The sequence below is a fragment of the Streptomyces sp. NPDC007929 genome (genome assembly GCF_042959065.1).
Taxonomy (GTDB): Bacteria; Actinomycetota; Actinomycetes; order Streptomycetales; family Streptomycetaceae; genus Streptomyces.
This window is the reverse complement of record NZ_JBIBKD010000001.1, coordinates 1010161-1067831: the sequence shown is the minus strand read 5'-3', so window position 1 is coordinate 1067831 and position 57671 is coordinate 1010161. Positions and strand designations below refer to the sequence as shown.

Below are 57671 nucleotides of genomic sequence, written 5' to 3'. Positions count from 1 at the left end.
CGCGAAGAGTGCCACGCTGATCCAGATCAGCAGGGACACGCCGAGCGGCTTGGCGGCCGTCCACTCCAGCCAGGCCGCCGGTACCTCGCCGGCGGCCACCTGCTTGCCCGCGGACATCATCGCGTCGATGCCCCGGTACAGCGCGAGCGTGCCCAGTGTGGCCACGATGGACGGCACCCGTCCGTAGGACACGACCAGCCCGTTGAACGCGCCGCAGAGCAGCCCGACAGTGCACGCCAGCAGCACGGGCACCCCGATCGGGAGGTCGGGATGCTCCTTGATCAGCAGCGCCGACGCGAACGCGGTCAGCCCGATGGTCGACGACACCGACAGGTCGATGTTGCGAGTCAGCATCACCAGCAGCTGGCCCAGGGCCACGATGCCCAGCAGCGCCGCACTGATGGCGAGGGCGGTCAGGTTGCCCAGCGACAGGAACTGGGGGTTCAGCACACTCAGCGGAAGCGTCAGCGCGAGCATCGCCACCAGCAGGCCCGTCTCCCTGCGGCCACGGATGCGGGAGAGCAGCGACCGTTTCGGCTGTAGCCGCGCCCGCGCCTGCGGGGCCGCGGCCGCCGCCAACCCGCTGGACTCCGAAGCGCCGCCCTCGCCGACACCGCCACCGACGCCGGTGGCCGCCAGACCCACGGCGTAGGGCGTCGCCTCCTCCCGGTCGAACTCCGCAGCCGACTTACCGTGCCGCATGACCAGTACACGGTCGGACATCCCGAGCAGCTCGGGCAGGTCGGATGAGATGAGCACGATCGCCATACCCTTCTCGGCAAGGGAGTTGACGATCCGATGGACCTCGGCTTTGGCCCCGATGTCGATGCCTTGGGTCGGCTCGTCCAAAATCAGCAGCCGTGGCTGCACGGCGAGCCACTTCGCGAGCACGACCTTCTGCTGATTCCCACCGGACAGCGCGCCCACCGGTTGGTCGAAGCCGGTGGAACGCAGCTTCATCCGGGCCAACGCACCTGAGACCAGGGCGAGTTGAGCACGACGTAGCACGATGCCGAATCGGGATGCCTTGTCGATGACCGGCAGCGTGGCGTTCTCCAGCACGGAGAACTCCTCGATCACACTCTGACCGCGGCGGTCTTCGGACACGTAGGCGATTCCGCGTGACATCGCGTCGGCGACCGACCGCAGTCTCACCGGCCGGCCGTCCAGGCGGATGACGCCGGTGTCCGGCCTGTGCACACCGAACAGCACTCGGGCCAGCTCGGTGCGGCCGGCGCCCACCAGCCCCGCCAGACCGACGATCTCGCCCGCCCGCACGCAGAGGTTGATCCCCTCGAAATCCCCCTGCCGGCCGAGTTCCTCGACCTGGAGGACGGGTTCCCCCGGCGTCACCTCGCGCTCGGGGTAGAGCTCCGTGAGCTCCCTGCCCACCATCAGCGCGACGGCGTCGCGCTGTGTGATCTCGGCGGTCGGCACGGTGTCCAGGAGCTGACCGTCACGCAGGATCGCGAGCCGGTCGCAGATCCGGAAGATCTCCTCCATCCGGTGGCCCACAAACATCATCGCCACCCGGCGCTTCCTCAGCCGGCGTATGACGTTCTCGAGCGTGGCGACCTCACCCGCGGACAGGGCGGCGGTCGGCTCGTCCAGGATCAGTACGTCGGCGTCGCCGGCGAGCGCCCGTGCGATCTCCACGAGCTGTTGCTCCGACGTGGACAGTGACGACACCGGAAGTCCCGGATCGCGTTCCAGGCCGAGCAGCGCGAGCCATCGGGCGGCCTCCTCGTGCATCAGCGGAAAGTCCACGGCGCCCGCTCGGTTGAGGGGCAGACGGCCGGCGTGGATGTTCTCCGCGATCGACAGATCGCCGAACAGCCCAGGGTGCTGGTGCACCACGGCGATCCCGTGATGGCGGGCGTCGGCGGGCCCGTGGAACGTGACCTCGCCCCCGCCGATCCGCACGGTGCCGCCGTCCGGCCGGTACAGCCCGGCCATGATCTTGACGCAGGTGCTCTTGCCCGCCCCGTTCTCGCCGAGAAGGCCGAGCACCTCTCCTCGGCGCAGGCTCAGGGACACACCGTCCAGGACTGTGGTCGTGCCGAACACCTTCGACGCGTTGACGAGTTCGACCGCGACGTCGGCCGCCGCCACGGGTTCTGAGGCTTCCAGCGCATGGCTCTGAGTATCGGCAGTGTCCATCGCGGCTCCTGGGAGGGCTGAGTGCTGAAACGGGCGGGGTGAAGAACAGCGAGGGTGGCGGAGGCCGACGGGGGCCCGGACCGGAGGGTCGCGCTTGACGGGCGCATCGGACGGCCGCACCCGAGGGTCGGCGGTCCAGCCGGCAGAGGCGGTTAAGCGTTTAGATCTGCCGGACGTGGCGGTCACGCTAAGGCACGGTTAAGCGCTTAGCAAGAGGGATGCGAAATCAAATCTAAGCGGTTAACATGAGGGATCTAAGCGGTTAACATGACAGACGAGGGCAGCCCAGCCACTGACGACGAAGGGGACTCCGGTGACGACCATGACGGAGGTCGCACGTGCGGCCGGAGTGTCCATCGCCACGGTGTCCTACGTGGTGAACGGGACCCGTCCGGTCCGCGAGGAGACTCGGCGCAAGGTCGAGGAGGCGATCGCGCAGATCGGCTACACCCCCAACACGCTCGCGCGCGCCCTGGCCATGTCGAGCACCAGCTCCATCGGTGTGGTCGTCTCCGCGATCACCAACCCCTTCTTCGCCGGGGTGCTCGCCGGTGTCGATCAGGCGACGGTCGACGCCGGGCTCACCCTGCTCCTGGCCGACTCCCACGACGAGCCCGAGCGTGAGTTCGAGGTGGTCCGCAGTCTGCGCCAGCGGCGGGTGGACGGCATCATCCTGGCCTCCTCCGTCAGCCCCGGACGGACCCTGGACCACCTGCGGGAGGCGGAAGTCCCCACCGTGCTGGTGGACCGCCTCATCGACGACCGTTTCGACCAGATCGGCCCGGAGAACGAAGAGGCCACAGCCTCCCTGGTCGACCATCTCGCCGCCCGCGGTCACCGCCGGATCGCAATGATCAGGGGCAAGGCCGGTCTGGGCACCAGCGAGGAGCGCGTCGCCGGCTACCGCCTGGGCCTGTCCCGCAACGGCCTGACCTACGACCCCTCGCTCGTGGCCGACGGGAACTCCGACATCCCCGGAGGCCACGCCGCCATGGAGTCCCTGCTCGCCGCCGACGCCCCTCCGACCGCTCTCATCGTCGGCAACAACGCCATGGTGATCGGCAGCATGCAGGCACTGCGCGCCGCCGGCGTGGCCATCCCCGACGACATCGCGCTGGTCTCCTACGACGACCTGCCCGGCGCGGACCTGTTCGCCCCGCCGCTGACCGCGTTCGCCCAGCCCAGCGCCACCCTCGGCGAACGCGCCGTACAGATGCTGCTCGACCGCATCGCCGACCCCGCGATGGCGCCGCGCACCGAACGACTGAACCCCCACCTGATGCACCGCCGGTCCTGCGGCTGCCCCTCTCGGAGCGCCCCCGGAACGGACCAGCCCTCCGCCCCACCTCATGACGAGGAGCCCTCGACATGACCCCGCACGCCTCACGCTCCGCACCCGAGGTCCAGCCCGTCATATGGCGGCAGGTCCACGCCCCGCCCCAGCTGTCCGCGCCTCCTTCGGCGGTGGGCACCAAGGTCCGCTACGAGCGCTGCCTGCGCCTGTCCTGGCGGCTCTCCGGCCGGTCACGGCACACCCCGGCCCGCGCCCGGGCGTACGTGAGCAGCACCTGCCGGGCATGGGACGTCCCGTCCGAAACGATCGACGCGCTCACGCTCATCACCAGCGAGCTCGCGACCAACGCCGTCGTCCACGCACTCGGCGACGAGGTCGTCGTCTCACTCCTGCTGTCCCCGACTCACGCGTGGGTGGTCGTCGCCGACCAGGGCTGCCCCCGGGCCGCCATCGCCGCGCGGGAGGCACCCGACAGTGCCGAAGGCGGCCGCGGACTCCTTCTGGTGGAGACGCTGGCCACCCGCTTCCAGGTAGAGGGCGACGACGGGGACGGAACCCGGGTCTGGGCCTGCGTCCAGCTCCCCGCCCGCCGCACCGCCTCGGCCGGAAGGCCCGTCCTCAACGGTCACACTCCGCGTCGTCACGCACGAGGGTGACGTCGGGTCCACGCCCTGTCCGGCTGCGTGACGCTGCCACTGTGACCACCGGCACGTCCGTCGGCACCGGCAGGTACCCCTTTGGGCACAGTCCGATCTACCGGCGCCTCCCCACCATTGACGAGGCGATGGGGGTGTGCGGGAGCGGCTACGCCAGGATCAGGTGGCGTTCTCGGCCGTCCAGCCTTCGTCGAAGAGCGGCAACCGGACGGGCATGGTCGTCTGGGAGCTGGCCGGTGCGGTGCTTGGCGAGCCAGGCGCCGATCTGGACGGCGTCGCCGTCGACGCGGACGCTCTCGCAAGCGGCGGGGCGCGGCCTTCGCGGGGCAGGAAGAGTTCCAAGAGGTGCTGCCGCGTCGGCCCACTGCTGGCGGTCGAGCGGTACCGACAGATCGCGTCCGCTACTGGTGCGATCGGGGCTTCACAGTGCCGATCGCGGCCACGGCCTCGGCCAAGTCCCTCAGGGACCTTTCGGGATTCAATGCGCGCACGACCTCTTCGGTCAGCGGACGGCCGGCCATCACGTGCTCGGTCGCGTCCCCGGCAGCGGGTGACTCCTCCCGCACCTGCGGGCCCATGCCGTACGTGAGGACCCTGGGCGCAGGGTCGATCAAGTCGGTGCACAGCTCCCACGCATCGTCGCGGCCGTTCCCCGCCCAGTCCGGGACCGTGAACTGGGCCGTTTGCCGGGCCGTGTCCGACGGAAGACGCCACGTCACCGCCGAGAGGTGCTCAGCATCACCGGAACAGCCCCGCGTTCGTGGTCCTGCTCGTCGTATTCGCCGTGCCAAACGCAGTGCCGCAAACCCTCGGGGATCTGGGCCAAGATGTCTCGCCACACATCCTCCACATAACGGCGCCCCCACTCGCGCATCCTCAGGACATGGCCGCCATTGCCGGGGCAGTCCGGTCCGGCAATTGCTGGCCGCGCCCGCCTGGCCATGCCCGGTGCCGCATACCGGGTCTCCGCGGTACGACGACGGAAGCTGCGGCGAGCTCTGGGCAGCGGTAGTGGCGACAGTTGAATACACGAGCCCACCAGTGGACCGCCGGTTCGTACACTGCGAGGGTGGGAGACCATACGGACACCAGCATCTGTGCACGTCCGGCGCCCGCCTTACGGCGGTACGTCGGCTCGTATGTCGGTTTCGATCTTCGTGGGTTTCCGGCGGGGGTGCACTGCGGTCCGCCGGGCCGCATGCTCACCGCGGTGATCAGTCTGTCCGGCCCTTTGGAGGTGGCGGCGGGCGTCGACGACGGGTCACCGGTCACCCGATTCGGCAGTGTGGCCGGCGGTCTGATGCGCCGGTCCGTCGCGATCCACCACGACGGACGCCAGGAAGGCGTGCGGGTGTCGCTGACACCGCTCGGGGCCCGGGCCGTCTACGGCATGCCCGCCGCTGATCTCGCCCACCGACTGGTCCCGCTCGACGAGCTTTTCGGAGCGCTCGGTGTAGAGCTGGTCGACCGGCTCCGCGCGGCGACGACATGGGCCGCGCGGTTCGCCGCGCTGGACGAGTTGCTCCTGCGAGCCGTCGGCCGCAGCGCCGGCGGCGACCCCGTGGCCCGGGTGCGCCCCGAGGTGGCCGAGGCCTGGCGCCGGCTCGTGGCCGCGCGGGGCCGCGTCCAGGTTGAGCGGGTCGCCGCGGAACTGGGCTGGAGCCGTCGGTACCTCACCGAGCGATTTCGGGGTGAGGTGGGCCTGTCGCCGAAGGCCTTCGCCCGGGTTCTGCGCTTCGAGCACGCGCACGAACTGGCCACCACGCACGACCCGCTTCCGTGGGCCGATGTGGCGACCCTCTGCGGCTACGCCGACCAGGCCCATCTCGTCCGGGACTGGAGCGAGTTCACGGGCCGATCGCCGACGGCGTGGCGGCGCGGCGAGGTCCTGCTCCAGACCGGGTAGTCGCCGACCGGCCGCCCGCCTCGGGTTCCGTTCCCTTTCCTTCAAGACCACCCCATTGCTGTCCTGTGACGATCGTCGGCATGAGACTCGTCAATCACGAACCCAACGCCATCGACCTGCGGACGACCCCCGTGCACCTCGGGCTTGGGTCGAGAGCGAAACCCGTCGAGGGCTTCGCCTGGGACCCGGAGGTGCTCCATGCCTACAGCGCCGCGGTCGCGGCGGACGGCGCCGAGGGCAGGATAGTGACGATCTTCGACGGCGACGGCCTCGACGACCATTGGGAGCGCCACCCCGCCGGCGACGAACTGGTCGTCTGCCTCAGCGGGTCGGTGACGGTCACCCGCGATGGGGACGGAGTGCCCGACCGGGTTGTGCTCGGGCCGGGCGAGGCCACCGTCAACCCGGCCGGGACATGGCACGCGGTCGACATGACGGGGCCGGCGTCCATCCTGACCATCACCGCCGGCCTCGGCACCGATCACCGCCCCCGGACCGAAGCCCGCCCTCCCGAGCACGCCGAGCACGCCGGCACGCCCGGTCCGCGAACACCGTGACGACCCGTGTCGCGTGCCTCGGCGACAGCCTCACCCGCGCTCACCTCAGCGTCGACCACCTGGACCTTCTTCCCTACCGGGACCCGACGCCCGCGGCGAGCGTCAGCGTCCTCGTCCGGTCGGCCGTATCGTCGGGTGCTCCCCGCACGGTCATGTTCAGCAGGCGCTGCTTCTGGCGTTCGGGAGATCAGTCCTGGGCCGGCATGACCCGGGTCACCTTGCCCTTGAGGTCGGCGTCCAGGTAGCCGGTGACGTGCTCGTCGGCGAGATAGACGGCCAGTCCCAGCGGGGTGCCGAAGGTGTCGTCCGCAGGGCGGACCAGGACATAGCGCGTGGTCGGCCGCTGCACGTTCAGGTCCTTCTCCGCCCGCTTCAGCAAGGGGGGAAGGACGTCCCAGTCGAAGTCGTCCAGGCTGAAGGGGCGTTCGCCGCCGATGAGCGCGCTGCTGATGATGCCCTTCCTGACGCCTTCGCCCGGGCGGTAGGTGTAGCTGTCGTACTTGGTGTCGCTGCCCTTGACCATGATTTCCGCGGACACATAGCCCGGGTAGACGGTGAGGTCGCAGGCCCGGTCCGTGCCGGTCGCGGCTTTGATCTCCTTCACCGCCGTCCGGATGCCGTCCGGGGTCAGCAGGTCCGTCTTGGCGTCGGCTTGGGGCACCGATGCCGTCCTGGACGCTCGCGGCGGTGCGGAGGCCGGGTCCTTGGCGGCGGTCGAGGCCGAGGCGGTCGCATCGGCTGCTTTGGCGTCGTCGTTCTGCTCGCCGTCGGGCATCAGGGTCCACGTCAGGACTGCTGCCAGTACGGTCGCGGCGACGGAGGAAGCGATCGTGATGCGGACTTTGGTCCGATTTCCTGGGCGTGGCCGCGTCGGCCGGGTGGGGCCCATCGGATAGGGGGTCGGGGCGGGGGTCGACGGCCCGGCGGGGCCGGGCGCGGGGTCCTGCGGTCCCGTGGATCCGAAGCCGGTCGGCGGGCCGAAGCCCACGGGCGGTCCGAACACGGCCGGCACCGAGGGTGTGGGGGTCGACACCGGCGGAGGGGCCAGCCGGTACGAGGTGGCCGCGCCCGCCCCGTCGAGAGCTCCGGGAGCCGCGCCGCGGCTTTCGGCCGCTTCGGCGAGCATGCGCTCCGCGGTCTCCGCGTCCGCTCTGCGCGCCGGATCCTTGACGAGCACGGCGTTCAGGAAGCCGGTCAGCACTCCGGCCCGCAGGGGCGGCGGAAGCTCCTCGCTCAGGACAGCCGCGAGCGTCGCGAGGGTGGTTCCCCTGCGCAGCGGGTGCTGTCCTTCGACGGCGACGTACAGCATCATCGCCAGCGACCACAGATCGGAACCGGGGCCGCCCTCGCCGCCGGTGACGCGCTCGGGCGCCATGAAGTCGGGTGTGCCGATGATGGATCCGGTCAAGGTCAGAGAGGTCGACTCCCTGATGGCCGCGATGCCGAAGTCGGTGAGGACGGGACGGCCGTCGGGGCGCATCAGGACGTTGGCGGGCTTCACGTCCCGGTGCTGGATGCCGACGTCGTGCGCGGCGCGCAGTGCGGCCAGCACCTCGCGGCCGAGCCGGGCGGCCTCGACGGGCTCCAGCGGCCCCTGGTCGAGCCGGTCCTGGAGCGATCCCCCGGTCACCAACTCCATGACGAGCCACGGGTAGGTGTAGGCGTCGGTGTCGACCACGTGGTGGATCGTGACCACGTTGTGGTGGTCGACGCGGGCGAGCGCCCGTGCCTCGCGCAGTACCCGGGCCCGGAGCATGGCAGCGCCGGCCGGATCGTATTCGGCGAGTCCAGGATCGGAGGGCCGTACTTCCTTGAGCGCCACGTCCCGGTCGAGGACGAGGTCGCGCGCCCGCCACACCATGCCCATACCGCCGCCGCCGAGCCGCCCTTGCAGTTCGAAGCGCCCGTCTATGACCCGTCTGCCGGATTCCCCGTCGTTCATGGCCGGGAGCCTACGGGATGCGTGGGGCCCGGCCCCGGGGAGGTGCGGGGCACTGTCCCGGTGGTGGCATGCTCATCGGCGGGGCGGTGTCGTCCGGTGACGGGAACGCTGCGCGCGGCCCGTCCAGGTCATCAGCCCAGGACGTACCCTGGCGACCGCCGAGGCGCGGCTTGACGGTGGGAAGCCCGCGCTGATCGACTGCCTGCGAAGATTCGACACCCGGTCCCCGGTCTCGCCGGTGTGAGCGCGGACCGAACCGAAGGAGTGCGGCCATGCCAGCCGAAGCGATCGTCCGCCAGTCCGTCGTCGACCTCCTGGAAGAGCGCCTGCGCACGGACATCCTGGACGGCACCCACCAGCCCGGCTCCCTGCTCCCGTCCGAGCGTGAACTCGCCGCGTCCTACGGCGTCACCCGCACCACCCTGAAGCACGCCCTGTCCCGGCTGGAGCAGGCGGGCCTGCTCCGCACCCGGCACGGTGTGGGGACGAAGGTGCTGGACTTCCTCAGGTCCGGTGGCGTCGACCTCCTTCCGCTGCTGGTGGGACAGGACGGCCGGTGGCTGTCGGACGTGTTCGAGGCCCGCCGCGCGATCGGCGGACTGATCGCGCGCAAGGCCGCGTCGCAGTGCGGCACCGCGCAGGGCAGTCGGCTTCGGGCCGCGGTGGACAGGGTGGGCGAGGCACCGGACCCGGCCGGCGCCCAGCTCGCGGAGGCCGAGGTGCACCGGGAACTGGCCCGCACCACGGGCAACCGTGTGTATCTGTTGCTCACCAACACGCTGCTCAACGCGTATCTGCCGGTTCGCCATGCCATGACCACCCCCTTCGCGGACCCGGCGGTCGCCGCGGACCGCATCCGGCAGGTGGTGGAGCCCGTCGTGAACGGCCGGACGGAGGAGGCCGGGCGCGCCGCCGAGGCCTATCTCCAGTTGACCGCCGAGGAGATGACCGCGGATCTCGTCCGGCGCAAGCCCCGGAAGTGACGCCGGCGCGACCGGGCAGCACCTGAGTCGCGGACGAGGCCGGGGACTTGACCTACGAGAGGTGGGCTGGTTCTCTGCCGTCAGTGGATGAGCCACTCAGCCAGTGAACCACTGACTCGCGGGGGCTCGTCGTGACCTCCGCGGTCTCCCTACGGCTGCCTCAAGCGCCGGGCGGCCCGGACGATTCGGAGAGGAAGGGTGCCGCACATGGCAGCACGCCGGGGAGCGCGCTTCGCGGAGACCATGACGGGCAGGCTGCGGCTCGACACCGCGGGGGGTGGGAGCCGGCCCGTGAGGCTCGACCTGCGGGTCGGCGCTTCCGGCCCCCTCCGCCTCCACGGAGCGACAACCGCTGTCGTCACGGGCCGCGTTCGCGTCGATGGTTGGGCCGACGACCTCCACGCCTCCGGGCACATGCTCATCGCCCCGCTGTCCCGGGGCCGGATCGACTACCACGTGCGTTTCACGGCCCTGGACGGCCAGGAGTACGTCCTGGAGGGCCACAAGTCCCCGACCTGGCGCAGTCCGCTGCGCTCCATGACGGTCCTGCCGATCCGCCTGCGGCCGGCCGGGGACACGTCCGGCCGAGAGGGCTCGGGCTCCCTCTGCTCCGGCGGTGAGGGCCGGTTGCGGTTCCGCCTGCGCACCCTGCCGTCATTCGCGGCGAGTTGGCGCTTTCCCGCATCCGCCGACTTCGCCGAGTCTCTCACCGCCGCCCGCCAGGGCCGCCTGAACGTCTGGTACAGCACCTTCACCGATCCGAAGACCGGCACCGGATTCTGGCTCCACCACGAGCTGGTGCGTCCGGTGAACGGCACGCCCTACACCCATGGTTGGGCCGCGGTGTACAGGCCGGACAAGCCTCCCGTCATCGACCGCTTCGGCCCCCATGTGCTGCCGGAGAGCCCGGCCTCTTCGGCCGGGGACGGCGACGGCGCCCTTCCTGCGTCGGCGGGCTTTCACTCCCCGTCCGCCGTCGCCACCGCGCACGAACTGCGCGGGAGGACGCAGCAGTTGGCCTGGGACCTCCGGGTGGCCTCGGATTCAGCGCCCCTGCGCACCTTCCCCCGGATGGCCTGGAAGCGCCGGGTGCTCCCCGCCGTGCACGTCGTTGCGCAGGCACAAGCTCGTTACCGCGGGACCGTGTGCCTCGACGGACAGACGCTGCCGCTGGCCGACGCCCTGGGTGCCAGCGCCCGTATCGCGGGCCGGGGCAACGCTCACCGCTGGGCCTGGCTGCACGCCGATCTGGACGAGGACACGGTTCTTGAGGTGGTGGTGGCCGTCTCGGGCCTGCCGCTGCTGCGGCACCTTCCGCCGCTGGTGTTCCTGCGGCTGCGCAGAGCGGGACGCGACTGGCCGCGCGGCGATTGGCGCAGCTCACTGGGCATCATGGGGATCGGACGGTTCCGGGGAACGCTCCGGCTGCCGGCCTGGACGGTGCGGGGCCACGCCGGAGGGCGCCGGATCGAGGTACGGGTGCATCTGCCCGAGGAGAGCCGGACGGCAGTCGGCTACACGGACCCGGACGGCAGCAAGGCCACCTGTCACAACAGTGAGCGGGCCGACGTGCGGGTCTGCCTGGAGCAGTGGCGGGACGGCGGGTGGCAGCCCGAACAGGTCTGGGACGTGCGGGGCACCGCACACGCGGAGGTGGGGCTGCGATGAGCACGGTTCACGGCCGGGCACTGTCGGCGGTGCTGCTGGATGTCGGCGCGGACGCACACCGTCCCGAGTGGGAGGGGCAGGTGCCGGAACGGCTGCACCGCTTCATGGCGTCCCTGCCTCCGCACCTCCGCACGGGTCTGCACGCCACGGACATGGCACTCGACGGGTTCTCCGTCCTCACCACGGGCCGGCGGGCGCACAGTCTGCCGCCGGACACCAGGGCACGGCTCCTGCGGCGGCTGACCCGGCTGCCTGGATTCGCCACTCTGATGGACAGCGTGAAGATCCCGCTGTTGCTGGCCGCGGGGGCGAGCCGGCACGGCTCCCGGCCCGTCAGGCCCGTCGTCCGGGCCGATCCCCCGCTGGACATCCGCCCGTCGTCCGACTGGCCCGACGAGCAACGCGCCGACGCCGTGGTGATCGGTTCCGGCGCGGGAGGTGCCGTGGCGGCGCTGACCCTCGCATCCTCGGGGCGTTCGGTCGTGGTCCTGGAGGAGGGACGGCACTTCTCGACGCGGGAACTCGCCTCGCGGCCGCCCCTGGACCGGTTCGCCGACGCCTACCGGGACGGCGGCGCCACCCTCGCCCTCGGCCTGCCACCCGTGCTGCTGCCACTCGGCCGGGCCGTCGGCGGCACCACCCTGGTCAACTCGGGCACCTGCTTCCGCACACCCCCTCAGGTACTGGACCGATGGCAGCGCAGCCACGGGGTCGAGCTGGCGGACCCCGCCTCCTTCGCCCGCCACATGGACCATGTGGAGAAGCTGCTCGGCGTGGGTGTGCCCGATCCGTCCGTCCTCGGGCGCAACGGCGGGCTGGCGCTGCTCGGTGCCGGACGCCTGGGCTGGTCCGCCGCTCCCCTGCGCCGAAACGCCATCGAGTGCGGGGGATGCTGCGAATGCGTCGCCGGCTGCCCGAGCGGGGCCAAACAGGCGGTGCACCTGTCGGTGCTGCCCGCGGCGTGCGCGGCCGGCACCCGTATCGTCACCCGCGCCCGGGCCACCCGCATCGTCACCGAGCACCACGCGGGCGCCCGACGCGCCGTCGCGGTGGAGGCGATGCGTCCGGACGGTACGAGCTTCACCGTCAGCACCGGTCTCGTCGTCACGGCGGCCGGAGCCCTGCACACCCCGGCCCTGCTACGGCGCTCGGGGCTGGCGGAGCATCCACGGCTGGGCCGCAATCTGGCGATCCACCCGGCCGTCAGCGTCGCCGGGCGTTTCGCGGAAGCCGTCACCGGTCCTGATGCGGGACCCAACATCCTGCAGAGCGTCGGGGTCGACCAGTGGCACGACGAGGGCATCCTCATCGAGGCGACCGCCGCGCCTCCCGGCATGACGTCCTTCGTCCTCCCGCACCTCGGCAGGGAACTGAGGCGCGAGCTGGACGACGCCGGAAAGCTCGGTCTCCTCGGCGCGATGGTCTCGGACCGCTCCTCCGGACGCGTACGCGGCACGCGCCACCCGATCGCCTCCTACACCCTCCACGCCGAGGACGGTCACCGCCTCCTGAGGTCCATCACCCACATGGGACGCATCCTCTTCGCCGCGGGAGCGCGCGAGGTCCTCACCGGCATCCCGGCACACCCGTCGGTCACCTCGCCCGCGGATCTCGACGACGTCGTCCGCCGCACCGGTCGCCGCCGTCTCCACCTGTCGGCGTTCCACCCCACGGGAACCGCCGCGCTCGGAGCGGACGGCCGGCACTCCCCCGTGCGCCCCGACGGGCGACTGCGCGGAACGGAAGGGGTGCTCGTCGCCGACGCGTGCCTGCTGCCGTCGTCGCCGGGTGTGAACCCTCAGATCACCATCATGGCGCTCGCGCACGCCGTGACCGAGCAGGCCGTCCGCCGCGACGGGGGATGACAGGGCGCCCGCCGCCTCCGGACTCGCACCGGCTTCGGGCCTCTTCGGTCACCCGGGATGTCCTGGCAACGGTGCTCGATCGGTGGCGAGCAGTCGCCTGACGGCTTCCCGGTCGGTCTTGCCGTTCGGTGTCAGGGGTATGGCGGCAACGGCCGTCAGACGGGCGGGGATCATGTAGGGCGGCAGGGTTCGCCGGAGCGCGGTACGGGGGTCCGGGGCGGGTTCGTCGGCCGGTGTGCCGTCCATGCCGGTGTGGACCGCCGCGAGTTCGGTACTGCCGTCCGGGGTCGGCAGGGCGATGACGACCGCGTCGAGGATTCCGGGCAGGGCGCGCAGGGCGGCTTCGACTTCGCCGAGTTCGACTCGGTATCCGTGGATCTGAACCTGCTGGTCGACTCGGCCGAGGTGGACCAAGGGGGTGGACGGGGGCAGCGGCCCGTCGGTGCCGGGTGGGCCGGTCAGGGTGCCCACGCGGTCGCCGGTGCGGTACCAGTGGGCGTCGGTCAGTGGTGTCGCCGGGTCGTGGGGTGTGCCGTCGGGCGTGAGGAAGCGGCCGCTGTTGTCGGCCGGGTCGAGGTATCCGGCGAAGCGCTGGGGGCCCCGTACGCAGAGTTCGCCGTCGTGGAGCCTGCCCTCCAGGGAGGGGTGGAGGGTGCCGATGGGAACGGTGCCGTTGGCGGGCCGGGGCCAGGACGCGGCGTGCGGGGGCAGTCGGTGGCCGGTGCACGTGATGGTCAGTTCGGTGGGGCCGTAGGCGTTGTCCACCGTGCTGTGTTCGGCGGCCAGTGTCCAGGCGTGGGCCTGACGGAGCGTCAGCGGCTCGCCGCAGAACATGCTGCGCCGCAGGCTGGGCATGCTGCCGGGCTTCAGCGCCCGCAGTCGTTGGGCGAGCGTGATGACGGAGGGTACGGAGTTCCAGTGGGTCAGGGCTCGGGTGGCGGCGTACCGGACGGGGCGCAGGAGGTCGGCGCGGGTAGCGGGGACGAGGGTGGCGCCCGTCCCCCAGGCGGCGTACAGGTCCAGGACCGAGGGGTCGAAGGTGAGGTCGAAGGTCTGCGAGAGGCGGTCGCCGGGACCGGGCCCGTAGCGGGGGACGGCGTGGGCCAGGTAGGCGCATGCGTTGCGGTGGCTGACGGGCACCCCTTTGGGGGTGCCGGTGGAACCTGAGGTGAACAGGATGTAGGCCAGGTCGTCGGGTGTGGCCGGGGAGGCAGGCAGAGCGGGTGGTGCCGTGGCGGCGAGGATGTCCAGCGCCGTGGCGGTGAGGGTGACGACCGGGGCGGGGAGGCGTTCGGCGTGGTCGCAGGAGCCGTCGGTGAGGACGACGTCGAGGTCCGCGGCCGCGGCGATCCTGAAGTTGCGGGCGTGGGGGAAGCCAGGGCCCAGGGGGACGACGGTGGCGCCGAGGCGTTGCACGGCGAGATACCCGGTGTAGGCGACGGTGGTGCGCGCGGCGAGCAGGCCGATCCGGCGTGGGCGGTTGCCCGGGGTGAGGTCCAGGAGGTGGGCGGCCACCTGGTCGGCGCGGGTGGCGAGTTCGCCGTAGGTGAGCCGGGTTGCGCCGAGTTCCAGGGCTGTCGCCCGGGGGAAGGCCGCGACGGTCCGCGTGAACCAGTCGTCGAGGGTGTGTCGTGGGTCTTGCGGCACATGGGTCACGCGTCGCGTCTGCCTTTCGCGAGAGGGCGGGCGGGTGTGGGGGTGGCGGGGTGGGCCGGCGGTCCGGACCGGCCGTAGGCACAGCTGAGGGGGATGTCGGAGAGTTCGCGCAGACAGATCCAGCGGTAGGCGCCCCAGGTGCCCGTGCGTCGGCCGGGCGGCACGTCGATGTCCCAGGGGCGGCCCGCCAGTCCGGTACCCGCCGCCTTCACACACGCCTCCTGCGCGGTCCACACCCAGGCCACCTCGCGTGCCGCCCGTGCCGGTGGCAGGGCCAGGACCGCCGGGGCGTGGGAGCGCAGCAGCCGCCGGGCCAGCACGGGACCGGCCGTGTCCGAGGGGTGCTGCAGGTCCACCCCGGTGGGCCGGTCGGGGGCGAACGCGCAGGCTGTGACGCCGTCGCTGTGGGAGATGCTGATGCCGGCCCGGGGGAACCCGGCGAGGCGGGGCCGGCCTCGCCGGTCCGGGACGATGACGGCGCCGGACATCGCTGGTGCGACCGTGTGCAGCAGGGCCCGCAGCAGTCCCCGGCCGCGCAGGAACCGCTGGGCCCGCCAGGCGGGCAGGGCGGCGGCCCGGCTCAGGTCGTCGGGGTGGGTGCTGGGCCGTCCGGCGCCGGTCAGGACCCACACGCCGTCGGCGGCCTCGAAGGGCGCTGTCACCAGTCCACGTCCTTGCGGCCGAGGTCGTCCAGGAGGCGTTCGGCACTGTCGGCGACCGTGTCCAGGACCACCTCGGTCGCCCCGCCGCCGATGCCGAACAGTGCGGCCTGGGCCCGGATCTCCTGGATGCCGCCGTCGGCGAAGCCGGCCGCACCCCACAGCTGGGCGCACTCCGCGAGGACCTGGGGGACGGTGACCCCCGCGGCGGCCTTCAGCGCGGCCGCTGCCGGCAGGTCGTGGCGCCGGGCCACTTCGGGCGCCCACCGGTCGGTCAGGGCGCGCAGTTCCTGAACCCGCACCAGGCAGGCGGCGAAACGCTGCCGCACATGGCCGAGACTCCACAACGTGCCCTCGCCGTGCGCCCGGTGTATCAGTCGGTGCCGAGTGTCGGCCAGTACCCGCCGGCACAGGGCGACGCCCCACAGGGCGCCGGCCAACCGCTCGACGGCGATGTGCCGCGCGAAGACCGGCAGTCCGAGCCCGGCCCGCCCCACCACGTGGCTCCGGTCCAGGCGTACGCCGTCGAACGACACGTGTCCGGTGCCCGCGCCGGCGTACAGGCCGCTGGGTGCCGGCCGAATCGTCGTCCCGGGCGTGTCCGCCGGTACGAGGATCCAGGTGAAGTGGGCGAAGTGCCGGCCGGGTCGGTGCCGGGCGAGCACGAGGAAGGACTCGGCGGTGGTGGCGTTGGTGATCCATTCCTTCCGGCCGGTCACGGTGACGGCGTCCTCCTCGACCGTGACCTCGGTGCGCAGCGCCGTCAGGTCGGTGCCGGGCGTGGTGTCGGTCGCGGCCAGGGCGAGCGTGGCCCGGCCGTGCAGCGTGCGGTGCAGGCAGCGTTCCACCACGGCTCCCCCGCCGGTGGCCAGGACGGGCAGGGCGGTGGCGAGCTGCACGCTGGCCGACAGTGTGGCGGGGACGGACCAGCGGGCGTCGATCGCGGCCAGGAGGTCGGCGAGCCCGTCGGGGTCGACGCCGTCGCGGACGCTTCCGCGGTAGGCGCGGGCGAGGTGTCCGGCCCGGCCGAGAGCGGCCCACACCTCGGCGCCGGTGGCGGACGCCGGTGGCTCGGCCGGGCCGGGCAACGCCGGGCCGGGCGGAGGCAGTTCAGGCAAAGGTGACTCCCTGGTCGCGCAGGGCCAGCCGGCCGTCCGCCAGGTGGAGGCGGTCGTTGTGGTAGTTGAGGGTGGCCGAGCGCAGATCCCGCACCGCCAGTTCCAGCCGGGTCGGAGAGTCCTTGAGGTAGCCGTGCCGCAGCCCGACGGCCTCGACCAGGTCGTCCACGGCGGCCAGGCACTGCTCCGACGCCGTGATCTTCAGGGAGTTGAGCAGGAGCTGCCGCGGCGGCCGGGACAGGTCCGCTGCGGATTCGACGGCTGCCAGCGCCTGTTGAAGCAGCGCGTGGACGGCGTCCAGCCGCTGCCGGGACCGGGACAGGCGGGTGAGCAGCAGTTCGGAGGTCACGTCGAAGCGCTCGCGGCCGGCCGGGCTGCGCAGCATCCGCAGGACCCGTGAGAGCGCGCCGGCGGCGGTGCCGAGCCAGGCGGCGGACCAGCCGAGGTGTGCGAGCGGACCGAACACGTCCGCCGCGATCTCATGGAACCGGCCCGGGGGCCCCACGATCTGGTGGGCCGGGACGCGTCCGGTCAGCCTCAGCGGCACACTGTGGCTGGCGCGCATGCCCATCGGCTCCCAGTCGCCCGCCTCCTGGATCTTCAGCTGGTCACGACCGGCGTAGACGAGGGACACCTCGTGCTCGGTGGCGTCTCCCGGGGCGCGCATGGTGACGAGGAAACCGTCGGCGTGGGCGCCGCCGGTGACGACCGGTGCGAAGCGGTCGATGTCGAGCAGTGAGCCGCTGCCGGCCAGCCGGGAGTGGGCCGTGGTCAGGTGTCCGCCCTTGCCGGCCTCGGTGGTGACGGAGGCGAGGTAGAGCTCGCCCGAGGCGACGCGGGGCAGCAGCTCCGCGGCCAGGCGCGGGCCGGCGTAGCGGACCAGGGCGGCGCTCTGCTGGCAGTGCATGGCGAAGACCATGGCCACGGACATGTCCGCGCGCCCCAGACTCTGAGTCGCCGTCACGAGGTCGCGCACCCCACCGCCGAGTCCGCCGTGCGCGGTGGGCACGAGCAGCCCCAGGAGTCCCGTGCCGCGCAGCGCGGCCAGTGCCGCCACGGGGAACACGGCGTGGTGGTCGGCGTGTGCGAGATGTGCCTCGGTGGCGTCGATGACGTCGGTGAGCCGGGTGTTCAGATCCGGCACGGCGTGGGCGCTCACCGTGTTCACGCCGACCCCCGGGCGTTGTCGCCGTCGGGCAGCTGGGCGGCGACGACGCGCCACAGGTTGCCGGCGGTGGCGAAGGTGGTGTCGTTCATGTCCTCGTCCGGCAGTTCGATGCCGAAGGTGTCCTCCAGGCGGAAGAGCAGCTCGATCGCCTGCATCGAGTCGACGCCGAGCCGTCGCAGGTCGGTGTCGCCGGTGATGGTGATCTCTTCGGGGCCGGCGTGCTTGAGGAAGGGGCGGAGCAGTTCGGTGAAGCGGGCGTCCATGACGCGGCGGTTCCTTTCGGTGTGGGATCTGCCGACGAGGGGGTGGTGGCCGCCGGTTCGGGGTGCACCGGCATTGGGCCGTCCGGGTGCGGCGGTCGTCAGCGACGGGCGAGGCGGCACAGGTCGTCGATGTGGCGGAGTCGCTCGGGGACCAGCTCGTCGGCGTCCAGTTCGCGGCCGAGTTCGCCCTCGACCCGCTCGACGATCTCCACCAGCCGGAAGGAGCTGAAGGAGCTGAAGGAGTCAAGGGCGGCGCCGGGCCCCAGGTCCCGCGCCGGAACGCCCAGGACGTCGGAGACGATCCGGGTGATCATGCGGTGCAGGTCCGGGTCCAGGGGATGGCCGTCGTCGCTCTCCGGCCGCGGCGGCTCCGTGCGGTCCGCGGCGAAGACCTGCCGGTCGGCGGTGAGCAGCTCGTGGAGGCGGTCGGCCGTGCCGGGCGGTTCGGCCCGCCCGCGGACGACCCGGCGGTGAGCGAGGTAGGTGTGCTCGACCAGTCTGTCCCACGCCGCCAGATGGGCGTGCTCGGCGTCGCTCTCCCCCGCCCGGCCGGCGCACTGCGCGCGGTACGCGGCATGGAGTCTGCGGGCACGCGCCAGCAGCCAGGTCTCCTTGGAGAGTTGCTCGAGCGCGCGGACGCGGTCCGGCCACCCGGCGTACGCGGTGACGTAGGGCTCCGGGTCGTAATCCGTCACCGTCGGCGGCTGCGGCCGGGGCTCGGCCGGTGCGAAGGTGATCAGCTCGGCCGTCTCGAAACTCGACAGGTCGGCTGTGGTCAGCACATGTCGGCCGGGGACCGCGGCGCCCCACCGGGTCTCGATGCGGTAGGCGTCGGTGACGTGCCATCCGGCGGGGCCGACCGTGAGGAGGAAACTGTGCTCCATATGGCTGTTGCCGTGGTAGGGAAGCCACGGCAGGTGGAAGCTGTCGGCGACGACGTAGTGGACGCCGGTCTCCCGGGCTGCTTCGGCGAGGAGTTCGGGTGGGGTCAGGTGCGCCCGGCGGACCGGGTGCAGTCCTGCGAGGGGGGCGTCCGTCGCCAGCCGTGACTCCAGCGTGGGGTCGGCCGTCGGCAGGCCGTCGGGCAGCGGTCGCAGGGGAAGGTCCAGGCGGGCGCCCAGGCGGAGATGGGTGCCGGGGCCGTGGAAGTGGTCCGCGAGCACGGCCAGGTTGACTTGTATGCAGTCGAGCCAGGCGGTGCGGATGTCGTCCAGGGGCAGTGCGGTGGGCGGGGTGGTGGGCATGTCGGTCGCTGTCCTCGGTCGGTCGTGGTGGCGCGGGTCGGGCGCCTGGGCGGTCAGATCCAGGGGGGCAGCGTGGGCAGGCCCTGGGGTGCGTGCAGGGCGTCGCCGCTGCCGCGGCCGCTGAACCAGGCGAGCAGATCTCCCGGTGTCCCGGACACCTCCGAGCCGCCGCGGCCGAAGCGGGCCAGCTCGGTGCCGTCGGTGGTCCGCACGGTGAACGGGGGCACCCCGTCGGCTGCGGAGTAGTAGCCGATGACGTCGGCCAGCACGATGTCCAGGGCCGTCGGTGGAATGTCGGAGACTTCCCGGCCGACGTCCAGGTCGACCAGGTGCAGGGCGAGTTCACGCAGCCGGATGACGAGGATGCGGCGTGGTGTGCACACCTCGCCGGTGAACGGCACGACGACGGCGTCCCAGGCCGGTGCGGGCAGCGTCTCCACGGTGTGCTGCCAGTGCGCGGCGCTGTCCCGCACCCGGGCGACGAGGTCGGCGGCGGGCAGCCGGGCTCCCCTCTCGATGTCGGCGTCCCGGGCGGTGCGGCTGGTGTACTGCGGGGTTCGGACCCCGGTACGCGCCCAGGTCAGAAGCCTCTCCAGGGCGGGCGCCTGGGCGGCGAGGTGACTGAGTACGTGGGCGCGGGTCCAGCCGGGCAGCCGGGAGGGCGCGCGCACGTCCGCCTCGCCGAGGCCTTCCACCGCGCGCAGTAGGCGGTCGGCGGCGCCGGTCAGCTCGTGGAAGGCCGCGGGGCCCGGGCTGATCTCCTTCATGGGGCGATCTCCGAGAGGTCGTGGGCCGGCGCTCGCCGGCCGGTGAGGCGGGCGAAGGCGCCGGCGATGCGGGCGAGGCGCTCGGCGATGTGCGGCAGGCCCACCGGGTTCTCGGCGGCCAGGGCCTGCCGCTGTTCCTCCTCGTCGCCGTAGAGCAGACTCGTCGCGGCCTTGAAGCGCAGCGCCCGGGGGTCGTCGCCCAGGAGGTGGCCGGCCAGTACGACGACGCCGGACTCTTCCAGGAGCCGGCGGGCCAGCGAGTCGGAGTCTGTGACGCCGCGGGCGGCCAGCTCCCGGCGGAGCGGGGCGAAGTCCGGGTAGACGTAGAACGCGCCGGTGGGTGGCCGGCACTGGGCCCCGGCGCCGACCGCGATCCGGTGCACCGCGCGGGCCACCGCGCCGTGGAGCCGGGCGGCGTCACGCAGCCGGGCGGCGACGTCCGGCGGTTCGGCGAACGCGTAGGCGGCGACGTCCTGCATGGGGCCCGACAGCGTCGACCACAGCTCGCTGGCGGCCGCCACCACGCCGTCGTGCAACCGCCGTCCGAGGTCGCCCCGGGGGAAGCGGGCGGCGCCGATGCGCCAGCCGCCCAGGCCGAGGCTCTTGGACAGGCCGGTGGTGACCACGGTGCGGTCGGGTGCCACCTCTGCGGGACTGAGGAACGGGGTGGCCGACGGGTCGTGCAGGACGTCCCGGTAGATCTCGTCCGAGACGATGAGGAGGTCTTCGGCATGGGCGAGGGCGCACAGTTCCCGCACCAGACTCGGTGACGCGAGCGTGCCGGTGGGGTTGTCGGGCAGCGTCAGGATCAGCAGCCGTGGCCGCAGGCCCTCCGCTCGGGCCCGGGCGAGGGTGGTGCGCAGCGCCGCGGGTTCCGGCACGCCGCCGCAGGAGGCGGGCACGGGGACGCCGATGGCCCGCTTGCCGGCGAGGGCGGCCTGGGGGGCGTAGGTGTTCCAGGCGGGTGCGGGCAGCAGGACGTCGCCGGGGACGGTGAGCTGAAGGGCCATCAGCAGGGGTTTGCTGCCGGGTGCCAGGACGATCCGGTCGGCTTCGGTGGGCAGTCCGCGGCGTGCGAAGTATCCGGCGACCGCGTCACGGGCGGTTTCCCGGCCCGCGACAGGGCCGTAGGCGGTCCGGTGGGCACCGGCCGTGAGCGCGTCCGCGATCCCCGGGAGCAACGGCAGCCGGGCCTCGCCGAACGCCAGGTGGACCAGTGACTCGCCGGCGGCGCGGCGGTCGCGGACCAGCTGGTCGAGGGCGAGATTGGGCGAGGGCGGGAGTTCGGGCAGGGCGGGCACGTGTGGCTGGTGCGCCAAGCGGCTTACACGCTGGGTGTGGCTGTTCATGAGGCCGTCGGCTCCTGTGCGGCCGACGGGTGTGCGGCCGGGTCCGCCGCACGCGTCCCCGCCGCGGTGGGCACGCCCCGCAGGGCGGCGGTCAGGTCGGGCGGGGCCGCCGGGTCGACGCGCAGGTCGTCGAGCCAGGCCGCGTGCGGGTCGAAGGGGGCCCGGAAGGGGCGGCCCACCAGGGCGGGGTCGCGAGCCTGGAGCATGCGCAGCTGGAAGAAGGAGCCCTCCGGCGTCCGTTGTACGCCGTCCACGACGACCTTGCCGGGCGTCGCCGACATCACCGGGCCGCGCACGGTCCGGGCCAGACCCGGCAGCGTGCGGTAGGCCGCCTGGAAGATCTCCACCGCACGGGCCAGCGGCACCTTGAAGTACTCGTGCGGGCCGGTGTCCCGCTCCACGAACAGGTAGTACGGGACCGCGCCCGCCGCCAGTTCGGCCCGCCAGAGGGTGCTCCAGGTGGCCGGGTCGTCGTTGACGTGGGCGATGAGGGGGGCCTGGCAGTAGACGACCGCGCCGGTCGCGCGGATCCGTCGCAGCGCGTGCCGCGCGGGCGCGGTCTCCAGCTCACGCGGATGGCTGAAGTGGGCCATCACGGCCAGCTGTTTGCCTGCCGCCACCACCTGTTCGAACAGGCGCAGGACGTCGTCGGCGTCCTGGTCGGTGGTGAAGCGCTGGGGCCAGTAGGCGACGGACTTGGTGCCGATGCGCACCGTGGCGACCGATTCGACGCCGAGCAGCGGTTCGACGTGGCGGCGCAGCCGTTCGGTGCTCATCACCATCGGGTCGCCGCCGGTGACCAGCACGTCGCTGACCTCGGGGTGTGCTGCCAGGTAGGCCAGCAGACCGGTGGGATCGGGGGCGGCGAACCTGAGGTCGGCGTCCCCGACGAACTGGGCCCAGCGGAAGCAGTAGGTGCAGTACGCGTGGCAGGTCTGTCCCTGGCCGGGGAAGTACAGGACGGTCTCGTGGTACTTGTGCTGCAGTCCCGGGAGGGCGGTTCCTTCGTGCTGCGGCACGTTGTACCGCTGCTGGCCCGAGGGGTGGGGGTTGAGGCGTGCCCGGATGTCGCCGACGAGTTCGCGCAGCAGCAGCCGGTCCCCGGGGTCCTCGGACAGTTTGCCGAGTTGTTCCTCGTCGGCCGCGTCGAGCATGCCGTGCTGCGGGAACGTCAGCTGGAACAGCGGGTCGTCAGGTACTCGGTCCCAGTCGACAAGGTGGCTGAGGACGTACTCGTTGACCCGGAAGGGCAGCACCAGTGACAGACGGCGCACGGTTTCGCGGATCTGGTCGGGGACCCCGAAGCGGGTGGCGATGTCGTCCAGGTGCCGTGGGCCGTAGGCCCGGAACCGTTCGGTGGCGGGGAGGGCGGCGGCCATCAGCCCGCACCTCCCGCCGGGCTCTTCTTGCGGTACAGGGCGTCGCCCAGCACGAGGAAGTCCAGGTTCATGGCGCGGAACGCGGACAGCGCGTCGCCCGCCGTGTCGACGATGGGCTCGCCGCGGTCGTTGAAGGAGGTGTTGAGCAGCACCGGGGGCGCGCCCTGGGCGTCGAGGGCGTCCAGGACCGCGCCGACGGCCGGAGCCTCGTCGGCGTGCAGGACTTGCGGGCGGGTGGTGCCGTCGACGTGGACGACGCCCGGCGCCGTTCGGCGGCCCAGCTCGGTGGCGCGGGCGGCGCCCAGCATGTACCGGCTCAGGTGTTCCTGCTGCTCCCAGAGGCGGGCCCCGTAGCCGGGTCGGGTGACACCGGCGAAGGGCCGCCACTGTTCGCGGTTCTTGATCGTGTTGACGCGTGTGGTGACCGCCGGGGTGTCCGGTACGGCGATGATGGAGCGCCGGCACAGGGCCCGGGGGCCGACTTCGGCGCGGCCCTGGGCGACCGCGCCGATGCGGCCGTCCAGCAGCAGCGCGGTCAGGTGGTCGATGTCCAGGGGCGTGCGGACCAGGTCCGTGGTGTCGGCCGTGTCCGCCGTGCCGGTGGCGATGTCGCTGCCGAGGTAGGGGCTGAGCGGGGCGGTGCGGGAGACCGGCGGGCACACCGACCAGGCGGCGCCGAGGGCCACTCCGGCATCGTGCGGTACCGGCGGGATGTAGAGCGGGCCGGGCAGGGTGCCGTTGGTGGAGCAGTTCAGGGCGACCCCGCCGCTCATGCACAGCTCCTCGACCCCGGCGGCCTTGCGGGTCTGTGCGGCGAGGTGGGTGACGGCCTCCTCGACGACGCGCTGCGCGGTGTAGGCGACGAGCACCGCGCGGGGGTCGTCGGCGAGCCGGTCTTCCGGTGCGTGGGGGCCGTCAGCTCCGGCGATGCGGCGGTAGTGCGCGCGCCACCGGCCGACGACACGCTCGTACTGTTCCTTGATCTCCTCGGCGCCGGCCCGGCCGGTGTTCTCCGGCAGCGGCTCGACGGCCAGTGCGAAGTCGTCACCGCTCGTCTCCACCAGGGTCTCGGTGCGCACGCCCCGGGCCCGGCCGTAGGCGGCGAGCCCCATCGTCTTGCCGGCGTTCAGGTGGGAGAAGCCCAGCCAGGTGGAGGCGGCGTCGTAGGCGTAGCCCAGGGAGGCGGTGCGCTGCCACGATCGTTCGAGTCGGGGCGGCCGGCCCTCCTCGTAGGTCCAGATGCTCGACGACTCGTTCTCGCCGTGCCCGTCGACCACCAGGACGCCGGCCTTGCGGAAGGGCGAGGCGTAGAACGAGGAGGCGGCGTGCGCCCGGTGGTGGCCGACTCGGACCACCTCGGGCAGGCGGTGCCCGAAGTCGAGGCCGACGGCGTAGGCGAGGAACTCGGCGTCGTCCCGGAACCGGCCCGGGTGGAGCTGGTGGTCGTCCCAGCCGATGGCCACCACGTCGATGTCGGCGGCGTCGATACCGGCCCGCGCCAGGCACATGCGGGCCGCGCCCGACGGTTTGCGGTACAGCGAGTGGCGCCGGCGGTTGAGGCGTTCCTCCTCGGAGAAAGCGACGATCCGGCCGTCGCCGTCGATCAGGCAGGCCGCGGTGTCGTGCCGGCCGGCCGGTGGCGCGTTGACGCCCAGGATCCACATGATCGGGCAGCTCCTTCGTGGTGGGTGGTCAGACGGAGAGCGGTGCGAGTGCGTACCGCACGGTCCGCTCGGCGCGGTCCAGGGTCGCGGCGCAGTGCCCGGGGGTGTCACCGACGGCGACGAGGGCGGCGAGGCGGGGCACGATGCCGTGGGGCGGCAGTCGCAGTTCGGTTCCGGGCGGGGCGAGTTCGACGGCTTCGGCGATGCCGGGGACGGCGGCGGCGGCCGTGACGTCCAACTCGCGCACGACGGCGTCGTGGCCCGGGTAGAGGAAACGGACCTCGGCGCACCGCTCGTATCGCGGGTGCGGTGAGGGGGTCCGGCCCAGGGCGAGATCGGCGGCGGCCGCCACCTGGTCCACGCCGGTGGCGAGGCGGCCGAGGAGCGGTATGAAGTCGCCGCCGAGCCGTCCGTTGACCTCGACCACGCGCGGCCCGGACGGGGTCAGACGCACCTCGCTGTGGGTGATGCCGGTGCGCAGACCGAGCGCGGTGTGCGCGGCGGTGACCACCCGCTCCACGTCGAAGGCCCAGGGCTCGTCCCGCCAGGGAGCGACGAGATGCCCGGTCTCCTCGAAGTGGGGTGCGAACCCCAGGCGTTTGCGGGCCACGTTGACGACGTGTACGACGCCGTGGTCGACGGCGCAGTCCACGCTGATCTCGGGGCCGGTCAGGTACTCCTCGACGATGGCGCCGTCGAGCCTTTCGATACCGGGGAAGGCGGAGGTGGTGGCTCGTTCGAAGGCGTGGACCACCTCGTGCGGGCCGGTGGCGAGGGTGACGCCGATGGACCCGGCGAGGCCGCGGGGTTTGACGACGACGGGCAGGCCCAGCTTCTGGGCGGCCCTGAGCGCCTCGTCGCGGTCGTGGACGTGGTGGAAGCCGGCGGAGGGCACGCCTGCCGCGGCCAGGGCCTGGCGGGTGGCGAGTTTGTCGCGGCAGTGGTGTACCGCCTCGGGACTCAGGTGCGGCAGCCGGAGACGCCGTGCGACCTCGGCGGTGGCCGCCAGGAGCGTCTCGTCCCAGGTGAGTACCGCTGCCGGCCCGTCGGTTCCGGCGAGCAGGTCGGCGACCGCGGCGGTGACGGCGCCGGGGTCGGAGGTGTCGGCGCACCGGAAGCGGTCGCCGATGTAGGGCCGTTGCCACTGCGGCGGGGCGGGTTGCACCAGTGCGGTCTCGACGCGCTCGGCCAGCGCCTCGAGGGCGTACCTGCGGTAGGGCGGGTTCCCGCAGCCCACCAGGACGATCCGGGCCGGGGCGTCGGCGTCGACCGGTGTGGCGGGCACGGATGTGTCGCGGGCGGTGCGGAGCACGGCCTCTTCGACCTCGCGGGTACTGGTGCCGGCGAACCGGAAGCGCGCGCCGGCGTGTTCGTAGCCGCCGCCCGTCAGCAGCCGGCCCGGGGGCGGAACGTCCTGGGTGTACGCCTGTTGGTCGGCCGGGAGCCGGACCGCTCGCACCCGGCAGGGTGTCGGCGTCGAGGGCGGCACCAGCAGCCAGCCGCCGACCCGGCCCGCCCGCGGTGGTGCGGCCGGGGTGGGGTCGGGGGCGCCGGTCTGGTGGGCGAACGCGGCGGCCATCAGGTCGATGCCGTGCACCTCCCGCCATATGAAGGGCACTTCGGCCCCGCCGGGCCGGGCCCCGAGTTCGAGGACGGTCAGGGCTCCGGTCTCGCTCTCGAACAGCTCCAGGTGGAACACGGAGCGAGACGGCAGCAGGGCGCTGGTGGCGGCGGAGGCCAGTTCGTGGACGCGGGACAGCGTGGCGGGGTCGTCGATCTCCACCGAGCCGAGGACCTGGCCGCCGGTGAATTCCAGGCAGGTGTTCAGATAGCGCGAGGCCCGCCAGACACCGAGCCGCCGCCCGGTGAACACGCCGTCGACGTGCAGGACCCGGTGCGGCACCCAGGGCTGGACGATCATGTCGGCCGTGGACGGGAAGGTGTGGTCGGCCAGTGCCTGCGGCGAGTCGAGACAGGTGACGCCCACGCTGGCGGTGCCCTGCCGTGGTTTGACCAGCACCGGCCAGCCGTGCTCGGCGGCGAACCGGGCGACGGCGGCGTGGTCCGGGGCGGCGGCGGTCGGCGGGACGGGGATCCCGGCGGCGGCCAGCCGCTCGGCCATCGCCAGTTTGTCCCGCACCGGCCGCAGTTCTTCGCTGCCCGGTCCGGGCAGGGACAACTCGTCGCGCAGGACGGCGGCCAGGTCCAGGTCCGTCTCCTGCAGTGCGACGATCCGCGTCGGTGGCCCGGACCGCTCGGCCAGCCGGTCCATCGCCTCGCGTACCGCCTTGGCGTTCTCGGTGCTGTCCACGACTTCCACACCGGCGGCTCGGGTCACGGGCAGGTGGCGCAGGGCCTGTTCGGTGGTGACGTAGCTGACGCGGTGGAGGGCGTGGTCGAGGTAGCGGGCGTATGCGGCGTAGCGGTCGGTCCACCGGTGCAGGACGACGACATGGCCGGGTTCGCGGGCGGAGCCGGGCACGAAACCTCCAGGGAGCACGGGCAAGGGCGCGGAGCGGGGGGCAGAAGTCGGCGGGGGTCAGGCGACGCTGAGCAGCGTGTCGTGCAGCTCCCCCAGCAGGGCGGCGCACTGCTCGCGGCCCATGTCACGGGCCACGAGCCGTACCGTCAGGCTGTGCCCGTCCTCCTGGGAACGGGCGTAGCAGCGTGGGCCGATGGTGGTGAACGGCGTCTCGAAGGAGACGGCCGGTTCCGTCCGGTCCTGGGTGTCCGCCCCTGTCGTACCGGGCCCGTCCTCGGGGGGCACGGCGACATGGTTGAAGGCACAGGCGGGTTCGGGAGCATGCGGCGTGCGCAGGCGCAGGGCGGCGACCGCGGTCACGTCGTGCATGCCGTGCCGCACGGCGCGCAGGCTGTTCCAGTGGACGGTGCGGGCCAGAGTGGGGAGGTCGGCGCCGGCCCCCTCCACCAGGGCGGGAACCCACTGGTTCATCGAGGTGACCGTGTCCTTCCAGCGTCCGGAGAACCGGTTGGCGCTCATCAGGTGCACCAGGAACGCGTCGCTGTCGCAGCGGTGTGCCACGGCGCGGACGTAGGCGGCCATGACGGCACTGGCGAGGGACACGCCGGCCCGGGCGGCCAGGGCCCGGGCCGCGGTCAGCGCGGGTGCCGAGCGCAAGGTGCCCTGCACCACCTCGCCCGCCGTGTCGCCGGTGTCCGGCAGGCGGGCTGCCGGAGCGCGGTCGAGCAGGCGCGCCCAGTGCTCCACGGCGGCTCGCTGCCGGCGCAGTCCAATCGGTCCGTGCTGTTCCGCGGCCAGATCCGCGGGCCCTGGTGCCGGTGTGCGGAGGCTTCCCGGTGCCGCGAGTTCCCGCAGGAGTTCGCGGTGCAGCACCTCCTGCGCCCAGGCGTCCGCCAGGATGTGGTGCTTGACGAAGACGAGGCGTGGCGGCCCCGGTCGACCGGTGAGGAGCCGGGCCCGCCAGCCGTGCTGCCGGCCGAGGTCGAAGGGTTCCGCGGCCGGTGCCGGGGCAGCGCCGTCGGCCGGGCCGACGGGGAGCACGAGCGGAGCCGTCCCGTCGGACACCCACTGCCGGGGTGCGTCGGGGTCCCGCAGGTCGTAGCGGGTGCGCAGGGAGGGGTGGCGGCGGACGAGGGCGGCCAGTGCGGCCCGTACCGCGTCGGGGGCCGTACCGGGTGGCAGGTCCCACTCGGCCACGTTGTTGGGCTCGTGGCGGCGGGACGGTGGGAGGTCTCGGATGTCGTGCCAGACCGAGAGCTGTCCCAGGGAGAGTGGTCCGGCGTCGGTCGGCTGCACGTAGAGCACTCCTCATTCCGTAATGCGGAAATAATTTTCCATTCGTGTCGGCCACAAGCTGCCACAATCTGTTGAAGTCTGTCCAGGGGCTTTCGCTGCTCGCGCATCAACGGGAGCTCCGCATCGAGCCGTTGAGGTCGATGAATCCCCGGCGGAGCAACGCGTGAGGGAGTGGCGTCGCACGGGCGAATGTGCCACAGTGAGGCCTCTTCGGAATTATGTTTCCGCATCGCGGACTTTCATCCTTCCCGCGAACGAGGTGTCCTCTGCCCTCGGAGCCCAGCGCCCCGGCACGGAAAGGAATCTGTCAGTGAGCCGACCGCCGGCCGTCAGCGCCGCGACAACCGGTGAGTTCCTCCACGACCTGCTGCTCGACCCGGCCCGCCACGACCCGGGCCACCCGGCCGTCATCGAGCCCGCCGAGCACGGCGACGCCACCGTCACCACGTACGCCGAACTGGTCCGCGCGGTGCACGCCTACGACGCGGCCCTGCGCACCCTTGGCCTTGAGCCCGGCACTCGTGTGCTGCTGGAGGCCGAGGCAGGCTCCGAGTCGATCGCCGTACTCCTCGCCTGTTCCCGCGCCGGACTCACCTTCGTGCCGGTCAGCCCCGAAACGCCCAGGGACCGGCTGCGAACCCTCATCGACACCGCCCGCCCGGCCTTGCACCTCCAGACGAAGGCAGGCCAGCGCGACGGCCTGCCCACCGGCCTCGGCACGGCACGCTTCGGCGGAGGGGAACTGGTCGTCGAACGCGCCCCGAGCGCACCCGCCCGGCGACGCCACATGCCCTGCGTCACCGACCCGGCGTACATCGTGTTCACCTCCGGCACGACCGGCCGCCCCAAGGGCGTCGTCATGAGCCACCGCGCCGTCACCGCGTTCTACCGCGGCATGCTGGCGCACCGCCTGTCCGCCCCCGGCGATCGGATCGCCAGCACCTCGCCCCTGCAGTTCGACTTCTCCCTGCTGAACATCGGACTGGCGCTGGGCGGCGGCGCCGCCGTCGTGCCCGTGCCCCAGCGGGTCGTGCGCTGGCCACGGCTCTTCCTGCGAGCCCTGCGCGACACCGGGGCCACGCACGTCAACGGCGTGCCCTCCGTCTGGCGTCAGGTCCTGCGCCACGAACCGGACCGCCTGGCCGCGCTCACCACCCTGCGCGGTGTCCTGTTCTGCGGAGAGGAGTTCCCCCTGCCGGAACTGCGCCGGCTCCAGCGACTGCGCCCCGGCATGCGCATCGTCAACTGCTACGGCGCCACCGAGTCGATGGCCGCCTCCTTCGAGGACGTGCCCGAACCCCTTCCGGGCGGCCTGGAGCGCCTGTCCATCGGCACGGCGCATCCCGGTGCCGAGATGATCCTCGTCGACGCCGCGGGCACCGTCGTGGACGAGCCCGGAGTTCCCGGGGAACTACACCTGCGCAGCCCCGCCCTCTTCTCCGGCTACTGGGGCGATCCCGCGGCGACCCGGGCCGCCCTCGTCCCCGACCCGCTCTGCCCCGAGTCGGGGCAACTCGTCCTGCGCACCGGTGACTTGGCAGTGCGTGGGGAGGGCGGCGAGTACTACTTCCTGGGGCGTACCGATTCCCAGGTCCAGATCAACGGAAACCGCGTCGAACTCGGTGAGGTCGAACGCCGTCTGCTGCAACACCCGATGGCCACTGCGGCTGCCGCGCTGCGACTGTCCCTGCCCGAGGGAGGCGGCTGCCTCGCCGCGTTCGTCGTCCCCGCGCGGGCCGTCGAGGACACCGGGGCGTCCGGTGGATCCGATGGATCCGATGGATCCGATGGATCCGATGGATCCGATGGATCCGATGGATCCGATGGATCCGATGGATCCGATGGATCCGATGGATCCGGTGGATCCGGTGGATCCGGTGGATGGGGTGGATCCGGTGGATCCGGTGAGGGTGACAGCGTCCGGGCGGACCAGGACATCGCCGCCGTCCTGCGCGACTTCTGCGCGCGCTCGCTTCCCGCGTACATGGTCCCGGCGGAGGTGCGTCTCCTGGACGCCTTGCCCGTCACGAGCAACGGCAAGGTCGACCGGGCGGCGTTGGCGGAAGAGGCCACCACCCGCGACTGACTCACCGCGCCGCTCGACCGCGCCGCACCGGGACGACCGTACGGTCCGCGCCCACCGGCTCCACACAGGGAGGAACGCATTGACCCGCACCCCGCCGCCCGCCCCGACCACCCCGGCCGCCACCGGCCGTCTGCGGACCCTGGTCCGGGTCCGCGTCGGCGGACTTCCGGGCGCCTTCTGGGTCCTGTGGGCCGGCAGCCTCGTCAACCGTCTCGGCGCCATGGTCAACCCGTTCCTCAGTCTCTACCTCACCCAGGTGAGAGACGTCCCCCTGCACACCGTCGGCCTGATCCTCACGGTCGTCGGCACCGGGTCGGTCCTCTCCCAGCCCCTCGGCGGCTTCCTCACCGACCGCTTCGGCCGCCGCGCCGCCCTGACCGGGGGCATGCTCGCCAACGCGGCTTCGCTGCTGGCTGTGGGCCATGTGCAGAGCCTGCCCGCCCTCACCGCGGCCGGCTTCGCCCTGGGCGTCACCCTCGACCTCTTCCGGCCCGCCGCCCAGGCGCTCGTCGCGGACGCCGTACCCGCCGCAGACCGTACACGGGCCTTCGGCCTGCTGCTGTGGTCGGTCAACCTCGGCTTCTCCGCGGCCATGATCCTCGGCGGCCATCTCGCAACCCGCGGCTTCCATCTGCTCTTCTGGGTGGATGCCGCGGCGTGCGCCGTCTTCGGACTGCTGGTGTGGTTCGCGGTGCCGGAGACGAGGCCGCCGGCCACCGGCCATGACTCGGGGAGCTACCGCACCGTTCTCACCGACCGTGTCATGGTCGCCTTCGCCGGGGTCGTCGTCCTGTACGCCGTCGTCTTCCAGCAGGCCTTCGCCACCCTGCCGATCGCCATGGCCCGCAACGGACTGTCCGGCGACGTCTACGGCCAGGTCATGGCGGTCAACGGCGTTGTCGTCATCCTCGTTCAGCCGCTGATCGGTCACCGGCTCGGCCCGTTCGACAAGAGCCGGGTACTGGCCACCGGTTTCCTGCTCGCCGCCGCCGGCAGCGTCCTCCTCACCGCCGCTTCGGCCGGAACCTCCTACGGGCTGGCCGTCGCGGTGTGGAGTCTCGGGGAGGTGCTGGTCTTCGCCGTCACCGCCGCGATCGTCGCGGACCTCGCCCCACCGTCCCTGCGCGGCCGGTACAACGGCTTGCTCGGAATGGCCTGGGGCACCGGGTTCCTCATCGCTCCGCTGGCCGGCACCCGTCTCCTCTCCGCCGGCGCCGGCGTCCTGTGGTCTTCCTGCGCCGCCCTGTGCTGCGTCGCCGCACTGGCGCAACTGGCCCTCGCGCCGGCGGTCAGGGCGCGGGGCGCTGACTCCATGTGACAGCACGAAGACGCACCCACCCTCGCGTAGGGCCCGGCTCCGGACGAGCCCCGGGCAGCGGGGTCTGACCGGCACACATCCGAAGCGGGCAGTCATGGATCGATGCTGCTCCGATCGGGTGGTGCAGACCACTTGACTGCGTCGGGCTCCCCTGCGAGGGACAAGGTCAGGACTATGTTCCCCTGCTGACTGCGTCGGCTGAGCACGGTGAAGCACTGCGGGGAGACGGCATGAGGTACAGCCCTGGCTTGATGGCCCGCGTGAGTGTGGTCTCGGCGGTCCTCGGGCTCGTCGCAGCGTGCGGCTCGGGAGGAGGGGCGGAAGACACCGAGGACAGCCCCACTCCCTCGCGGTCAAGCCCCACCCCTACGTCCCCGTCACCGACGTCGGCGTCACCCTCTCCGTCGCCGTCGCCTTCCGGCAATTCCTCTTCCTACAGCGGCGAGTCGATCTCTCCGCCCGACCCCGTGCCATCGAACACGGGCCCCTCGGATGATGGAGGCGAGGGCATCACGCCGTCAGCCACTCAGCCTCCGGCCTGCCCCGGTGATCCGGCGTGCCCGCCGGCACCGGACGGTACGTGAACGAACCAGGGCCCCGTTCCTCGACGGGGCTCGAACGCACAGACCCGCCAGCCCGTACACCCCCGACGGCACTGATCAACATCGTGGTCGCGCAAGCGTCGTTCATCGCCGCGCTGATGTTCTACGTAGGGGTGATCTACACCGGCGCGTACTACGGCTACTTCCATCTCTCCCCGTTTGCGCTCGGATTCGGCTTCGGTGAATTCGTACTGCACAGCCTGCACTTGGTGACGTTTCCGGTCCTTGTGGGCACCGCCGCGCTCTGCTTCGTCGTGGCCATCGCCGGGCATCAGCCGCACCAGGGATTCCACAGTGTCCTCATGCGCAGCGCCGGACGGGCGGCGTCGGCTCTGGCCCGCCACTATCTGATTGTCGTGGCCGCGGGCTTGCTTCTGCTCGTGCTGTGGTGGCAGTGGCAGGCGCTGCTGCCGTACCGCTGGCTGGGCCCCCTCCTCGTCGGTGTCGGCTTGATGCTCGCAGTGGTACGGCAGGCCGGCCTCAGCCGCCCGACGAGCCCGTGGGAGACGGCTTTACTGGTTCTGGCCGCCGGACTGTTCCTGCTCTGGGCAGTCACCCTTGTCTCCGGCCAACTCGGCGAACGCAACGCCAGGAACGACGCGCGCAACGCGACTTTGCGCACCGGTCTGGTGGTCCACAGCGCCCAGTCACTCAGCCTCTCCTCGTGGGCGCCCGGCCTGCGCCATCGGGATCTCGGTGCGGGCGTCCGATTGCGCCACCGCTACGAGGGCCTGCGGCTCATTGTGGAGCGTGGCGGACGCTATTACGCCGTACCCATCGGCTGGCGGGCGCGGACCGACAACGTCTTCATCCTCAGGGAGAGCGAGGGTGTGCGCATTGAGCTGACCCCCGGTGTGCAGTGAAGCGGTGCCCGATGCGCGCGGTGTGCCGGGAGGAAGAGATCTCCCCTCTGCCCACGTGCGTCGACGCCCGTTGCGGGCCGTCTCACTGCCCTAGCGGCCCACCAGGGGGCCCAGTGTCGCGGCGGTGGGTGCGCATCGCAGGTAGTTCTTCGCGTGGTGAAAGCCGAAACCCCCGTGCACGGTCGTGGTCAGGTCCAGGTCGACGCCGTCGAAGGAGCGGGCCAGGCGCGGCGGGATGGCGACCGGGTCCCCCGGATCGGCAATGTTGACCCAGCGGTGGACGCCGGCCGGACGGCTGCCGCGGGCGCTGACCGGCGGTGGAAGGAGCCGTTCGAAGACCGCGTTGGGCAGTGCGAGCGGGGAGCCCAGCGTCAGCAGCAGCGGGACCCGCAGCTCCGGATGCGCGTGCAGTGCCTCGTAGGTGACGAGGGTGCCGAGGGAATGGGCGACGACCACTTCAGGGCGGTGGCGCGCGATGTGGGTGGCGACCTCCTCGCGGGCCTCGGCGCGCCACGGCGCGTCTGGGGCGCGCAGGTATCGGGCCACTTCCCGGAAGAACACGCCTATGAACAACCGGGTGAGCCGGCCGTCCAGACTGTGCTTGCGGGCCACCCACGCGGCGGTCTGCCGCAGGGGCATCGTGAGCCCTCCCTGGACGACCGGTGCCGGCGCGCCCATGGCGTCCAGCCACTCGCTGAGCATCTCCTCGGCCAGCGGGTCGTCGAACCGGTCGTCGCCGCTCTGTACCGTCCGGGCGCGACGCAGGAACGGCGCGTAGTAGGCGAACGCCACGTCGAACGCGTCGGCGCCAACTCCCACACCGGCGGCGAGATGCTCCGCCCACTCCGCCGCGTGCTGATCGGCCACGGTCTGCCGGGCTCGGCGCCGGTCCAGATAGCCGACCCCGTGCACCCCCACTACCCGCAGTGAAGGGCGGCGGCTCATACGCTCCTCCAGTTTTCCAGGTTGATGACGAGGACGTCCTGCCCTAGCGCGAGCACCACCGTGCCGTCGGAAGCTGCCGTGACCGAAGCACATACGGCCGGCAGCGAGATCGTGGTGAGGGGCCGGCCGGAGGCCAGGTCGTGGACCCGTACGGTCCGGTCCTCCGCGGCGGTGATCGCGAGGAGAAGGCCGTCGAACGTGACGGTCGTGACATCAGTCAGCGGTGCGGTGTGTCCGTCGAGCGTCCGCACGCAGTGCCCTGAGGACAGGTCCCACACGTAGGCGGTGTGGTTCCCGCACGCCGTCACGACCAGGTCTCTGTCCCCCAGCCGGGCACCCGCGGCCGCGGCCACCGCGCTCCTACGCCCGGCCAGCACCTGAACGAGCCTGCCCGAGGCGACGTACCACACATGGGAGGTTCCGGCTTCGTCGCTGGTCACCGCGACCGCGTGGGAGCCGATTCTGGTCAGGACGACCGCGGTGATCGCGAAGTGGTGGCCGGTGTACTCGCAGAGCTTCTCTGCCGCCTCCAGGTCCGACACGTCCCAGACCACGGCCACGGAACGCGGACCGCCGGTTGTCACGGCGATGATCGGATGCCCGTCCAGCGTGCCGGTCGCTACTCCTGTCACTGCCGAGCCGCGGCCCGGGAGAACGGCCACGGCGGCACCGCGCGCGGTGTCCCAGAGACGGGTGGTCCGGTCGGCGCTGCCCGTCACCGCCAAGAGTCGGTCTCCCGACCGGAGGAGCGCGACTGCGGTGACGGCGGCGGTGTGCCCCTTCCACTGGGCCACCTGACGGTTCGTCCGCGCGTCCCAGACGCAGGCGGTATGGTCCTCGCCGGCCGTGACCACGATCGGTGGCTGTTCCTCCCCGGCCAGGGCGACGCTCGTGACCGTGTCGGTGTGGCCGGTGGCGGCGCGGACCGGGGAGCGGGTGCCCAGGTCCCAGATCCGCACCGTCCGGTCCGAGTGGCCGCCGACGGTGACCGCCGTCAAGCGGCGCCCCACCCGCTGGACGGTGACGCCGGTCAGGGCGCCGCGGTGCCCGCGGAGCGTCGCGATGGTCTCGCCCGTCGCCACATCCCAGACCCGCGCCGTGGTGTCCCAGGAACTGGTCACCGCGACGGCCCGGCCGTCGAAGTCGGTGAGGGCTGCGCCGGTGACCATGTTGCGGTGCCCGCGCAGCACGGCTACCTCGCTGCCACTACGCAGGTCCCAGATGCGCGCGGTCCGGTCCCATCCCGTGGTCAGGATGACCGGATCACCGCGCAGCCGGTCGACCGCGACGCTGCTCAGTGCGCCGTTGTGGCCGCGCAGGGCGCTGAGTTGGTCTCCGGTGCCGGCGTCCCATACCCAGGCCGTGCCGTGGTTGTCCGCGGCCACCAGAATCGCCCGGCTGTCCAGTTCCGTGAGCGCGACATCCGTCACCCTCGTGCTGTGGTGGGCGATGACGGTGATCTGCTCCCCACCCATGGCGTCCCACACGCGGACCGTGCCGTCGGCGCTCGCCGTGACGGCGAGGGGGCGTCCGGCGACATCGGCGACAGCGGTCGCCGACAGCCGATCGGTGTGACCAGCGAGCGTGGAGACCACAAGGCCCGTCGTCAGATCCCACACCTTCGCGGTACCGTCCCAGCTCGCCGTGACGGCGAGGGGGCGTCCGGCGACGTCCGCGACAGCGGTCGCCGACAGCCGATCGGTGTGACCGGCGAGCGTGGAGACCACAAGGCCCGTCGTCAGATCCCACACCTTCGCGGTACCGTCCCAGCTCGCCGTGACAGCCGCCGGCCGCCCGTTCACCGAAGCCGAGGCCACCCCGGTCAACCGGCCAGACGCGTCGTGCAGGGTGTTCAGCAGTGCTAGAGCGACGCCTCGCCCTGTCGCCCACACCGGGGCCCAACCGGACGGGCGGGCCAACCGCTCGCCCATCGCCGGCTCTGCGTGGCGTGCCGCGTCCACGGCAAGGATCTGCCGCCGCTGGTACGCCGTGAGCGGGCGGTGCACCTCGTAAGAAGCCCGGTAGACCGCCGCGACCAGGAGCGCCCCGTCGCTGCGGGCACTGCTCAGGACGGCGTCGACGGACGCCGGATCTCCGTGTACCAGGAACTCCATGTCGTTCAGGAGCGAGTCGACCGAGTCGGATGCCAGTGCGTGGCCGGCGGCGTGCCGTAACGCGTACGGGTCGGCCGCTTCCCACACACGTCCGCCGTCGGGGCTGGCCGGCACCGAGTCCAACAGGCCGCGCAGCACTACGCCCGCTGGGCGGATGCTGGTCGCCGCCGCCTGCGCCTGTTGTGGTCCGCCCTGCCGGGGGCGGGCGCGCAAATGCTCGGCGAGGCCCTCGTGGAACAGCCGGTACAGGGTGTTGCCATCGGTCTCGACTGCCTGCCGGAGGAAGAAGCGTCCCGCGTCGAGCGCCTCGCGCACGTCCTCCAGTGGCGCCGGGGCGACTCCCGTCGCAAACGCGCCCGCGACGTGCGCGACGATCCGCTCGGGCATGCCCATGCCCTGTGCCCAGGCCAGCGCCGTCAGTACCGGACCGAGCCATGGATGGCTGCCGGGCCGACGCAGTTCCAGATCCAGTAATCCGGGCAGGTCACGGGGCACTTCACGGGCCACCCGACGGGCGTCGTCGGTGTCGGTGACCACCGGGCTGTCCAGCATGTGGCGGACGTACATGCCTGCGACGAGGAACTCTCCCCATCCCAGGGGCTGTTGCTCGTGCGGCTGCCGGGCCGGCATCAACTCGTCGGCGAGGCTCTCGGCGAACGCCGCGCCGACGGCGGCTCCGTCCACCACCGCGTAGGGCGTGTCGACGGCCAGCAGGTCTGCGATGTAGTGGCGGAGGGAGGAGCGCACGCCATCGGAATCGGCGACATCGAGGTCGATCAGTCCCCCTGCCTGCCGAGCGGCTTCCAGCAGCGGTGCGAAGCCCGGCTCGCGACGGGCGCCGACCAGCAGCCGCACCACAGGCCGGCCGTCCGGGGTACGCGCGTTGAGCAGCGGCATCAGCAGGGCGAAGACGACATCCGACGGCCTCTCCGCCTCGTCCAGCGCGTCGACGACCAGGGTGAAGGGGCGTGCGGCGCCGTCCTGCGCCAGCGCGAGCAACTGCTCCACGCCCCAGCCCTTGGCGGAACGGGAGACGTCACCTCCCATCTGGCGGGCCAGTGACTCGGCGATCTCGGTCAGACTGCGTCTCCTGGCGTGCACCACGGCGAGCCGGTCGTTCGCCGCGGGCGTGTGCCGCAAGCGCCACCACAAGCCGGGGGCGCGGGCGCGCAGGCCCGGGTGAGCCGCGCACACCAGGACGCCGAGCAGTGCGGACTTGCCCACTCCGGGCTTGCCCGTCACCACCCGGAGTGGACCGCCCCCGCCGTTGCACCAGGTGGACAGGTCCGCCAGCTCCGCCTCGCGTCCGTGGAAGTATCCGCGGCCCGGCACCTGGCTCAACGCTTCGGAGCCTGCGGCACGGAGCAGGAAGTGACGGACGTCCAAGCCCTCGTCGAGGAGGGGGAAGGTCCCTTCGTCCAGACCCGTCATCTGCTCGCGGGGGCCGCTGCCGCCGTACAGCGGGTTGGGAAAGAACGGCAGGTGGTCCAACTGGTCCGCGAACGGTACCCGGCTGGTGGTCACCCGCTGGTCCATGCCGTCGGTCAGGTTCATCTCGGCGACGACGCGGCTGATCTCCCGGGCCACCGCCGGCAGCGGGATGAACCGCTGGGACGGGTCCACGCGCAGGGTCGCCTCCTGGTACCTGCGCAGCACCATGGCGATGGCGCGGCTGAGCCGGAAGTCGAATGCCGGCTCGTCGGGGCCACTGGCCGCGATCACCCAGGCGCGGCGCTCGCCGGTCTCCAGCCGTTGGTGCCACGGCAGTACGGCGGAGGTGCCGGAGTAGCAGAGGTCGAGGAGGAAGAGGGTCAGGGGGCGGTCCGCGCGCGGATGGTCCTCGATCAGCGAGATCCACTGGTCGACCGCCTCGTCCACGGCTTCGCCGTCCCGCCCGACGACGTACAGGCCGCCGCTTCCCGCACGGGCGAGGAGACCGTGGGCTGCGATGTGCACCACGAGGATGTCCGCACCCGACTTGACGGCCGCGCGCAACCGCTCTGGCAGTTCGGGGGGTTCGCCGGCCCCGCCGGACGGCCAGGGGTAGTAGCCGAACGCCTCAAGGGCCTCGGCCACGGCCGCCGAGTGCTCTGGTGCCTCGTCGAGCGGATCGAGTCCGCCGTCCAGGGGCGGCGGGCCTTCATGTCGCACCGGATCCAACGACACGCCGGCAGCCAGTACGACGCGTGTGCCGTCGGCGGCGTTGTTCCCCTCCCGCAGCCCCGTTTCCCCCTCCACCGCAGCAGAGTAGAACGCTGCCCCGGTCCGGGTATCCGGAACGGGCGAATCACCGATGTCGGGGCCAGACGGGCTGGGCCCTTTCCGTTCACGGCACAGGACAGAAAGTGCTCCATGGTCATGGTCACGCCCGCCGACCTACACGACGCCGCAGCCCCCAAGGAAGTCCTCTTCCGCCTGCGGCTGATGCACCCCGAGATCTCGATCGTCTGGGCCGACTCCGCCTACGGTGAGCTGATCACCTCGAGACGCCGCAACTCTGCGCCAAGTGGCGCGGTGGAGGTGTAGCACCCGCGAGCGCCGCCGCGCCACTCGGCATGGCGTTGGCGACCGTCAGGCGCAGCGACGACCAGATGGGCTTCGTCGTGCTGCCGGGCCCAGACAGTCGATGTGGCCGTCGACCTTGACCGGCCTTTCTTTAGCTGCCACATTTGCACTGCATTCCATAATCCAGCACGGTGTGCCACAATCCGGCACGGAATCTTTATGGGAGGAATACTAGTGGCAGTCACGGCAGGCCCCGCCGGATGGTGTCCTGCTCACCCTGCAGCGGTGGCAGCCGATCTTCGTCGGCGGCGCCAGCCGCATCCGGGCGTGTGCAGCGGGGCACGCCGGGCGAACGTGACTCTCCTCAAACAGCACCACCTCATAGGGCGGGGCACCGAGCTCCAGGGCATGCGGCACCACGCACTCCAGACGCTCTCGACCCGTCCACTGGTCGCCGGAGTGCACCGCGGGCCCGGGTTACCCGTCAGCGTCCGCCTTCGATCGGACACGCCGGCCCTCGCCTGAGTGCGGGCCGCCCGTCCTGATCCGTGTCATTCACGACCATCCCGCCCATAGGCACGCAGTTGAAGACGTGCACGCCTGTGTCGCCACGATGCACACCCCTCGATGAACAACAGCGCATAAAGGCTCGGAGACATGTCCCGCTTGACTCATCTGACCAGCCCCTTCCAACTCGGGAAGCTCACCGTGCGCAATCGCATCGTGAGCACCCCGCACACCACGCGCTTTCCTCGGGATGGCTACATCACCGACGACTACATCGACTACTACAAGGAGAAGGCGCGCGGCGGTGCCGGCCTGCTCCAGTGCTTTGGCAGCATGACCGTGCACCCCTCCTCCCCATACCAGGACTGGGGCACCGTCAAGAACTGGGACGACTCCTCGCTGCTGACCTTCGAGAAGTTCGCCGAGGAGATGCACCGCTGGGGCGCGAAGGTGATGGCCCAGATCACACACCGCGGCCGCCGTGGCAACGGATCGGTCACGGAGCAGGCGCTGGTGGCTCCCTCCCCCGTTCCGGAGAAAGTCAGCCGTACGGTGCCGAGAGCCCTGCGGGTCGACGAGATCAGGGAAATCGTGGCCGCGTACGCCGCAGCCGCCCGCCGGCTGCAACGGGCCGGGTTCGACGGCGCGGAGATCTCCGGCTACGCCAGGCACCTCATCGACCAGTTCTGGTCGCCGCAGATCAACCAGCGTGACGATGAGTACGGTGGCTCGTTCGTCAACCGGATGCGTTTCGGCGTCGAGGTCATCGAATCGGTGCGGGACGCCGTTGGCAGCGATTTCACCGTCGGACTGCGGATCAGCGGTGATGAGCTGATTCCGGGGGGCAGAGGCATCGAGGGAGCCAAGGAAATCGTCGCCTACCTCGACCAGCTCGGCTGCCTCGACTACTTCAGCGTGGCGGGTGCGACAGGGGAACCGGTGAGCATCGGGCACAGGGTGATCCCTGCGTTCGACGCACCTCAGGGCGTGTACGCCCAGTACGCCGCCGAAGTGAGGAAGGCAACCGACCTGCCGGTGCTCTACACCGGCAGGGTCAGCGACCCTGAGTTCGCCGACAGCCTCATCGCCGACGGCATCTGCGATCTGGTGGGCATGACCAGAGCGCTGATCGCGGACCCGCATCTGCCGAACAAAGTCGCCGCGGATGCCCTCCAGGACGTCAAGCCATGTGTCGCCATGCAGCAGGGATGCGTCGGCCGCGGACCCCAGGGCCTCTACACCGGCTGCACGCACAACCCCGTCATCGGACGCGAGAAGGAACTCAGGGACATCGCACCAGCCCGGAAGCCCCGGCGTGTCCTCGTCATCGGTGGCGGGCCCGGCGGACTGGAGGCCGCACGGGTGGCGAGTTCCCGGGGCCACCAAGTGACCTTGCTGGAGGCTCGTCCGTTCCTCGGCGGGCGGGTGGCCATCAGCTCACGCGCACCGATGCGCCCCGAGTGGGGCCAGTCGATCGACTGGCTAGTGCGCCAGGTGCGCGAGGCCGGCGTCGAGGTGCGCACGGATGTCGAAGCCGACGCGACGGTGGTCGCCGAGTTCGATCCCGACGCCATCGTCGTCGCGACCGGCAGCACGCCGCACCTCCCGCAGCTTCCAGGCGCTGATCTGCCAGGAGTGACCACCGCCGAGGACGTGTTTGCCCACCCGCCGCAGCTGGCCAGGGGCGCATCCTGCCTCGTGATCGACCTGTTCGGGAACGCCGAGGCCGGCCTGGCAGCGCACGCACTGGCCGTCGCCGGCAACCGCGTACGCATCCTCACCCCGTATCACATGATCGCCGAGATGGAAGAGAAGTCCACGCGGGAACCGGTGTACGACAATCTCTGCCGTGCGGGCGTGGAGATCATCACTGATCAGGAAGTCGTCGCCATCCGACCGGGCGACTCGCTCACTGTCGATCTTGAGCAGGTCTACACGAGGGACGCCGGCAGCATCGAGGGACTGGAGCTGGTCGTCTTCAGCGACGGCGCCAGGCCGCGCGATGGTCTCTACGAGGAACTGAGGCCAGGGCCGTGGGAAACCCATCTCGTCGGGGACGCCGTGGCTCCGCGGGGCATCCTCGAAGCGATGCTGGAGGCGACCAGGGTCGCGCGCCGGCTGTGACATGTGGTGGCCCAGGCCGACACAGCGACCCGGACAACGTGCATGCCACAGGAGAAACCCGCAGGGGCCGGGCGCCTGTCGGCGCTGCCTGAGAGACCTACTTCTGACGCCCGGAGCGCGGGTAGGCGGCAGGGTTGCCTACCCGCGGAGCTACTGATCGCGGTCAGGGCCTCTGCGACAGTCGGTACAGGTGCCTTTCGCTGGATCGCTTGAGGATCAGAAACACGCACTGAAACTGAAGGCAGCGACAGATACCCCAGGCGGCCCGGCAGCGCCCCCCCCTTTCACAGGCTCGCGGACCTGCTCGTCCCCGGACATCTCCCGCGCCCTTTGCGGGCTGAAGCGTTCGCTGTGCCCGTCTCCCAGTTCCTCCTGCGCTGCCTTGATGGCCTGATGGGTATCGGCAGGACGCCGCGCGTCGCGGGCTTCGGTGAAGGCCGATCGCCGTACCTCGGCCCAGTCGACCTCACCGCGGCGCGGTGCCTTGCCCTCCATGGGGTCCAACGCGCTGGACGAGTAGGACCGGGCCTCCTTGGACATCGTCGCGCCGGGAGGTGGCGCCTCCCCTCCCGTACACCCGGCCCCGGAAGCCAGACATCCCCCGGCCCCCGGGGTGCCTCGTCATCACAAGGTGCGGGGCGCTGACCTGCGGTGTCTCATGGGAGAGACATCAGTCGGGAGCGGGACCGGCCGGCCGGTCGGCGGTAGGGATGGAGTGGGCGGTCATGGCACGGGCGATCTGGACCGGTGTGGTGTCCTTCGGGCTGGTCAGCGTGCCGGTCGGGCTGTACTCCGCCACCGAGGACCACACCGTCCACTTCCACCAGCTCCAGCGCGGCACCTCCGACCGGATCCGCAACCGCCGGGTGAACGAGCGCACCGGTGACGAGGTCGGCACCGGCGACATCGTCAAGGGCTACGAGGTGGGCGAGGGCGAGTACGTTCTGGTGGAGCCCGAGGAGCTGGACGAGATCGCGCCGGGTCGTTCCCAGACCATCGACATCACCGACTTCGTCGACCTCGAGGAGATCGAACCGGTCTACTTCGCCCGGACGTACTACCTCGCTCCGCGCGGCAAGGAGTACACCAAGGTCTACGAGCTGCTGCGGGCGGCACTGGCCCGGTCGAACAGGGTCGGCATCGCGACGTTCGTGATGCGCGGCAAGCAGTACCTGACCGCCCTGCGCGCGGAGGAGAGGATTCTGGTGTTGCAGACCCTGCACTGGGCCGATGAGGTCCGGGACCCGGGCAAGGAGCTGCCCGAACTGCCCTCCGGCCGCGCCGGGAAGGGCAAGGAGCTGGACATGGCGCTCCAGCTGGTCGATTCCCTCAGCGGACCGTGGGAGCCCTCGCGCTACCACGACACCTACCAGGAGAAGGTGCGCGAGCTGGTGAAGGCGAAGGCCGAGGGTCAGGAGGTCACCGCGGCCGAGGAGGCGCCGGCGGCCACCCATGTCGTCGACCTGATGCAGGCGTTGCAGGGCAGCATCGACCAGGCCCACGGCGGACAGAAGAAGCGGCCGAGCCCGGCGCGGAAAGCGTCCTCCTCGTCGCGCCGCGAGCGGTCGACCGGCAAGGGCGAGCTGCGACAGCTGAGCAAGGCGGAGCTGTACCAGCGGGCCACCGAAGAGGACCTGCCCGGCCGGTCGAAGATGAGCCGCCAAGACCTCATCGACGCCCTCAGCCGCGCAGGAAGCCGCCGCAAGAAGACCAGTGCCGCCTGACCTCGCGACAAGCCACGCCGTTGGCCAGCGGTCAGGGGCTGGTGACCTTGTCCAGCTCCAGGGTCACCGGTCCGTCCACATCCGGGTGCAGGAACACCTTCTTCTCGCTCGCCGTGTAGAGCTGGACATCGCCCAAGTCCCGGCCGCCGCTGGTGTCGTCGGGGACCAGGTAGACGAAGTTCGAGTGGGAAGTGGCACTCCAGGTGCCGCCGAAGTCGACGGAAGCCGTACCTCCATGCCGCCAGAGGTCGCTCTCGGCGACGCCCGTGACGGAGAACCGTCCGCCGGCGTCCAAACGGATCTCTCCGCCCGTCTCACCGTCGCGGTACGTCCCGGGCACGCCCTTCGGATCGACCTCGACCGCGCCGGGCCCCGCACACCCCGAAGCGAACACCTCCACGACCGCGACGAGCACGGCGACGAACCCGCCTCTGACCGCGCCTCGCGTCCGCACAGCCCTGTCCCCCATGTCCACACGCCCTTCCCCGGCATCGGGTGGCAGGCCTGCCACCCCCCACCTCAATTTGAACATGCTCAAAATTGAGAGGCCCCATCGGCCGGAAGTCCGACCGCCAGGGTCAGTTCGAGGACCCGGTGGGGGGAGGCGAGGTCCGGGAACAACTCCCTCAGCTGTGACATGCGGTAGCGGACGGTCTGGGGGTGGACGAACAACGCCGCCGCCACCTCGTCACGTCTGCCCTGGTGCAGCAGCCACGCCCGCAGCGTCGCCTCCAGGCGCTGTGCGGTTGCGGCAGGCAGGGTTCGCAACGGGGCGAGGGCTCGGGCACGCAGGTCGGCGAGTGCGTCCGCGTCGGCGCTCAGGACCAGCTCGGGCAAGTGGTTCTCGGTGTCGCGGATGTCAGGGGACAGGGAGCGGGCGCGTACGGCTCGTTCGTAGGAGGCGGACGCGCGGGTCCAGGGGCGGGGCGGGCCCGCTACGGCGGTGCGCTCGGTCAGCTGGCGCAGGAGGTGGGGGCGGTCGGCGTCGGGAACCAGCAGGACACCGGTGGCGTCCGGCAGGTCGTCGAGGACGAGGGTGCTCGGGTCGAGCGTGCGGTAGGCGGGGCGGGCCTGGGCGGCGGGCAGCAGCACCGCGGTGAGGGAAACCGGAGGCTGCCATCCGGCCCGTTGGGCTGAGGCCAGCAGCACGTCCGGGCTCGCGCCCGCGAGGAGGTCACGGGCCAGGTGCTCCAGGTGACGTTCGTGCTCCCTGCCGCGGGCGGCCAGTTCGTCGGCGTGACCCGCGGCGCTCGCGGCGGAGAGCTCGTCGATGTAGGCGAAGGTCAGCTCGGCGAACTTGGCGACCTCGGCGGCGGGCAGACCTGCGGATACCGCACCCGCTGCCAGGCATCGCCAGGCCACGCGGGCACCGACGCGGTAGGCGCTGAGCAGGGCGTCCATCGAGCGGCCGTCCCGGACCTCGCCGCGGCCCAGCTCGTAGGCCGCGTCACCGCCGTCGCCACCGGTGGCGTTCCCGCTCGCGAGGTCCAGGTAGTGGCCCAGGGCGGTGCGCACGGCACGGCGGATGGTGGCGCCCATGTGGCCGGAGAGGGCGCCTGCGTAGGGAGGGACCTCGTCGATGATCGCCTGGACGACCTCGTCGGCGGTGGTCTTCAGCGCGGCTCGAAGTGCGGTGACCGTCGTCTCGTCCAGAGCCAGCTCGCTGGCCCTCCGGATTGCATGGCTCACGATTCGCTCACGATTCTGTTCCCTGCGAACAATTCCGCCGACCAGATTCACGTCCTTCGGTCAGGACTTTACGCCCTGTGGCACAGCAAGCTGGAGTCATGACGAGTACAGCCCTCCGCGGCAGGGCGTGGAAACTGCTGGAGATGGTCACGACGCCGCTGCTGCCGTCGGACTACCTCGACCTGGTCAGCCCACTGCGTGCGGGCGCTGACCTGCGCGGGCGCATCGAGGCCGTGCGCCCCGAGACGGCTGACGCGGCGACCATCGTGATCAGGCCGGGACGGGGCTGGCGCGGCCACACGGCCGGTCAGTACGTGCGGATCGGGGTCGACGTCGACGGGGTGCGCCTGTGGCGTGCCTACTCGCTCACGTCACCGGCGAAGCGCCAGGACGGCCGGATCACGATCACCGTGAAGGCGATCCCGGACGGCAAGGTCAGCAACCACCTGGTGCGAAGGGTGAGACCGGGCACGCTGATCCAGCTCGACCAGGCGACCGGTGACTTCGTGCTGCCCCGGGTGAAGCCCGCCAAGGTGCTCTTTCTGACGGCCGGCAGCGGCATCACGCCCGTGATGGGCATGCTGCGCAACACCGGCTTCGACGACGTCGTCATGGTCCACTGCGCGCCACGGCCGCAGGACGTGATCTTCCGCGACGAGCTGCACGGCCTGGTCGCGGACGGGAAGCTGCGGCTCACCGAGGTGCACACCGCGACGGACGGCGTGCTCGACATCGCCCGTCTCGACGGACTCGTGCCCGACTGGGCCGAGCGCGAGACCTGGGCGTGCGGGCCCACGGGGCTGCTCGACGCCGCCGAGAAGCACTGGGCCGGGAACGGCGTACCGGAGCGGCTGCACACCGAACGCTTCCGGCCGACCATCGTGGCCACCGGCGACGGCGGTGAGGTCACGTTCAGCGCCAGTGGCAGGACCGCCGACGCGGACGGCGCCACGCCGTTGCTGGACGTCGGCGAGGAGGCCGGTGTGATCATGCCCTCCGGGTGCCGTATGGGCATCTGCTTCGGCTGCGTCACTCCGCTCAAGGCCGGCGCCGTCCGTGACCTGCGCACCGGCGAGATCACCGAGGCCGAGCCGGGCGTCCTCATCCAGACCTGCGTGTCCGCCGCCGCGGGCCCCTGCGACATCGAACGGTAGGAACATCTTGACCGCTATCGACCCCACCGCCCATCTGACCGCGGAGCAGATCGAAGAGCTCGGCCGCGAGCTGGACGCGATCCGCGACGAGGTGATCGCCGGCCGTGGCGAGAAGGACGCGGCCTACATCCGCAAGGTGATCTCGGCGCAGCGCAAGCTCGAGCTGGTCAGCAGGGGTGTGCTGCTGTTCTCGTTCTTCCCGCCCGCGTGGGTGCTCGGCACCGCGGGTCTGTCCGTGGCGAAGATCATGGACAACATGGAGATCGGCCACAACATCCTGCACGGCCAGTGGGACTGGATGCGGGACCCGAAGATCCACTCCACCACCTGGGAGTGGGATCATGTCTCGCCGGCCGATCAGTGGAAGCACTCGCACAACGAGCTGCACCACACGTACACCAACGTGATCGGCAAGGACAACGACCTCGGCTACGGCATCATGCGCGTCGACGAGGACCAGAAGTGGCACCCGTTCCACCTCGGCCAGCCGCTGTGGAACTTCATCAACGCCTGCTTCTTCGAGTACGGCATCGCGGCGTACGACCTGGAGCTCGGCAAGAACCTGAGCAAGCGCCGCCGCAAGAACCCGGAGTTCCGCGCGCGGGCCAAGGCAGTGGGCCGCAAGATCCGCAAGCAGGTGCTCAAGGACTACGTGGTCCACCCGCTGCTGTCGGGTCCGTCGTTCCTCCCCACGCTCGCCGCCACGTTCACCGCGAACGTGGTCCGCAACCTGTGGTCCCACTCGGTGATCATGTGCGGGCACTTCCCCGAGGGCGTGCAGGTCTTCGAGCGCCGGTCGATCAACGGCGAGACGCGCGGCCAGTGGTACCTGCGCCAGATGATGGGCTCGGCGAACATCAGCGGCAGCAAGGCCATGCACTTCATGACCGGCAACCTGTCGCACCAGATCGAGCACCACCTCTTCCCGGACCTGCCGAGCAACCGGTACGCCGAGGTCGCGGTGAAGGTGCGCGCGCTGTTCGAGAAGTACGAGCTGGAGTACGTCACCGGTCCGCTGCCCAAGCAGGTGTTCTCGGCCTGGCGCAAGGTCGTTCGGCTCTCGCTGCCGAACAAGAAGAGGCCCGCGGTCAAGACGCCGGACCGCGAGCGGGAGCTCGTCGCGGCCTGATCTCATCTCCTGTCGCACCGAGCGCGCTTCGGCTTCGGCCAGGATGTCGTCCCTGCCCCGATGGTCCGCCCGTCCCCCCTGCGGGAATCCATCAGGGGCGGGACGGGGCCGGTTGTTCGTCCGGCACCACCAGGGTTACCTCCGTCTTGACAGTCGAGAGCCTGGATCTGGGACTTTTCGTCCACGCAGAGGACCAGGGCCTTCTCGGGCGGGTCGAGATACAGGCCCACGACATCGCGGACCTTGTCGATGAACAGCGGGTCCGTGGACAGCTTGAACGTCTGCGACCGGTGCGGTGCCAGTGCGAACGCCCGCCAGATCCGCGAGATCGCGGACTGCGACATGCCCGTGGCCACCGCCATCGACCTGGTCGACCAGTGGGTCGCGTTCTTGGGTTTCTCCTCCAGCGTCTTGACGATGACCCGCTCGACGTCCGCATCGGTGATCTTCCGGGGAACGCCGGGCCGCGGCTCGTCTAACAAGCCGTCCAGGCCCCGTTCGAGAAAGCGCCGCCGCCAGGTGCGGACCGTGTCCGGCGTGACCCGCAGCCGACGTGACACCTCCATGATCGAGTGCCCGTCCGCGCACTCCAGCACGATCCGCGACCGCTGGGCCAGCGCCTGAGCCGTCGTACGCCGACGCACCCAGCCCTCCAGCACAGCCCGCTGGGCATCGGTCACAGACAACGGCGGAATCTTCGGACCCGGACGACTCATACCGAACCAACGACGAATCTCCGACTCAGGTCAATACAACTAGGGCCTGTCGTATGGATCAGGTCGCAGGGAATCGGCGGTGCTGGTCAACGCCGGTGAGCGGGGCCTGGTGCGGGTAGCTGCAAGGCGGAAGAGGGAGTCGATGCGGAGCACCGGCGAGAGACGACAACGCGGCAGATGCGCGTGCCAGGCCCCGCGTCTGCGAGCTGATCCAAACGACAGGCTCTAGCGCTCCGCGAGGTTCGTGCGGGTGCCGAGGTGGTTCTGGACCCAGTCGTGGAACTCGCCGATGTGGTGCTCGCTGGGCACCAGGACGCCGCCCTTGGCGTAGAGGCGGGAGCTCATGGCCGGCTGGCAGCGCTCGCAGGCGTCGAAGTCCTGCCGGTTGACCCGGTCGAAGAGTTCCACGGACCGGCTGACGTCCCGGCCGCTGTCCACCACGCCCTTCAGGTACAGCCAGTCGCACTCAACGATCGTGCGGTCGACCGCCACCGGGTACATCCGGTGGAAGATCACGTGGTCGGGGACGAGGTTGATGAAGACCTGCGGGCGCACCGTGATGGCGTAGTACCGGCGGTCCTGGTCCTCGGTGACGCCGGGGATGCGGTCCAGACCCTCCGAGCCGTCCACGGTGAAGCCCTGGACGTCCGCGCCGAACTCGGCGCCGTGCCCCACGTAGAACTGCGCGGCGTAGCCGTCGGCGAACTCCGGGAGCACCTCGGTCAGCTCGGGGTGGATGGTCGCGCAGTGGTAGCACTCCATGAAGTTCTCGATGATGAGCTTCCAGTTGGCCTTGACGTCGTAGACGATCCGCCGGCCGACCTCCAGGCTCTCGACGTCGTACCGCTCGATGGAGTCGACGTCGCCCAGGCGCGCGACCACGTCGGCGATCACGGACTCCTCGAACGGCGGGGGGTTCTCGGCCAGGCACACCCACACGTAGCCGAGCCACTCGCGCACCGCCACGCTCGCCAGGCCGTACTCGGTGCGGCCTATGTCGGGCATCTTGGTCAGGTTCGGGGCCGCGACGAGCTTGCCGTTCAGGTCGTACGTCCAGGCGTGGTACGGGCATTGGAAGGCCCGCTTCACCTCGCCGGACTCCTGTGTGCAGAGCTTCGCGCCGCGGTGCCGGCACACGTTGAAGAAGGCCCGGACGGAGCCGTCCCGCGAGCGGGTCAGCAGAACGCTCTCCCGCCCGACGTCCACGGTGCGGAACGCACCCGGCTTCGCCAGCTCCGACGAGCGTGCCGCGCAGAACCACATGGACTCGAAGATGTGCTCCTGCTCCAGGCGGAAGATCTCCGGGTCGGTGTAGTGGTCGCCGGGAAGGGTCGCGATCAGGCTGTCCGGCAGGCCGGTCGTAGTCATGGTTCACCTCGGAGTGCAGCGCCCCGGTCGGGCGAGTGGTTGCCTCATACGCAACGAGCCTCTTGCTACGCAACTCACAGTGCAGTCCGGCCGAAGCACTGTCAAGACCTTGACCACGGACCGCAGGAGCCGGGACCATGTTGCGTATCAGTCCCACTGTTGCGCAATACGCACTTCCCTCAGGGAGGGCTCAGTGTCTCTTGGACCCACATCCGGCCGTGAGTTCGTCCTCACGCTGTCGTGCCCCGACCGCTCGGGCCTCGTCCACGCCGTCACCGGCTTCCTCGTCCGGCACTCCGGGAACATCCAGGAGAGCCAGCAGTTCGACGACCGGCTCAAGGACCGCTTCTTCATGCGGGTGCACTTCGACGTCACGGACCCGGCCATGACACTGGAGGACCTGAAGTCCGGCTTCGCCCCGGTGGCGGAGGCGTACCGGATCTCCTGGCAGCTGTACGAGGCGTCGACCCCGACGCGGACACTGATCATGGTGTCGAAGTTCGGGCACTGCCTGAACGACCTGCTCTTCCGCTGGCGCACCGGCGCGCTGAACATCGAGGTGCCGGCGATCGTCTCCAACCACCGGGACTTTGAGCCGCTCGCCGAGAGCTACGGCATTCCGTTCCACCATGTGCCCGTGACCCGGGAGACCAAGCCCGAGGCGGAGGCACGGCTGCTGGAGCTCGTCGAGGAGCTGGACATCGACCTGGTGGTCCTCGCCCGCTACATGCAGATCCTGTCGAACGACCTGTGCAAGCAACTCGAAGGCCGGGCGATCAACATCCACCACTCGTTCCTGCCGAGCTTCAAGGGCGCCCGACCTTACGTCCAGGCCCACGAGCGCGGCGTCAAGCTCGTCGGAGCGACGGCCCACTACGTCACCCCGGACCTGGACGAGGGGCCCATCATCGAGCAGGACGTCGTCCGGGTGAGCCACTCACAGGGACCGGACAGCCTGGTCGCCCTGGGGCGCGACGTCGAAGCGCAGGTCCTGGCGCGGGCGGTGGAATGGCACAGCCAGAGCCGCATCATGGTCAACGACAACCGGACGGTCGTCTTCCGCTGAGGAAAATGACCGCCACCCCCTCACACCTGTTGCCCATTTCACCTAGGGTTTCGCCATGAGCAACCACGGTGCCGAGTCCGCAGGCGCTCCGAGTGGCGGAGTGCAGTCCGTCGACCGCGCTGTCGCCGTGCTGGAGATCCTCGCCCAGCACGGCGAGGCGGGCGTGAGTGAAGTGGCCGCGGCCATCGATGTCCACAAGTCCACCGCCTTCCGCCTGCTCGGCGCTCTGGAAGCGCACGGGATGGTGGAGCAGGAGAGCGAGCGCGGCAAGTACCGCCTCGGCTTCGGAGTCGTGCGCCTGGCCGGCGCGGTGACGGGCCGTATCGCCGTCACCCGGTACGGCCGGGGCATCTGCGAGCGTCTCGTCGACGACGTGGGCGAGACGCTGAACATCGCCGTCCTGGAGTCCCACCACGCGATCAACCTCTACCAGGTGCGCAGCTCGTCGGCCATCGCCGCTCAGAACTGGGTGGGACGGCAGACTCCGCTGCACTGCACGTCGAGCGGCAAGATCCTGCTCGCCCACCTCGACCGCGAGGACCGCGACGCACTCCTCGCCGAGACCGGTCTGCCCCGTCTGACACCACGCACGGTGACCTCCAGGAAGAAGCTGGAGGCAGACCTCGCCGAGGCCCGCGATCAGGGCTACGCCGTCACACGGGAGGAGTACGAGGAGGGCCTCAACGCCGTGTCCGCGCCGGTGCGTTCGGACGAGGGGCAGGTCGTCGCCGCCCTCAGCGCGTCGGGGCCGGCCTTCCGGATGACCGACGGGCGGATGCACGAACTGGCTCAGGTGCTCGTCGCGGGAGCGGACGAGCTCAGCCGCCGTCTGGGCTACCCGGGCTGAGGCCCGGCCGGGTCACCGGCCAGGACAGGACGCGCACGCATACCGAGCGGCGGTCGGAGACCCGGATCCGGGCCTCCGACCGCCGCTTTCGTGGGGCCCGGGGTCAGCCCGTCCACTCCACGGCGGCGTCCAGCAGCCAGTCCGTGAGGTAGCCGGCGAAGGAGGAACGGACCAGTACCCAGAACCCGGCCCTCGGGTCGTCGCGGGCCACCAGGACGACCTGGGTGCGGCCCAGGGTCGTCTGGGCGCAGCGGCCCGGGCCGAAGACGCGCGGGTGCAGGTCGAGCGAGCAGCCGTGGGCCAGCAGGTCGTGGGCCCGGGGGCCGGCGACGAGGAGGGTGGTGCGCTGTGCCGAGACGTCGACGACGGACACGGGTTCGTCGCCCGCGGCCTCACGGATGCGGTTCTCCAGGTCCTGCCGGCCGCCCGGCGGGCCCACCACGAGCCACTCGTCGGGGCCGAGCCACAGCGCGGTCAGCTCCCCGGCGCGAACCACGGTGCCGGGCTCGACGGGCAGTTGCAGGCCCAGCGCCAGCCCCACGGCGTCGGCCGCCGCTCCCTTGGGGTCGAGGCGGACGTCGATCTGGGTGAGGAAGGGGAGTTCCGCCAGCCGGACGGCGCCGCCGGAAGTGCGGGTGGCGGCGGCCAGCCGGTCCGCGGCGTGCGACAGGGGGCTGCGGAGCGGGGCGGTAAGGGCGGTGTCAGCCATCGCGGCGGGCTCCCTCGGGGTCGTAGAGGACGGGGCTCGCGACGGTCACCGGGACCAGCCGGTCACCGACGGGGGCGTAGAGGCGCTCACCGACGCGCTCGCGTCCGCCCTTGACCAGGGCGAGCGCGAAGGTCCGGCCGAGGGCCGCGCTGCGGTAGCTGGACGTGACGTGGCCGAGCATCGGGACGGGGGGCGCGGGCAGCACGCTGTCGGCGACCAGGTGCGTGCCCTCGGGGAGGAACGTGCCCGGATCCTCCGGGAGCAGACCGACCAGGTGCTTGCGGTCGGGGCGGACGGTGTCGGCACGGGCGAAGGACCGCTTGCCGATGAAGTCGGGCTTCTTCTTCGACACCGCCCAGCTCATGCCGAGGTCCTGCGGTGTCACGGTGCCGTCGGTGTCCTGGCCGACGATCGGATAGCCCTTCTCCGCGCGCAGGACGTGCATGGTCTCCGTGCCGTACGGGGTGATGCCGTACGGGGCGCCCGCCCGGTACAGCGCCTCCCACAGGGCGAGGGCCTCCCAGGGCGACACGTTGATCTCGTAGGCCAGTTCGCCGGAGAAGCTGATGCGGCACACCCGGGCCTCGATGCCCGCGACCGTCGTGTCCCGCCAGGCCATGAACGGGAAGTCGTCGTTGGCGACGGCCAGGCGCGGCGCGAGTGAGCCGAGGACCTCGCGGGACTTCGGACCGACCAGGGCGACGGTGGCCCACTGTTCGGTCACGGAGGTGCAGTGGACCTTCAGCTCGGGCCACTCCGTCTGGAGCCACTCCTCCATCCAGTCCAGCACGGAGGCGGCGTTGCCCGTCGTGGTGGTGACCAGGTAGCGGTCCTGGTCGAGGCGGATGACGGTGCCGTCGTCGAAGACCATCCCGTCGGGGCGGCACATCACGCCGTAGCGGATCATGCCGACCTTGAGGGTGCTCATCATGTTGGTGTAGAGCAGGTCGAGGAAGGCAGCGGCGTCCGGGCCCTGGACGTCGATCTTGCCGAGCGTGGAGGCGTCCATGAAGGCGACGCCCTCACGGGCGGCGGCGCACTCGCGCAGCACGGCCGTCTCCATGTCCTCGCCGGCGCGCGGGTAGTACCAGGGCCGCTTCCACTGCCCGACGTTCTCGAAGAGAGCGCCCTGCGCGACATGCCACTCGTGCAGGGCGGTGGTGCGGACCGGGTCACTCAGCACACCGCGGTCGCGGCCGGCGAGGGCGGCGAAGGAGACGGGGGTGTACGGGGGGCGGAACGTGGTCGTGCCGAGCGCCGAGATGTCCACGCCGAGCAGTTCGGCGACGACACCGCTGGCCAGGACACCGGACGTCTTGCCCTGGTCGTTGGCGGTGCCGGCCGTGGTGTAGCGCTTGGTGTGCTCCACCGAGCGCATTCCGGCACCGGTCGCACGGGCCAGGTCGTCGACGGTGACGTCGCGCTGGAGGTCGACGAAGCGCGGCGCGCCTTCCCGGCCGGGGACGGTGAAGACCCGCATGGGCGGCGTCTGCGGCGATGCCGCGACCTGGGGCAGGCGGGGCGTCTCGGAGGTGTAGCCCTCGGCCTCGACCGCGCGGGCTCCCGCGGCCGCCCCCTGCGCGAGGACCCGTGCCAGGTCGAAGACTCCGCTCGCGGCGCCCGCGACCTCGACGGCCTGACGTGAGGAGTCGGGGACGAAGCAGCCCAGCTCCTCGTCGAGGCGGAGCCTGCCGCCCGCCTGGCTGAACAGATGCGCGACCGGGTTCCAGCCGCCGGAGACCAGAAGCAGGTCGGCGGCGAACTCCCGGCGGCCCGCTGTCTCCCCGTACGACGCGACGGTCACGGAGGTGAGACGGGGGGCGCCGTCCGTGGCGGTGACGGCGTGGCCCGCCAGCACCTCGATGCCGGCGAGGCGGGTGCGCTCGGCCCACTCCCCCGGTTCGGCACGGGTGTCGATCACGGCCTCGATGGCGACGCCCGCCGCGGCGAGGTCCAGCGCCACCGGGTAGGCGCTGTCGTTGGTGGTGAAGACCACCGCGTGGCGGCCGGGCAGCACGCCGTGGCGGTTGACGTAGGTGCGGGCCGAAGCAGCCAGCATCACGCCGGGCCGGTCGTTGTCCGCGAAGGCCAGCGAGCGCTCGTGGGCGCCGGTGGCGAGGACGACGCGGCGGGCCCGGATGCGGTGGACGCGTTCCCGGGAGACCTTCTCGGGCGCGGCGACGCCGAGGTGGTTGGTGCGGCGCTCGACGGCGAGCAGGTGGTTGTCGTCGTAGTAGCCGAAGACCGTGGTGCGGCGCAGGACGCGTACGTCGGGTGCGGCGTCGAGCTGGGCGGTCGTCTCGGCCACCCAGGCGGGGAGTTCGCCGGTGCCGAGGAGGCTGCCGCCGGGGTCCGGCTGGTCGTCGGCGAGGATGACGCGGGCGCCTGATCGGGCGGCGGCCGACGCCGCGGCGAGGCCGGCCGGGCCCGCGCCGACGACCAGGAGGTCGCAGTGGGTGTGCACGGCGTCGTAGCGGGCCGGGTCCGGTTCGGTGGCGAGGCGGCCCTGGCCGGGGAGGCCGGTCGCGACGAGGCCGTCGTAGAGCTCGACGGTGGTGGCCGGGAGCATGGGCTCGGGGAACGGTTCCTCGATCTGGATGACCGCGTTGGGTTCCTCGACGCCGGCGGAGAAGATGCCGCGGGGGCGGCCCAGTTTGATGCTGGTGCCGGTCTGGATGACGCCGTTGGCGAGGAGGGCGGAGGCGACGGTGTCGCCTCTGTAGCCCTGGTACTCCGTGCCGTCGAAGGTGAAGGTGAGGGGCTCGTCGCGGTGGATGCGGCCTCGGGTGGGGTGGCGGAAGGGCTGGGTTGTCTCGCCCCCGCCGCCCCTACCCGTCCCGTCGTGAAGGGGCTCCGCCCCTTCGACCCCGCTGGGGGCTGCGCCCCCAGACCCCCATTCGGCCTGGACGGCCTCGTCCTCAAACGCCGGACGGGCTGACTTCACCGAGCGTGTCTCGAAAGTGGCCGGGCGCTCCTCCCCCGCCCGGTACACCGTCAGGATCTCGTTCGTCGACGTGTCCCGGACGGCGTTGAACCAGCGGCGGCAGCCCGCGGCGTGGGACCAGCGCTCGGCGAAGGGGCCCCTGGGGTTGTCGCGGAAGAAGAGGTAGCGGGCCCACTCCTCGTCGGTGAGGGACGCCGGGTCCTCCGGGTACGGCACATGGGCCTGGCCGCCGTAGTGGAACTCGGCCTCGTCGCGAGGTCCGCACCACGGGCAGGGAATCAGCAGCATGGATCGGCTCCCAAAACTTCCAGTGGTCCTAGTGGGCCACCGCGGCCGCGCCGTGCTCGTCGACGAGCGCGCCGGTGGTGAAACGGTCGAGCGAGAACGGGGCGTTGAGCGGATGCGGGGTGTCGTGGGCGATGGTGTGGGCGTAGACCCAGCCGACACCGGGGGTGGCCTTGAAACCTCCGGTGCCCCAGCCGCAGTTGAGGTAGAGGTTGTCCACCGGGCTGAGGCCGATGATGGGTGAGGCGTCGGGGCTGACGTCGACGATGCCGCCCCAGGTGCGCAGGACGTGGGCGCGGGCGAACACCGGGAAGAGTTCCAGGGCCGCCGCCATCTGCTCCTCGATGATGTGGAAGGCGCCGCGCTGGGTGTAGGAGTTGTACGCGTCGATGCCCGCCCCCATCACCAGCTCGCCCTTGTGGGCCTGGCTGACGTAGACGTGGACCGCGTTGGACATGACGACCGTCGGGTGGACCGGTTCCAGCAACTCCGACACGAGGGCCTGCAAGGGGTGGCTCTGGACGGGGAGTTCGATGCCGGCCATGGCCGCGAGGACCGAGGTGTGGCCCGCCGAGCAGAGCGCCACCTTGCCGGCGGCGATCGGGCCCCGGGTGGTCCGGACTCCGACCACCCGGTTGCCGACCACGTCGAGGCCGGTGACCTCGCAGTTCTGGATGATGTCGATGCCGGCGGCGTCGGCGGAGCGGGCCAGGCCCCAGGCGACGTGGTCGTGCTTGGCGATGCCCGCGCGGGGCTGGTAGGTGGCGCCGAGGACCGGATAGCGCACGTCCGGGGAGATGTTGACGATCGGGCAGACGTCTTTGACGCCGTCCGCGTCGAGCCACTCGGCGTCCACGCCGTTGAGGCGGTTGGCCTCGACGCGGCGCACGCTGTCGCGGACGTCCTGGAGGCTGTGGGCGAGGTTCAGCACGCCGCGTTGGGAGAACAGGATCGGGTAGTCGAGCTCGTCCGCCAGGCCCTCCCAGAGCTTGAGGGCGTGCTCGTAGATGCCGGCGCTCTCGTCCCAGAGGTAGTTGGAGCGGATGATCGTGGTGTTGCGGGCCATGTTGCCGCCCGCCAGCCAGCCCTTCTCCAGCACGGCGACGTTGGTGATGCCGTGGTTCTTCGCCAGGTAGTGGGCGGTCGCCAGGCCGTGTCCGCCGCCGCCCACGACGACGACGTCGTAGGAGCGCTTGGGCTCGGGGTTGCGCCACAGCCGGTCGGGGTGTTCGGGGAGCTCGGCGCCGGGGGTGCGGGGGCTCATCGGGCGTCTCCGTGGTCGGACAGGTGCGGGTAGAGCGGGTGCTTGGCGGCCAGGGCCTCGGTGCGGGCGCGCAGGGCGCTCACGTCCGGTTCCGGCTGGAGGGCGAGGGCGATGACGTCCGCGACCTCGGCAAAGTCTTCCTCGGCGAAGCCGCGGGTGGCCAGGGCGGGGGTGCCGATGCGCAGGCCCGAGGTGACCATGGGCGGGCGCGGGTCGAAGGGCACGGCGTTGCGATTGACCGTGATGCCGATCTCATGGAGCAGGTCCTCGGCCTGGCGGCCGTCCAGCTCGGAGTCGCGCAGGTCGACCAGGACCAGATGCACGTCCGTGCCGCCGGTCAGCACCTTGACTCCGGCGGCTGCCGCGTCCGCCCGGGTGAGGCGTTCGGCGAGGATGCGGGAGCCGGCGAGCGTGCGGGCCTGGCGTTCGGCGAACTCCGGTGTCGCGGCGACCTTGAACGACACCGCCTTGGCGGCGATGACATGCTCCAGAGGGCCGCCCTGCATGCCGGGGAAGACCGCCGAGTTGATCTTCTTGGCGAGGTCGGCCTCGTTGGTGAGGATGACGCCGCCGCGCGGGCCGCCTAGGGTCTTGTGCGTCGTCGTGGTCGTCACGTGGGCGTGCGGTACGGGGCTCGGGTGCAGTCCCGCCGCCACCAGCCCGGCGAAGTGCGCCATGTCGACCATCAGCAGGGCGCCCACCTCGTCGGCGATCCTGCGGAAGGCCGCGAAGTCCAGCTGCCTGGGGTACGCCGACCAGCCCGCGATGATCATCTTGGGGCGGTGTTCCTTGGCGAGCCGCTCGACCTCGTCCATGTCGACGAGGTTGTCCGCCTCGGACACGTGGTACGGCACGACGTTGAGCATCTTGCCGCTGTAGTTGATGCGCATGCCGTGCGTGAGGTGCCCGCCGTGCGCGAGGTCGAGGCCGAGGACGGTGTCGCCGGGCTGGAGCAGGGCGAAGAAGACGGCGGTGTTGGCCTGCGCGCCCGAGTGCGGCTGGACGTTGGCGAAGCCGGCGCCGAACAGGGACTTGATGCGTTCGATGGCCAGCCGCTCGGTGACGTCGACGTGTTCGCAGCCGCCGTAGTAGCGGCGGCCCGGGTAGCCCTCGGCGTACTTGTTGGTCGCGACCGACCCTTGCGCCTCCATCACGGCGGAGGGCGCGAAGTTCTCGGAGGCGATCATCTCGAGCGTGGACTGCTGGCGGTGCAGTTCGGCGCGGAGCGCGGCGTGGACCTCGGGGTCCAGCTCCGCCAGGGGGGTGTTCAGCGCGTTCATACGGCGTTCGCGTTCCTCTCGGCGGCCTCGACGACATTGGCGAGCAACATGGCGCGGGTCATGGGGCCCACGCCCCCGGGCATCGGCGCGAGCCATCCGGCGACCTGGCCGGCGTCCGGGTGGATGTCTCCGACCAGGCCCTGGTCGGTGCGGGTGATGCCGACGTCCAGGACGGCCGCGCCGGGGCGCAGCATGTCCTTGGTGATCAGACCGGGCGAGCCGGCCGCCGCGACGACGATGTCCGCCTCGCGTACGTGCCAGGCCAGGCCCTTGGTTCCGGTGTGGCAGAGGGTGACGGTGGCGTTCTCGGAGCGGCGGGTGAGCAGGAGCCCGATCGGCCGTCCGACCGTGATGCC

At 71.5% G+C, this 57671-nt stretch carries 39 protein-coding genes and 5 pseudogenes (2 of these 44 only partly in view); 18 read left to right on the top strand and 26 right to left on the bottom strand.

Annotation, left to right across the window (positions count from 1 at the left end; genetic code table 11):
* A pseudogene (locus tag ACFZDE_RS04815) lies at positions 1–405 on the bottom strand (ABC transporter permease) (its annotated part extends 441 nt beyond the left edge of the window); the annotation flags it as partial.
* Positions 406–624: 219 nt separating this feature from the next.
* Positions 625–2160: pseudogene (locus ACFZDE_RS04810) on the bottom strand (sugar ABC transporter ATP-binding protein); the annotation flags it as partial.
* 322 nt (positions 2161–2482) lie between these two features.
* On the opposite strand from ACFZDE_RS04810, the gene ACFZDE_RS04805 reads away from it, so the two are divergent.
* From ACFZDE_RS04805 to ACFZDE_RS04785, 5 genes and pseudogenes are all read left to right on the top strand, one after another.
* Entirely contained in the window at positions 2483–3532 is a 1050-nt protein-coding gene (locus ACFZDE_RS04805) for a substrate-binding domain-containing protein (protein WP_390992234.1), read from the top strand.
* Entirely contained in the window at positions 3529–4110 is a 582-nt protein-coding gene (locus tag ACFZDE_RS04800) for an ATP-binding protein (protein WP_391197376.1), read from the top strand. The genes ACFZDE_RS04805 and ACFZDE_RS04800 overlap by 4 nt, the downstream gene beginning before the upstream one ends.
* 1069 nt (positions 4111–5179) lie before the next feature.
* Positions 5180–6016, top strand: a complete 837-nt coding sequence (locus tag ACFZDE_RS04795) for a helix-turn-helix domain-containing protein (protein WP_391197375.1) — start codon at positions 5180–5182, stop codon at positions 6014–6016.
* An 80-nt stretch (positions 6017–6096) separates the two neighbouring features.
* Entirely contained in the window at positions 6097–6573 is a 477-nt protein-coding gene (locus tag ACFZDE_RS04790; protein ID WP_391197373.1) for a cupin domain-containing protein, read from the top strand.
* Positions 6570–6659 (top strand): annotated as a pseudogene (locus ACFZDE_RS04785) (SGNH/GDSL hydrolase family protein); the annotation flags it as partial. The gene ACFZDE_RS04790 and the pseudogene ACFZDE_RS04785, both read left to right, overlap by 4 nt.
* A gap of 101 nt (positions 6660–6760) precedes the next feature.
* Here ACFZDE_RS04785 and ACFZDE_RS04780 read toward each other — a convergent pair.
* Positions 6761–8515 (bottom strand): protein kinase, encoded by a 1755-nt coding sequence (locus ACFZDE_RS04780; RefSeq protein ID WP_391197371.1) that lies wholly within the window; start codon positions 8513–8515, stop codon positions 6761–6763.
* A gap of 272 nt (positions 8516–8787) precedes the next feature.
* On the opposite strand from ACFZDE_RS04780, the gene ACFZDE_RS04775 reads away from it, so the two are divergent.
* The 3 genes from ACFZDE_RS04775 (at position 8788) to ACFZDE_RS04765 (ending at position 13031) form a co-directional block, all read left to right on the top strand.
* The gene (locus ACFZDE_RS04775; RefSeq protein ID WP_391197370.1) at positions 8788–9498 is read left to right on the top strand and encodes a GntR family transcriptional regulator; all 711 of its coding nucleotides are present in this window, start codon (positions 8788–8790) and stop codon (positions 9496–9498) included.
* Between the two features lie 207 nt (positions 9499–9705).
* Positions 9706–11166 carry a hypothetical protein gene (locus ACFZDE_RS04770; protein WP_391197367.1) on the top strand — a complete coding sequence of 487 codons (1461 nt, stop codon included), beginning with the start codon at positions 9706–9708 and terminating at the stop codon, positions 11164–11166.
* Positions 11163–13031 (top strand): GMC family oxidoreductase N-terminal domain-containing protein, encoded by a 1869-nt coding sequence (locus ACFZDE_RS04765; RefSeq protein ID WP_391197365.1) that lies wholly within the window; start codon positions 11163–11165, stop codon positions 13029–13031. Before ACFZDE_RS04770 ends, ACFZDE_RS04765 begins: the two co-directional genes overlap by 4 nt.
* A gap of 48 nt (positions 13032–13079) precedes the next feature.
* Here the strand turns inward: ACFZDE_RS04765 and ACFZDE_RS04760 are convergent, their stop codons facing one another.
* The 12 genes from ACFZDE_RS04760 to ACFZDE_RS04705 form a co-directional block, all read right to left on the bottom strand.
* Complete coding sequence (locus ACFZDE_RS04760) at positions 13080–14687, bottom strand: AMP-binding protein (protein WP_391197363.1); 1608 nt, start codon at positions 14685–14687, stop codon at positions 13080–13082.
* Positions 14684–15349 carry a 4'-phosphopantetheinyl transferase family protein gene (locus ACFZDE_RS04755; protein WP_391197361.1) on the bottom strand — a complete coding sequence of 222 codons (666 nt, stop codon included), beginning with the start codon at positions 15347–15349 and terminating at the stop codon, positions 14684–14686. The genes ACFZDE_RS04760 and ACFZDE_RS04755 overlap by 4 nt, the downstream gene beginning before the upstream one ends.
* Positions 15346–16464 carry an acyl-CoA dehydrogenase family protein gene (locus ACFZDE_RS04750; protein WP_391197359.1) on the bottom strand — a complete coding sequence of 373 codons (1119 nt, stop codon included), beginning with the start codon at positions 16462–16464 and terminating at the stop codon, positions 15346–15348. The genes ACFZDE_RS04755 and ACFZDE_RS04750 overlap by 4 nt, the downstream gene beginning before the upstream one ends.
* Positions 16457–17632 carry an acyl-CoA dehydrogenase family protein gene (locus tag ACFZDE_RS04745; RefSeq protein WP_391197356.1) on the bottom strand — a complete coding sequence of 392 codons (1176 nt, stop codon included), beginning with the start codon at positions 17630–17632 and terminating at the stop codon, positions 16457–16459. The genes ACFZDE_RS04750 and ACFZDE_RS04745 overlap by 8 nt, the downstream gene beginning before the upstream one ends.
* A complete protein-coding gene (locus ACFZDE_RS04740) occupies positions 17629–17895 on the bottom strand; it encodes a phosphopantetheine-binding protein (RefSeq protein WP_391197355.1) in 267 nt (88 codons plus the stop codon). Before ACFZDE_RS04740 ends, ACFZDE_RS04745 begins: the two co-directional genes overlap by 4 nt.
* 98 nt (positions 17896–17993) lie before the next feature.
* Positions 17994–19139 carry a phosphopantetheine-binding protein gene (locus tag ACFZDE_RS04735; protein ID WP_391197354.1) on the bottom strand — a complete coding sequence of 382 codons (1146 nt, stop codon included), beginning with the start codon at positions 19137–19139 and terminating at the stop codon, positions 17994–17996.
* A 53-nt stretch (positions 19140–19192) separates the two neighbouring features.
* The gene (locus ACFZDE_RS04730) at positions 19193–19906 is read right to left on the bottom strand and encodes a maleylpyruvate isomerase family mycothiol-dependent enzyme (RefSeq protein WP_391197353.1); all 714 of its coding nucleotides are present in this window, start codon (positions 19904–19906) and stop codon (positions 19193–19195) included.
* On the bottom strand, positions 19903–21255 hold the full coding sequence (locus ACFZDE_RS04725) for an aminotransferase class I/II-fold pyridoxal phosphate-dependent enzyme (protein ID WP_391197351.1): 1353 nt from the start codon (positions 21253–21255) through the stop codon (positions 19903–19905). Before ACFZDE_RS04725 ends, ACFZDE_RS04730 begins: the two co-directional genes overlap by 4 nt.
* A complete protein-coding gene (locus ACFZDE_RS04720; protein WP_391197348.1) occupies positions 21252–22634 on the bottom strand; it encodes a KamA family radical SAM protein in 1383 nt (460 codons plus the stop codon). Before ACFZDE_RS04720 ends, ACFZDE_RS04725 begins: the two co-directional genes overlap by 4 nt.
* Positions 22634–24298, bottom strand: a complete 1665-nt coding sequence (locus tag ACFZDE_RS04715) for a carbamoyltransferase C-terminal domain-containing protein (RefSeq protein ID WP_391197347.1) — start codon at positions 24296–24298, stop codon at positions 22634–22636. The genes ACFZDE_RS04720 and ACFZDE_RS04715 overlap by 1 nt, the downstream gene beginning before the upstream one ends.
* Positions 24299–24326: 28 nt before the next feature.
* On the bottom strand, positions 24327–26780 hold the full coding sequence (locus ACFZDE_RS04710) for an ATP-grasp domain-containing protein (protein ID WP_391197344.1): 2454 nt from the start codon (positions 26778–26780) through the stop codon (positions 24327–24329).
* Positions 26781–26837: 57 nt separating this feature from the next.
* Complete coding sequence (locus tag ACFZDE_RS04705; protein WP_391197341.1) at positions 26838–28076, bottom strand: condensation domain-containing protein; 1239 nt, start codon at positions 28074–28076, stop codon at positions 26838–26840.
* Positions 28077–28386: 310 nt separating this feature from the next.
* On the opposite strand from ACFZDE_RS04705, the gene ACFZDE_RS04700 reads away from it, so the two are divergent.
* The 3 genes from ACFZDE_RS04700 (at position 28387) to ACFZDE_RS04690 (ending at position 32945) form a co-directional block, all read left to right on the top strand.
* On the top strand, positions 28387–30162 hold the full coding sequence (locus ACFZDE_RS04700; RefSeq protein ID WP_391197338.1) for an AMP-binding protein: 1776 nt from the start codon (positions 28387–28389) through the stop codon (positions 30160–30162).
* A gap of 79 nt (positions 30163–30241) precedes the next feature.
* Positions 30242–31480 (top strand): MFS transporter, encoded by a 1239-nt coding sequence (locus ACFZDE_RS04695; RefSeq protein WP_391197337.1) that lies wholly within the window; start codon positions 30242–30244, stop codon positions 31478–31480.
* Between the two features lie 667 nt (positions 31481–32147).
* Positions 32148–32945: a hypothetical protein gene (locus ACFZDE_RS04690; RefSeq protein ID WP_390989844.1), complete on the top strand. Its 798-nt coding sequence runs from the start codon at positions 32148–32150 to the stop codon at positions 32943–32945.
* A gap of 90 nt (positions 32946–33035) precedes the next feature.
* Here ACFZDE_RS04690 and ACFZDE_RS04685 read toward each other — a convergent pair whose 3' ends face one another.
* Positions 33036–33890: a serine peptidase gene (locus ACFZDE_RS04685; RefSeq protein ID WP_391197335.1), complete on the bottom strand. Its 855-nt coding sequence runs from the start codon at positions 33888–33890 to the stop codon at positions 33036–33038.
* Positions 33887–38242, bottom strand: a complete 4356-nt coding sequence (locus tag ACFZDE_RS04680; RefSeq protein WP_391197332.1) for a hypothetical protein — start codon at positions 38240–38242, stop codon at positions 33887–33889. Before ACFZDE_RS04680 ends, ACFZDE_RS04685 begins: the two co-directional genes overlap by 4 nt.
* A 114-nt stretch (positions 38243–38356) precedes the next feature.
* Between ACFZDE_RS04680 and ACFZDE_RS04675 the strand changes: the two are divergent.
* From ACFZDE_RS04675 to ACFZDE_RS04665, 3 genes and pseudogenes are all read left to right on the top strand, one after another.
* A pseudogene (locus ACFZDE_RS04675) lies at positions 38357–38500 on the top strand (IS5/IS1182 family transposase); the annotation flags it as partial.
* 666 nt (positions 38501–39166) lie between these two features.
* The gene (locus ACFZDE_RS04670) at positions 39167–41140 is read left to right on the top strand and encodes an FAD-dependent oxidoreductase (protein WP_391197330.1); all 1974 of its coding nucleotides are present in this window, start codon (positions 39167–39169) and stop codon (positions 41138–41140) included.
* 725 nt (positions 41141–41865) lie between these two features.
* Entirely contained in the window at positions 41866–42864 is a 999-nt protein-coding gene (locus tag ACFZDE_RS04665; RefSeq protein WP_391197327.1) for a Ku protein, read from the top strand.
* A 31-nt stretch (positions 42865–42895) separates the two neighbouring features.
* Here the strand turns inward: ACFZDE_RS04665 and ACFZDE_RS04660 are convergent, their stop codons facing one another.
* Both ACFZDE_RS04660 and ACFZDE_RS04655 read right to left on the bottom strand, forming a co-directional pair.
* Entirely contained in the window at positions 42896–43333 is a 438-nt protein-coding gene (locus ACFZDE_RS04660; protein WP_391197326.1) for a hypothetical protein, read from the bottom strand.
* Between the two features lie 65 nt (positions 43334–43398).
* Positions 43399–44553: a helix-turn-helix domain-containing protein gene (locus ACFZDE_RS04655; RefSeq protein ID WP_390989865.1), complete on the bottom strand. Its 1155-nt coding sequence runs from the start codon at positions 44551–44553 to the stop codon at positions 43399–43401.
* 98 nt (positions 44554–44651) lie between these two features.
* On the opposite strand from ACFZDE_RS04655, the gene ACFZDE_RS04650 reads away from it, so the two are divergent.
* Positions 44652–45707 carry an FAD-binding oxidoreductase gene (locus ACFZDE_RS04650; RefSeq protein WP_391197325.1) on the top strand — a complete coding sequence of 352 codons (1056 nt, stop codon included), beginning with the start codon at positions 44652–44654 and terminating at the stop codon, positions 45705–45707.
* 7 nt (positions 45708–45714) lie between these two features.
* The gene (locus ACFZDE_RS04645) at positions 45715–46836 is read left to right on the top strand and encodes a fatty acid desaturase (RefSeq protein ID WP_390989870.1); all 1122 of its coding nucleotides are present in this window, start codon (positions 45715–45717) and stop codon (positions 46834–46836) included.
* Positions 46837–46988: 152 nt separating this feature from the next.
* Here the strand turns inward: ACFZDE_RS04645 and ACFZDE_RS04640 are convergent.
* A pseudogene (locus ACFZDE_RS04640) lies at positions 46989–47552 on the bottom strand (IS630 family transposase); the annotation flags it as partial.
* 225 nt (positions 47553–47777) lie between these two features.
* Complete coding sequence (locus ACFZDE_RS04635) at positions 47778–48920, bottom strand: SRPBCC family protein (protein ID WP_391197322.1); 1143 nt, start codon at positions 48918–48920, stop codon at positions 47778–47780.
* A gap of 193 nt (positions 48921–49113) precedes the next feature.
* Here ACFZDE_RS04635 and purU point away from each other — a divergent pair, with 193 nt between their 5' ends.
* The gene (gene purU, locus ACFZDE_RS04630) at positions 49114–49986 is read left to right on the top strand and encodes a formyltetrahydrofolate deformylase (protein ID WP_391197320.1); all 873 of its coding nucleotides are present in this window, start codon (positions 49114–49116) and stop codon (positions 49984–49986) included.
* Between the two features lie 55 nt (positions 49987–50041).
* Positions 50042–50833: an IclR family transcriptional regulator C-terminal domain-containing protein gene (locus ACFZDE_RS04625; RefSeq protein WP_391197317.1), complete on the top strand. Its 792-nt coding sequence runs from the start codon at positions 50042–50044 to the stop codon at positions 50831–50833.
* Between the two features lie 103 nt (positions 50834–50936).
* Here the strand turns inward: ACFZDE_RS04625 and ACFZDE_RS04620 are convergent, their stop codons facing one another.
* The 5 genes in view from ACFZDE_RS04620 to ACFZDE_RS04600 are tightly spaced (at most 28 nt apart) and all read right to left on the bottom strand, a layout consistent with a single transcriptional unit that may run on beyond the window.
* Positions 50937–51542, bottom strand: a complete 606-nt coding sequence (locus ACFZDE_RS04620) for a sarcosine oxidase subunit gamma family protein (protein ID WP_390989885.1) — start codon at positions 51540–51542, stop codon at positions 50937–50939.
* On the bottom strand, positions 51535–54774 hold the full coding sequence (locus tag ACFZDE_RS04615) for a sarcosine oxidase subunit alpha family protein (RefSeq protein ID WP_391197315.1): 3240 nt from the start codon (positions 54772–54774) through the stop codon (positions 51535–51537). Before ACFZDE_RS04615 ends, ACFZDE_RS04620 begins: the two co-directional genes overlap by 8 nt.
* 28 nt (positions 54775–54802) lie before the next feature.
* Positions 54803–56035, bottom strand: coding sequence for a sarcosine oxidase subunit beta family protein (locus tag ACFZDE_RS04610; RefSeq protein ID WP_390989891.1), 1233 nt, complete (start codon positions 56033–56035; stop codon positions 54803–54805).
* On the bottom strand, positions 56032–57315 hold the full coding sequence (glyA, locus tag ACFZDE_RS04605; RefSeq protein ID WP_391197313.1) for a serine hydroxymethyltransferase: 1284 nt from the start codon (positions 57313–57315) through the stop codon (positions 56032–56034). Before glyA ends, ACFZDE_RS04610 begins: the two co-directional genes overlap by 4 nt.
* A protein-coding gene (locus ACFZDE_RS04600) for a bifunctional methylenetetrahydrofolate dehydrogenase/methenyltetrahydrofolate cyclohydrolase (RefSeq protein WP_391197311.1) crosses the window boundary here: on the bottom strand, positions 57312–57671 show its end. The gene runs 501 nt beyond the window's last position; the window shows 360 of its 861 coding nt (coding positions 502–861); its start codon lies off the right edge, out of view; the stop codon is at positions 57312–57314. Before ACFZDE_RS04600 ends, glyA begins: the two co-directional genes overlap by 4 nt.

What these genes read in the sequence shown, in the direction of transcription:
- ACFZDE_RS04805 (WP_390992234.1), top strand. Translation starts at nt 2,483, where the DNA reads ATGACGGAGGTCGCACGTGCGGCCGGAGTGTCCATCGCCACGGTGTCC.
- ACFZDE_RS04665 (WP_391197327.1), top strand. Translation starts at nt 41,866, where the DNA reads ATGGCACGGGCGATCTGGACCGGTGTGGTGTCCTTCGGGCTGGTCAGC.
- ACFZDE_RS04740 (WP_391197355.1), bottom strand. Translation starts at nt 17,895, where the DNA reads ATGGACGCCCGCTTCACCGAACTGCTCCGCCCCTTCCTCAAGCACGCC.
- ACFZDE_RS04635 (WP_391197322.1), bottom strand. Translation starts at nt 48,920, where the DNA reads ATGACTACGACCGGCCTGCCGGACAGCCTGATCGCGACCCTTCCCGGC.
- ACFZDE_RS04765 (WP_391197365.1), top strand. Translation starts at nt 11,163, where the DNA reads ATGAGCACGGTTCACGGCCGGGCACTGTCGGCGGTGCTGCTGGATGTC.
- ACFZDE_RS04650 (WP_391197325.1), top strand. Translation starts at nt 44,652, where the DNA reads ATGACGAGTACAGCCCTCCGCGGCAGGGCGTGGAAACTGCTGGAGATG.
- ACFZDE_RS04775 (WP_391197370.1), top strand. Translation starts at nt 8,788, where the DNA reads ATGCCAGCCGAAGCGATCGTCCGCCAGTCCGTCGTCGACCTCCTGGAA.
- ACFZDE_RS04790 (WP_391197373.1), top strand. Translation starts at nt 6,097, where the DNA reads ATGAGACTCGTCAATCACGAACCCAACGCCATCGACCTGCGGACGACC.
- ACFZDE_RS04770 (WP_391197367.1), top strand. Translation starts at nt 9,706, where the DNA reads ATGGCAGCACGCCGGGGAGCGCGCTTCGCGGAGACCATGACGGGCAGG.
- ACFZDE_RS04610 (WP_390989891.1), bottom strand. Translation starts at nt 56,035, where the DNA reads ATGAGCCCCCGCACCCCCGGCGCCGAGCTCCCCGAACACCCCGACCGG.
- ACFZDE_RS04730 (WP_391197353.1), bottom strand. Translation starts at nt 19,906, where the DNA reads ATGAAGGAGATCAGCCCGGGCCCCGCGGCCTTCCACGAGCTGACCGGC.
- ACFZDE_RS04780 (WP_391197371.1), bottom strand. Translation starts at nt 8,515, where the DNA reads ATGAACGACGGGGAATCCGGCAGACGGGTCATAGACGGGCGCTTCGAA.
- glyA (WP_391197313.1), bottom strand. Translation starts at nt 57,315, where the DNA reads ATGAACGCGCTGAACACCCCCCTGGCGGAGCTGGACCCCGAGGTCCAC.
- ACFZDE_RS04685 (WP_391197335.1), bottom strand. Translation starts at nt 33,890, where the DNA reads ATGAGCCGCCGCCCTTCACTGCGGGTAGTGGGGGTGCACGGGGTCGGC.
- ACFZDE_RS04620 (WP_390989885.1), bottom strand. Translation starts at nt 51,542, where the DNA reads ATGGCTGACACCGCCCTTACCGCCCCGCTCCGCAGCCCCCTGTCGCAC.
- ACFZDE_RS04625 (WP_391197317.1), top strand. Translation starts at nt 50,042, where the DNA reads ATGAGCAACCACGGTGCCGAGTCCGCAGGCGCTCCGAGTGGCGGAGTG.
- ACFZDE_RS04725 (WP_391197351.1), bottom strand. Translation starts at nt 21,255, where the DNA reads ATGAACAGCCACACCCAGCGTGTAAGCCGCTTGGCGCACCAGCCACAC.
- ACFZDE_RS04720 (WP_391197348.1), bottom strand. Translation starts at nt 22,634, where the DNA reads ATGGCCGCCGCCCTCCCCGCCACCGAACGGTTCCGGGCCTACGGCCCA.
- ACFZDE_RS04735 (WP_391197354.1), bottom strand. Translation starts at nt 19,139, where the DNA reads ATGCCCACCACCCCGCCCACCGCACTGCCCCTGGACGACATCCGCACC.
- ACFZDE_RS04660 (WP_391197326.1), bottom strand. Translation starts at nt 43,333, where the DNA reads ATGGGGGACAGGGCTGTGCGGACGCGAGGCGCGGTCAGAGGCGGGTTC.
- ACFZDE_RS04715 (WP_391197347.1), bottom strand. Translation starts at nt 24,298, where the DNA reads ATGTGGATCCTGGGCGTCAACGCGCCACCGGCCGGCCGGCACGACACC.
- ACFZDE_RS04615 (WP_391197315.1), bottom strand. Translation starts at nt 54,774, where the DNA reads ATGCTGCTGATTCCCTGCCCGTGGTGCGGACCTCGCGACGAGGCCGAG.
- ACFZDE_RS04800 (WP_391197376.1), top strand. Translation starts at nt 3,529, where the DNA reads ATGACCCCGCACGCCTCACGCTCCGCACCCGAGGTCCAGCCCGTCATA.
- ACFZDE_RS04670 (WP_391197330.1), top strand. Translation starts at nt 39,167, where the DNA reads ATGTCCCGCTTGACTCATCTGACCAGCCCCTTCCAACTCGGGAAGCTC.